A 55,807-nucleotide genomic window follows, 5' to 3' on the forward strand; every position below is an offset into this window, starting at 1 on the left:
TCAAAACCGCAATAGATGATCCCTACAATGATACACCTATGCAGGCGACGATAATCGACGGAGTTCTTGAATCCCTTCGTATCGGTGTCGGATTTCTCTGGACGGCGGCGTGGGCGATCATCATGGGCCTCACGATTACGAGTCTCGTCCAGGTCTACGTCTCGAAGGAGCGGATGGCACAGGTGCTGGGTGAGGGCGATCTAACTGGACTTACCAAGGCGACTGTGTTCGGAGCAGCAAGCAGTGGCTGTAGTTTCGGCGCCGTCGCCATCGGGAAGGGCCTGTTCAAGAAGGGGGCGCACGCGGTGAACTTCCTCGCGTTCATGTTCGCGTCGACGAACCTCATCGTCGAACTAGGGCTGATGATTCTCATCCTGCTTGGCTGGGAGTTCCTCGTCGCGGAACTGCTCGGCGGCCTGATTCTCATCGCCGTCATGGCCGCCATCGTCCACCTTACGCTTCCCGAAAACCTGTTTAACGAAGTCCGCGAGAAGCTCAACGAGCGCGACCGCCAGGCGGGCGTCACGGAAGATCCCACCTGCGGGATGGAGGGGAAAGACGAGTACACGCTCACGACCGACGGCGGTGAGACGCTCAAATTCTGCTCGGAGGGCTGTATGGAGACCTATCGCCAGGAGACGTCGAGTAGCGGCGGGTGGCGTGACGAGTTGCTGTCGTGGGGTGGCTGGTACAAGGTCGGGAATCAGTACCGCAAGGAGTGGTCGATGATCTGGAAAGACATCGTCGCCGGCTTCCTTATTTCTGGGTTCGTCATCGTCTTCGTCCCGCAGTGGGTGTGGAACACGCTGTTCATTCAGGGCGACGGCCTGCTCGTGACTGCCGAGAACGCCGTCATGGGCGTCATCATCGCCGTCCTCAGTTTCGTCGGCAGTATGGGCAACGTCCCGTTCGCCGTCGCGCTGTGGGGCGGTGGCGTCAGCTTCGCCGGGATCATCGCGTTCGTCTACGCCGACCTCATCACCGTGCCCGTGCTGAACGTCTACCGGAAGTACTACGGCTGGAAGATCATGCTGTACATCCTTGGCGTCTTCTTCGTGACGATGGCGTTCACTGGCTTCCTCATGGAGTTGCTGTTCGACGCCCTCGGCATCGTACCAGATCTGGCCGGTGGCGAGACGGCGACCGAACAGACGTACTTCGAGCTCAACTACACGTTCTACCTCAATATTATCGCCTTCGCGCTCTCCGGGTTCCTCCTGTATGTCTACCGACGTGGAATCGGCGCACCAGGTCAGTATCGTGATCCGGTGTGTGGCATGCGGACCGACGATGAGGGGCCGAGTGCGTCCAATGATGGGATGACGTACTATTTTTGCTCGAAGACCTGTAAGCGGGCATTCGAGGAAGAGCCCACGGAATTTGCTGATCAAAGCCCGCAGATAACAAACCACGATCACGATCACTGATAGATGTACTGTGGTTCATCCGCTGTGAAGCACTTCATCATCGCACCTTCAATCCGCAATTGTCACACCTGTCGCGCCAAAATTGATTGTATGAGCAGTCAGATATCGAAACAAGGGGATGTCATATGAACCAACGTCCAGCGGATACCGTCGTTGGTGTGCTCCTTGGGTTCGTCCTCTTGGCTGGCGGACTACTCAGTTGGCGGGCCTATCAACAGCGTCGCGCTATCGAGCAGTCGATGGGGCCGATGATGGACTCGTCTATGGGGGCGATTCACGGTCCAGATCCTCTCTGGTACGTGGTTGGAACCCTTCTGGTCGCAGGCAGTATCGGTGGCATCTATTACGTGGTTCGAGGGAATCTCATCGATTCGACAACCGACTCAGCGGATCACATCGACCCCGATCAGGTATCGGAGGCAACGCCTACATCGATAGACGATGACGCCTCGCCGGCGACGCCTATCAATCCTGAATCGGATCCGCAAGCGCGCGTTCTCGATCTCTTACCGGATGATGAACGACGCGTCCTTGAACCCGTCCTGAACTCGCCTGGAATCACGCAGATCGAACTTCGGGATCGATCTGAGTTCTCAAAGAGTAAAGTGAGCCAGACCGTGAGTTCACTCGAGGAGCGCGGGCTGCTGTATCGGGAACGACAGGGTCGAACCTACCGCGTGTATCCGAGTGATGACCTGCAGAACTAACAGACGTAGAAATTCATACTAACACTACCCATCATGTCACAAGCAACACTCGAAACTGATCGCATTAGCCGGGTTCTCAAGTCAAGCACGTGGCTCAATCTCCTCCTCGCCGCACAGTTGATCGCCGGGTTGGTGTACGCATATTTCACAGGAGATATGGGGAGCCGGTGGACCCATTTCGTCCTTCCATTTATTTGGTTCACCGCCTCAGTCTGGGTGATCTGGCACACTCGACCTGTAACGAAACGTCGAGTGTATCGTATTGGTGCCGCACTTGTCGTTGCTCTATATCTCATCGTGATGTTTTATTTTTCAGGATTACTTGGACCGAGCACCTCTCATTTCGGGCAGCTCACTGGACCAAGCGGCTTCGGAATAACGTGGGGTCGATCTTTGGGATGGAGTCCGGTCTTCGTCTATACAGGTGACCTGATCACGGTCTCGCTCATTCCTTACCAAGCGGTTGGCCTGTTCGCGCTGGCGTATCTCGTCTATGATGCATTGCTTGATTTCTCGCAGTCGGCAGTCGGAGGAATAGTCGGGATTGTGGCGTGCCCTGCCTGCGTTAGCCCGTTGTTTGCCGTACTACTTGCAGGCGGACTGAGTGGTTCTTCAACGATGTTATTGCTTGGTGCGTATGGCTACGAAATTGCGACCGTTCTGTTCCTCATGACAATTGGAATCCTCTACCATCGTCAGGCACTCACGAGGCAGTATCACCAGTTCCGAGGGAACTGATCCATCTCGTTCGTGGTCAGCAATACCCGAGCCTCCCTCGCCGCCTGAACCGTGGTTATTGTCTGGATCGCCGCAATGAGGTGAACAGTCTCGACGGATCCCCTTTGCTCTCACCATTCCTCTGATCCTTTCGAATTCGGCAGGTATGAACGATCCCGTCAGTAGAAAACGTTTAGATGGCGTTATAGACGTTCTTGAACGCTCTCCTGTTTGAGTTCACTCCCACGAAGATAACTCCGAACCCACCGTATGACTACTTGAGGCGAAAAACAATGACCAACCGAAACCTCGGACGATGGCTGCTCGTGGTGCTCGCGATTGTCGGACTCGCGTTTGCCGCCCCGGTAGTTAGCGCACACGGTGACGAACCGATCCAGGGGAACGAGACGGCAGCTGAAGGGACGCCAGCCGATGGTAGTGCAGCAGACTGGGCGGCCTGGATGGAAGGTCACATGACCGACTACATGGGCCCGAATGCCGTTGACGAGATGGAAGCGCACATGGGCGTGACCGTCGACGAGATGGCCCAAGATATGGCGGACGACAATCACACCGCGACGGGGATGAACGGACAGGGGTACGGCTGCTAACGATCCCTGTTCGGATCCTCGTCTGACACGATAGATATTCGACTTACTGACTCAACGATCACAATGACACACTACACCAACACTCTCGGGCGGACGACTCGTCGAATCGCAATACTAGCGGTTCCGCTGTTGATTGTAGCAACGGGCACCGCAGCGGCTCACGGTGGTGGAGGCTACGGCGGCGGTATGATGGGTAGCGGCGGTTGGGGGGTCTTCAGCGGTGGAATGGGCCTCTGGAGCTTCCTTTGGATGGGGCTCCTAATCGTCGTCCCGCTCTATCTCGTCTACTCACTCCTCAACAGAGATTCTGAGAGGAGTGATAGTCGGCCGCTTTCGGTTCTTCGTGAGCGTTACGCTCGCGGTGAACTCTCCGATGAAGAGTTCGAACGTCGACGAAAGCAACTCGAGTAGTGCCCATGACCGAAATAGAAGGAGCATCGTCGAGAAAAAATTCTCGTCTGCCAGTTGGGGCGACGGGACCGAACGCTTAAGTGCGTAAACAGGATACAGTATTACATGAGTTACACAATACAAACCAAGATTGATGGAGAGTTCGACGATGTCGTCGACGCAACGAATGCCGCGCTCAAAGACGAGGGATTCGGTGTTCTCTGTGACATCGACATTCAGGCGACGCTCAAGGAGAAACTCGGTGAGGAGTTCCGCCAGTATCGCATCCTCGGTGCGTGCAATCCTCCGCTGGCATACGAAGGGTTGAGTGTAGAAACTGAACTCGGTGCGCTCTTGCCCTGTAACGTCATCGTCTACGAGAACGATGGCGGCGTCATCGTGGTGAGTGCGGTCGACCCGGAACAGTTAGTCGGGATCGCTGATAACGACGCGCTTGACTCCGTCGCGACCGAGGTCAGCGAACGATTCGACCGCGTACTGGCAGCCGTAACTGACGAGTTCGGATCCGCATCGGAGGCCTGATCTCTGATGGCATCATCGGATCAACTGGATACGACGACGATACTGCTCATCGTCCTCGGAGCGTTCATCCTCCTTCCCTTGCTCACAATGGGTATGGGGTTCGGTGGGATGATGGGATACGGAGGAATGATGGGCCAGTACGGTACCACAGGTGGTTGGTGGCCCCTCATCGGGATGCTCGTCCCGGTCATCTTCCTCCTTGCGCTTCTGGGCGGTGGATATCTCATCTTCCGGCGGATGAGCGAGACACAGACGTCTCATAATCCCGCGATGGAAGAGTTACGTCTGGCGTACGCTCGTGGCGATCTCACGGACGAAGAGTTCGAAGCCCGACGAGAAAAGCTCGAACAATCAGAGTGACCACTACCCAAACCGCGTTTCACCCGTTTGAACACCTGCGGATCGACTCGAGGGTATCGAAACCAACCGTTCGGCAGCATCGTTCCGTTACATCGAAATGGTGTGCTCGATTCAGCATATGGTTATGAGTAGTAATGGGAACAAACGACAAGTTCGGAGTGAGTCACGTCCGAAGTCTTCGCACCAGTATCGCGCGTAGCTACCCACCGAAGAATGATCCAGACAACATGACACATCACAGCCGACGTCAATTCTTAGGCATTGTCGGTGCCAGCGCAGTCGCCAGCACCGGCTTTGCTCAGTCAGCGAACGCACAGGAGACGCCCATCGTGGAGATGGGAAACAATTACTTCGACCCAATCGGCCTACGTGTTGATCCCGGGACAACCGTTCAATTTGAACTCGCAGCGGGGGCACATTCCGCTACGGCGTACGCAGATCGTATTCCGGAGGGCGCTTCCGCCTTCGATAGTGGGACGATCTCAGACGGGAGCTTCGAATATACGTTCGAAACGCCAGGGACGTATGATTACTACTGCATCCCGCACAAGTCGATTGGGATGGTCGGACGGATCGTAGTTGGCAGTCCTGGCGGACCGGCAGAGGAGGATTCAATCCCGGATGGAGAGGTCCCATCGAGTGAGGCGATTGTTGACCAGGGTACAGTCGCCTACGGCTCAAGCAGCGATGGAAGCGGGAATACTGGTGGTGGAATGATGGGACGAGGTGGTTCTGGAATGATGAGTGGCCGCAACGGAGGTGGAGTTGGAGGGCTACCAGCTGTTGGTGGCGTACTCGGAATGCTGGGCGTTCTCGGTGGCGGGCTCTACTGGCTTGGAAACCAAAAATCTCCTCAATCGACTACCGACGACTCAGCCAGAAAAACGCTCCAGAACCGCTATGCCAGGGGCGAAATTGACGAGGAGGAGTATAGACGTCGCCGTGAGCGATTAGATGCTACTGATGAGGACATCTCCAACTGATTGCCACCGTGAGAGGGTGAACTCACCGGGGTCAAGTGATTCGGGGATTAGAGAATACCGCCCTCACCGATACCTTTGATTTCAGAACGATCCCGTGACCTGTTTTGTTCCATTTATGACTGATTTCTCTTGTGATCAACTCGCCTGTGTGGCTCGGTAGTAAACACCAATTGCGAGCACGGCTACGAGGAGAAGATATCCAGTAGCCCACACCAACGAGAGAGCCGTATCTACGTCGGTTGTGAGTCCGGTATCGACCATTACACGGACTGGCCAATAGCCCGGAAAGAGTTTCATCCACCAATCAGGTTCAGATTGAATAAACAGCGGATCCTGAAACAGTCCGATATCGAGCATCGGGAGAATCAGCATCAGCCACATCCCGGCTAGGCGGTTGAAGACGGCCCCGACGAGCATCCCGATGAGACCATACGTGACCGAGACGACGAGCATCGCTGCGACGAACCACCAGAGATACTCGGGCTGGAAATCGACGAGCATCACACCAACTGAGACACCGGTGACGATGAGAGTAATTGCTGCGAGAACCCCAAACCGGGCAGCGATTACCTGCCATGCACGATAGCCAGCGACTGCCAGACGACCGTCCGTGTCTTTGGCTTCTCGCATCAGGAACAACCCGGCGAGTCCGGCGATGAGAGCACTCGTAATCGGCGTCATGATCACGCCGTGGACCTCAGGCATCCCCCGCATGACCGTCGCCGTCTCACCGTCGACGAGCGTCCGAACCGGCATCTCGACGTCCTGGGTGACTGCGAACGCCAACGTGATGAACGAGACCGGTAGGACGACCAGTAGAGCGACGAGGACGTAGTTACGCGCCTGTTCTTTGATGCCGATCGAGAACGCCGTTGTCGTACGGTTCATGCGGACCACCCACCACTGGTGCGCATCGTCACTCCGAACACTACGGTGACGAGCACGAGCAAGACGAGCAGGTATCCGGCAACGAAGCCGAGGTCGCCCGTCGTATATGTACCTTGGAACATCGCCTCCTGAAGGAGTTCCTTCGGATGATAGAGCGGGAAGTATTCCACGAACTCAGGAATGTCAGCAGCCAGCGGGCTGTCGCCACTGAGGAACGCGTCCATCATCGCGAGGAACACCACGACGAGCGAGCCTTCGAACAGTCGCGGAAGGAGTGCACCGACGAGCGCGCCAAGAAACGCATAGACGAGGCCGGCGAGGACGAGGAATACGAACGTCAGGACAGGGGCTTCCGGTGAAATCGTCAGCCAGAGCACGCCGTAGTTCACGGCAGCCACGACGACCGTGACCCCTCCGAGCGTCGCTAATCGAGTCGCAAGCAGTGTTCGGGGTGGATAGCCTGTCTGAACGAGTCGTCGATCGGCTGCACGCGCACTAATCATCTGGGCGAGTCCCATCAGGCCGGCGATGATGGCGACACCGAATATCGCTCCGAGGAGGCGACCCAGATCGATCGGAATCGCCTCAACTGTCGGCATAGTTGGCAACCCCGCCATCGCTTGTCCCCAGCCTTCGATAACGACAACCGGAAGGAGGAGTGCTAAGACGACATTCAGGGGGGTCCTGAGGAAGGTGGAGACGTTCGTCCGGATCCCCGTTTGAATTCTATTCATCGGCCTTTCTCCTCCGTTCACCGGTCGTCGCTTCGGTCTCACTTTCCCGCTCAGTCACGTCGTAGACGTGTCCATCACGAACCTCGTAGATACGGTCGAGACGGCTCTGCTCCTCGATCAAGTGTGAAATCATTACGACAGCTGTTCCGTCGGCAGCAAGTTCGTCGGCGAGGTCCCAGAAGGTGAGATATGTCTCCCAGTCGAACCCGGTGTAGGGCTCGTCTAGCATGAGGACGTCCGGATCATGCATTAGGGCGATACTGAGATTGATTTTTTGTCGGTTTCCACCGCTGAGTTGGTCGATTCGATAGTCAAGGTACTGCTCGAAATCGAGTTTCGATGCGAATCGGCGTTTGGCCTCGTCGATTTCTTCGGCGGTCATTCCGTATCCGGAACCGAACAGGCGGAACGTCTCTGTGACCGTCAGGCGGTCGTAAAGCAGTGGTTCTTGTGGACACCAGCCAACCGTCCCTGTTCGTTCAACTGCTCCGGAATCCTGCTTGAGGACGCCGACGAGGATGTTCATAAGCGTGGATTTCCCCGAACCGTTCCCCCCGACGATTCCGACGATTTCTCCTGCTCGGATTTCCAGATTGGCACCGGTGAGGACGGGAACCGATCGTGTAAATGGGAGGTTTGACCCGTACGTTTTTTCAATCTCATCAGCACGGACGAGTACCTCGCTGGTGGTAGCCTCTGTCGTGGAGGTTGTGGGCGCTTCCATAGATGAATACACACGCTCCTCATTTACTGCGATTACTGTTTCAAATCTAAACTATCAGTAGCAACCCCGTGAATAATCAGAGATTGCATACAGAGCTGACGCTGGACTCAACGTGTTAGATACCTCTTGATTTTCTGAATACTGTCTCCTATAAGCTGTTTCACAGTTTACACGGGAAAGCTTCTGAATTGGATCACCAACAAGCCAGAACGCGATACAAACCCGCTTCAAGACAGCTGTTGAAGTTTCGCGTTGAAAAAGATGAGACGCGCGAAGGTGTATCCGAACCCATAGAGAAGCCGTCTGAACATCAGTTGCAGATCTACTGTATCTCTGAATCTATACCTCAGTGTACTCAGCTCCGGCTTTATCGCCGTCAATAGCGTATATGCTTAACGAGCCATCTTTCTCTCCACCCATCCCCGGTGTCCCAGATGGCATACCAGGGAGTGCAACTCCATCTATCGGTGGGTTTTCATCGAGAAGCCGGGCGATTACTTCGACCGGGACGTGTCCTTCTACGACGTAATCTGTGAGGACGAGTGTGTGACAGCTCTGGAGGTCTTCGGGGATCCCATATTCCTGCTTTACTGCTTGGATATCATCCGGTACGGTCTCTGAGAGGTCACCAGTGATATTCTCACGAAGATATGATGCATACTGCTCGCAACAGCTACATCCTGGTGAGTTAAATTGTTGTGCTGATGCCACTGCTACTGGGTCATCAATATCCCATGAGTTCGTGCTTGAGCCACCTAGACAGCCTGTAAGACCTAGTATTCCGATTGTACCACTATGTTGAAGCACCCGACGACGATTCCACGGTTGCGGCATTATTAGACGATACAACAGTAGTTCCCATACGCTTTACCCCTGTTACTAATAACCCGGAATGTGATCACAGTCGCCTTCGGTAGGATTGTCTATTCTAGGACACGCCGGTCCCACACTCCACTCTGTTTTCTTTCGAAACGGGAGTGATCCAGCAAGGCTACGCGCGGTGAACGCCTCAATCCACCATCCCAGATACCGTTCGGCCGGTTTCGATTCTTAACAGAAAGCGCGGTACATCGCCGAGGCCGTTGTTAGGCCCCCAGTAGCATCCGAAGTGACCCGCGAACGCCCATCGGGAGCCCGATCGCTCCGATGAAGAACGTCATAAGCCACCACCATGTGTGGTTCATCTCCTCTTTCGCATCAGCGAGATACCACACGATGCCGACAGTCACGACGAGTTTCAGCACGAACGTCGATCCGGCAAATCCAGTCGCCTGGTATACGAGATTCGTGACGACCAGCTTGGGGGAGTAGCCGAGAAACGTCACACCGATGAGGTTCTGTGCAGCGTCCCACAGCTGGCCAAAGACGGCCAGCAGAATCAGCGGGTGTCGAAGGTGTGTGACATTGACGAAACTCGCTCCCCAGTAGTAGAGCGCGGTCGCCCCGAGAGCAATCCCCGTCGTTGCGACAGGAACCCACAGACGGAGCGGGGTCGACGTCGAGAGGCCGTACCAAAGCACCCACCCGACAGCACCGACAGCCCACACCGACCCGATAAGCCCGACCGTTGACGGAATGGAACCGGTATTCCGATCACGCGCAAGTGCGCCGATGCCGAGCGCGAGGACGGTGACAGCGGTAACGACAAAGTAGATTGACGGCGTGATGAACCACACCGCGTAGTCCCCGAGTAGGCCGATGTCCTCGAGGGCGCGCATCGCTCCGCCGGCGATAATGATCGGGGCGAACCCGTAGGCCAGTCGTGCGTCAAACGTGACGTCGAGTTGATCGAGATACACTCGTAGTCCGGGGAGGCTGTACACGACCGCCGCGAGGTAGGTTACGGTGTTCACCGCGTTGTAGCCCCGAACAGCACGAATCCCCTCATGCATGACTGGCTCACTGGCAGCGTCAGCGACGACTGGTCCCCAGAGGTACTGCCAAATGAACTGGTCGAAGACGAGGCCCGGGAACGCAAGGATTCCCGCACCGATGAGGACGGGCGGAGCAAGTAGGTACAGCGCCCACCACTCGCGTGAGCCTGTTTCCGGAAGGGCGGTTTCGACGCGTCGCGTGACAGTACTCACGACTCGTTCACCTCCAAGCGCCACGTCGTGCTCTTAGAGCGCCCCCACTGTTCGAGTGAGACGAGTGAGAGGTCGTCCTGAAGTTGGCTGAGGTATTGCGCGACAGCCTTCGGAGAGCCGTCAAGATCACCGGCGATCTCGTGAGCCCGGAGGTACGTCGGTTCGCTACTGGCTGTCTCGACGAGGTACCTCCGAACCGTTTGGCGGGAAATATTCGACATTGAGATAGAGGCGACGGTTAGCGAAGGAACCCGAAGAGCTTGTAGTCGTGATCGGGGGTGTACCGCCGGAACAACAGGCTGTTCGTCAGCACCGACACCGACGAGAACGCCATTGCTGCTGCAGCGAGCACCGGCTGGAGCAGCCCGAGCGACGCGAGGGGAATCATCGCGGTATTGTATCCGAGCGCCCACACGAGGTTCTGCTTGATCTTCTGGAGTGTCGCGTCCGAGATTCGGATCGCCTTCACCACGTCGAGCGGGTCGTCGCGCATCAGCGTAAGGTCTGCAGCCTCGATGGCCACGTCCGTGCCGGAGCCGATGGCTGTCCCCACGTGCGCGACCGCGAGCGCGGGGGCGTCGTTGACGCCGTCTCCGACCATCATCGCCTGACGGCCCTCGTCTTGAATACTGTCGACCGCGTTAGACTTGTCTTCGGGAAGGACCCCTGCTCGGACATTCTCCGGGTCGATACCCACCTGTTTGGCGACCGCACGAGCAGTTCGCTCGTTGTCGCCCGTAATCATCATTACGTCGACGCCCCGCTCTTGGAGGGCTGTAACGGCCTGCTTGGAGCTCTCTTTGATTGTGTCGGCGTCAGCCACTACACCAACCAGTTTGCCCTCGGAAGCGACAAGCATCGCCGTCTTCCCCTCGTTTTCGAGGCGTTCCATCGTCTCCTCGGCGGGTGACGGGTCGATGTCGTTGTCTCGCAGCAACTTGCGGTTGCCGACCAGTACCTCGTTGTCACCAACAACCGCTTTGATCCCGTGACCAGGAACGTTCTCGAAGTCGTCGGGCTCAGTCACGTCCAGCCCGCGTTCTTCAGCCCCGTCGACGATTGCCCGCGCGAGCGGGTGTTCGCTTCCGCTTTCTGCTATCGCCGCCAGCCGCAGCACGTCGTCCTCGGAGAGGCGCTCACGAGTGCTGATCTGTCCACCATCTGGCGTCGGCTCGCCACCGTCAGTCACTGCATTTCCATCGCTATCGAAGACGACCACATCGGTCAATTCCATTTCACCCTCCGTGAGGGTGCCCGTCTTGTCGAAGACGACCGTGTCGACGTCTTTTGCGCGTTCGAGGATGTCACCGCCCTTGAACAGGACGCCGTTCTGGGCACCAATCGTCGTCCCGACCATCGTGGCTGCGGGCGTCGCCAGCCCCAGCGCACAGGGACAGGCGATGAGGATCGAGGACGCGAAGACAATAATCGCGAACTCGAAGACGGAAACGGTCCCACCGACCGGGGCCGGGCCGCCAGCGACCTGACCCCACAGCGGGAGCCAGTCGACGAAGCCAGCCAGTACCTCCGGGAACAGGAACCAAACAATGCCCCAGAGGAGAGCGTTCGCGATGACCGCAGGCACGAAGTACGCGGAGATACGGTCCGCGAGGTTCTGGATGTCGGGCTGGCGCGACTGCGCCTCCTTGACAGTCTGAACGATCTGTTGAAGAGCCGTATCTTCTCCGACCTTTGTCGCCTCCACGACAAGGACGCCGTTCTCGTTAATCGTCGAGCCGACGACCTCATCGCCCTCTTCCTTCTCTACAGGGACGGATTCACCAGTGACCATCGACTCGTCGACGGCGGACTGACCGTCGACAACGACGCCGTCTGTGGGAACCTTTTCACCCGGACGGATTTTCATCCGGTCACCCGTTGTGACTTCTTCGAGCGGAACTTCTTCTTCACTGCCGTCCTCGCGGATAATGGTCGCCGTCTCGGCTTCCATTTCGAGGAGCTTCCGGAGGGCCTCGCCCGCTTGCCCCTTCGACCGAGCTTCGAGGTAGTTACCGAGCGTAATGAACACGAGGATGAGCGCTGCCGTGTCGAAGTAGAGCCCACCTGCAATGAGTTCAGACAGGACTGCCACGGAGTAGAGATAGGCGGTTGTTGAACCGATTGCGATTAACACGTCCATATTGGCGCGGCCGTTTTTCACGATCGCCTTGTACGAGTTCTTATAGAACGGCCAGCCGAGGATCGCCTGCACCGGTGTGGCGAGGAGGAACTCGAGCCACCCGATTTCAACGCCGAAGACGGCATCAGGGACGATCGCGCCACCGAGCAGAAATTTGTCGATGAGGAAGAAGAGCAACGGAGCCGACAACACTGCCCCAAAGAGGGTCAGTCTGAGTTGCTTTTGGGTCTCAGCCTGTCGTGCGGCATCTCGTGCGTCTTGGCCCGACTCGTCGTCATCACCATCTTCGCGGATGGGCGAGTAGCCAGCGTCCTCAATAGCATCATACAGCGTATTGAGAGACACCTCTGCCGGATTGTAGGTGACCTGCGCTTCGTCAGTCGCGTAGTTGACTTCGGCGGTGACGACACCCGGTGTATTCTCGAGAGCAGTTTTGTTGGTCTCGGCGCAATTGGCACACGTCATATCGGAGATGGCAATAGACACCGTCTCCGAGACTATGCCGTAGCCCGCCTCATCGATCGCTTCATAGATTTCCTGGAGTGATACCTCATCGGGATCGTAGGTCACGGATCCCTCGTCGGTGGCGAAGTTCGCATCCGCCTTCGATACCCCGTCAAGGGATTCAAGGGTGTCCTGGATCGTTCCTGAACAGTTGGCACAGGACATCCCCGTAATATCGAGATGGGTTGTTCGGCTTGTCATGCTCATCTTACTATACGGGGTCTATGTTTAGGCGGTTTACTGTTTCGAGAAGGTGGTTATTGACACCAAGAAAATTTGGAATCCAAAGAGCGTACTATACACCCTCTTCGAGCCGCTGATAGCGGTCTTCAAACCGTGCGAGACAAGATGGGCAACAGAAGTGATAGATCTCGCCATCGATGCGCGTCGTCTCACCTTCATTGTCGACGGTATTGTTACATTCAGTGCAGGTGAGAGCAAATTCGACGCCGTCGATCGAAGGCGTCCATTCAGCTTCGTCGATCAAGGTGACTGAATATCCAGACATCCCAAGCCCATCAAACAGACTGTCTACCCACTGACGGACGTTCTGTGCCTCAACGCGGGCATAGAACCAGAGATCGCCTTCTGAGGTCGTGAAGACGTGTTCGATGCCGTCCGATTCCCGGACTCGCGTACGGGCCTCCTCGAGTGATTCCGGTTCGATTTCTGTTTGAATGAATACTGGAACACCGGCCCGAAGGTGCGCCCGGTTTACATCGATCGTGAAATTGTTGATAATATCTGCTTCCTGTAATCGTTGGACTCGATCGGAAACAGCTGGCCCGGACAAATCAACTTCTTCGCCGATGGCGCTAAATGGACGACGGGCGTTTTCGGCTAGTAACGAGAGAATCTCCAGATCTGTTTCGTCTAGGTTGCGCATACAATAGCGTCGCACCGCAGGATACATTATTGTTTCTCAAAATAAACCTTTGAGAGTGCGATTTTGAACTCAGAATGACTTTGGATTCTAAGCAGAAAAGCACATAGAATAGGGGGCCCTAATCATGTATGGATATGAGTCAGACCATCTCGGTCGAAGGAATGACCTGTGAACACTGTGAGCAAACTGTAGAGGAAGCACTCAAAGAAGTCGACGGAGTCACATCGGCGACTGCGGATCGGGACTCGGAATCCGCGACAGTCGAAGGAACAGCTGAATCAGATGACCTCGTGACTGTGGTCGAAGACGCCGGGTACGACGCCTCTACGTAAGCTATCACGTCACGACAGAAGGCGAGCGACGCCCCATCGTAGCGTATCTCGCCTTCACTGCTCCGAACGTTGAGTTTGTGCCAAGTGGCTAAGTGCGTCTGAGATCGATTCAACGGGTGTCACGCGTAATCCCTCGATAGTTACATCTGAATCGGTATCGCTGGGAACAATCAATTCGGTCGCTCCGAACGCCCGGGCACTCCGGGCCTTTGCTTTGATTCCGCCAACCGGGAGCAGCTTGCCATCGTCGGCAACGATTCCAGTGATGAGGGTTTCAGACGACAGCGACTGCTGGCGAAGACTGGCAATAAAAGCAACCGTAAGGCCGGCTTCCCAGCTTTTTCCACGGAGTGTAAGAGTGCCCGTCTCAGGTGAGACGAATGATACGTGCGTAGCCGTATCTCCAAGTGAACGACCAGTAAGACGGGTAGCAGTTTGTCTCGCCTCATCCAGTGCACGCTGGAGGTCGTGGCGGATCTCGATACCGTTCAGATTGACAAACAGCTCACCGTTGCCATCAGAAAACTCGAAATTGGTCGCGATAATGAGACCCGAGTTAGCTGCATCCACTGCCGGAAGATGGAACTGTGTGTCCGGGAGAGAGGCCGCCCCGCCTGCCAGTGTCGCTAGTGACTGGAAATCGGTATCTGACCGCGTGAGAGCGACTGCTCCACCGGCACCGCCTATCGATCCGAGACCCAGTCCGGCAAGAAATTCTCTCCGCGAAAGGAGGTCTCGCTCGATGCGAGAGACGATGTCGTCACTTGAGTCAGACGTGGATGCGGACGTTGTCTCTCGTTCGGTAGGTGGCATACTCTGGGAGTGTTTCGTGGGTAGTGATGGTACTATGTTACTTGGTAACGATTGTGAATATATAAGAATGGTGTCGGTCAGAAATTCGGCGCAAAAACGAGTATTCCCGTGTTAGATTCCACACGACTATCTTGACGCATCCCCAATTAGTCAGCCGTGTCCACCAGGTACCGCTCTCTCTTCGCACTTGTGGCGATCAGTGCTGTAGTGACAGGTGTCGGTGTCTGGATCGCGTATCAGGTTGAGCTTGTACTCCTACCGGCTACGACCTCTCGCACCGGAATACTTCTTGTCGGTCATCCGTCTTCAGTTAAGACTCACACCTCGGTTGTGTAGCGGTAGCGAGTGTCTCTTGTAAGATTGGTCGTTGCTTGTGGACCTTTTGAGCGTCTTCGATCAGCCGGTCGAGCAGCGGCGGTGGTGAGTAGCCGAGGAACTCACCGAGTTCGTGGAGCAAAAGCTGGGCGTGCGACCGAAAGGTCGCCGCCCAGCGCTCTGTCGGAAACACAAGCTCATCATCCGCCTGCTCAGTGACTAGATCCAACAGATCGCGGCTTACAAGCAGCGACAGCAGCGCTGCGTACAATAAGATCCTCACCACGTGTTCGTCACTCGTGTCGAACTCGTCTAGTTCGTACTGTGTCTTCAGCTCCCGGAACAGCAACTCAACTTCCCACCGACAGCGGTAGATCTCCGCTAAATCCGCCGGAAAGAACTCTTTCCTCGCTAAATTCGTCATGTACAGGTGGTAGTCGTCGGCGTCCTCGTCGCGGACGCCGACGACGCGAAATCGCTTCGTATCTAGCGACTGCGTCCCATTATACGGCCCTCGTTTGAACTCTACTTCGACTTCTACATCGATGTACTTCCGATCGAGATCGTTGAGAACAGCTCGGAGCTGCTTGCCCTCTAAGGGAATGGCGCGGCCGCGCCATTCCCGTAATTCTGCCGTAATCACCGGGTTCGCGTTCTGCTTCAGCCGACTCACGAAGTAGCCGTCGTTCTCGTCGATCAGCGCAAACCGGCGGTACTTGAAGTAGGCGAGATCGAACAGCATGAGGCGATTCTCAAGCCACGGCCCTGTGTTGAACAAGGTGCTGTCGTGTGTTTTCTCGTCAGCAGTATCGATCCGTTCGATCGTCTGCTCTGTGGCATTGTGGAGCAGGTGGAGCTTCGCTCCAGCCTGCTCCTCATGGCGGGCTTCGAACTGATCTGAAAGAAACTCATGTAACCGCAACACCGTTCCATCGGCGATCATCACGTCTCTAAATCGGTCGATATCAGCGTCAACAGCATCAGGAACAGCGACCTCGTCGAGACCGCGCTCGACGAGGTCGCGGAGGTACTCCGCAAGCGTCGGCGTCAACCGCTGATAGAACCCGCTGGGCGAGATTGTCTCATCGGCAGTTGAGTTGTAAGATCGTCTGAACCCGGCGAGTGTTCGGCTTTCGCCTGCGGCGAAACCGAACACAAATGTCCAGACAAAGGCAGGGATCTGAAGCTTGCGGTCACGTTCGACCACGCCGAGTTCCTCGGCGTGCTCTTCGAGAAACTCAGAGGGAAACAGTGTAGTGAGCCGACGCATAATCCGAGATGAGGAGCCGTTGGGCACAAACTCGGCTTCCTCATTCCTTCCGAAAGATGTCTCGATAAGCCTCCGCTATCACGCGGTTTCTTGCTTAACTGAAGACGGATGGGGGAGTCTCATAGCATACTCCGAGAGCGGTGGGTGGCGACTACGCGCTTGCGGGAGTACCATCGGCGTCGCCGCTATCGATAAGCGGGTAGTCGATGTGGACCTCGATGCGGTCGAACGGAACGACGGGTTGAATTGCACCGCTGGGCCCGCCCTCTTCGAGCGTGAGGATGCCCAGTACTTCCAACTGCTTCAGGTCCGAGTGGACGTCGGACACGTCACGCTCGACGAGACGCGCTGCCTCGCGCATGCTCTCGGGCGCCTCTTTTGCGATCGCCCGGATGAGCTCAAGGCGCAGCGGCGTGAGACTGTCGACGAAGTCGTCGTAGGTGCCGAACTGAAGTGTTGCCTTTCCGTCCTGTTCGTCGAGATCGTCGGCCTCAACGTCTTGGACGAACTGGAGCGCGTCCTCACGGAGCTGTTCTCGGTTGCCGACGGTGATGTGGAGTGTGGTCATGGTCGGGGTATCGTGTGTTGGTATTCGGTCAGTGCGGCCGGGGCGGCTTGCCGCCGACGGCGTCCCAGTACTCGTCTGCGCTCGCCCAGAACTCGACAAGCCGGTCCTCCATCCCGGGGAACTCGACGTCGTCGAGGTCGCCGGCTGCGGTGTGGTGTTCGTGGCCTTTCGTGTCCTCGTGGGAGTTGTCGTACCGGACGAGCGTGAGGTCGTCGAGAGTGCCCAGATGGAGCGTGTACTTCCAGCCCGAGGGGTACGTCTCGGTGTCGTCGGTCGGCCGAAGCACGACGTTCTCGACGAGACCGGCCTCGACGTGTGTGTACTGGAACAGTGGTTCCTGGGCCATCTCTCACCTGTTGGGACACCGGCCAACAGTATAAGCGTTGGGTAGAAGTCCAACACTGAACACAAAACCGCCTGCCGTTCGCCAGCAGCGGTCCGATCGACGCTACGAGCCATCTCATTAATGAGCAGGGAGCGGCGAGCCCTCAACTGCTCCCGAAACCCAACCTTCTCAGAGGGGCTGCCATAGTGTCATTTGTTGTTGAGATATAGTAATGCTACTTCGACTGTGTGAAACCAGCTGTTCGGGCGTAAGCCAGACTCGGGCTTGCCTGCTTTGAGCTTCCGAATTCGCTGACTCGCTCATCTTTTTAAGTAGCTTGTAGCCCTAATTGTGCCGCTTAGCCGTTTGAGTTTCCGATTTTCTTAACAAAGTCGGAAACTCAAAGTAGAGACAGATCGACGTCTACCATCTTCGAAATGAGCCCCTCCATCGAAATGTAATCAGATCTATTGGATCTGTGGAACCCTATTCTTTAGACATACCTTCGCTGAAACAGCTCATTGCTAAATCATCTCAAATAAATTGAACTGGCGTATACTTAGTGTATGTTGTTCTCCGCTTGTTTTTACGGTGAAAATAAAGGTTCGGAGTTGTTGTTGACGAGTAAAGTGAAGAAGTGGATGTATTGATCGGTGAGTGTGATGATCTCGTAGCCAGTCGCTCCGAGATCGTCGAAGCCATCCTTACGGTGTTCGTTCAATTAGACGTCTCGGAAGAGTCAGCCCCCTCCTTGTCATCCATTTCATTTTCTTTGTCTTCTTTCTCCTCTTGATCCGGAACGCACGTAACGCTGAGAGTACGGTCCAGTGAGACGCTTGCCGCCGATCCGCTTCCGACTACTTCGAACTTGAGTTTGACTACCTGCTTGGTAGAACAATTTAGCGTGACGATGACAGAACCAACACTACCTCGATCGAGGTGACCGGGGGCATCGAAGGTTTCGACGGTGGGCTCAGAACCTGTGCCTGCGCGGGAAACGTCGACGATCAAGGTGTCGAAATCAACACTGGCTCGGTTGTGGTACTCAATGGTGGCTGTAGGTTCCCCTGCGGTGATTTCTTCATTCTCGTTGACGAGCGGATCGTAGCCGAGATAGGCTTTGTCGTCCTCAGCTACGCCCATCTCGACTCCGCGGTCAGCGTCCATAGTAGTGAACCCGGTGGTGCCGAAGACAAGTCCACTCGCCGCCGTGAATGCGAGAAGGATGCTCAAGATGCGGAATTTGCCCACACGAATCGACAGCGTCCGGCTGATTGTACTCATTCTCACTTATAGAGTTCGGGTGGCTTCTCCGTATTGCCGAGTCGGGTACGCCGGCCGACAATGTGATGAACAACTGACGACATCCCGAAGGCAGTGACTGTGAAGATGCCCACTTCAAGCGGCTCGAGTGCGCCGAATATTGGTGCCTCAACTGCGACTGCGAGCAGGAGAGTGATCGCGACACCCGCGAGCCCGACGTAGTAGAGACTCCACGGGATCTCCTTGCTGCTGAGAGCTTCAATATAAATATCGAGGCTTTCCAGCTGGGGTGTGGGACGAACCATATTCTCTTCTTTGTCGATAGTCACGATGTTCTTTTTTTCTAGATTTGGTAGGTGGGTTCGCTGGAGCGTACTGTATACGCTTCGCTGTTTTTCGTAATCGACTTCCTCCAAGTCCACGCCAATTTCCCAGGCAGTGATGTACGCTGAGAGTTCAGAGATCTCGACCGGCCCTTCTCTACGTTTAAGCGCATGGATCACGAACCGTCGCCGACGGTTCGACAGGACGTCATATATTTCGTCATCAGACAGTTCACCTTTGTTTGAGTTCGATGTGTTCGCCGTTGTGGTGATCGGTAGCATTGAATCATCCCCTCTTTGTCTGCTGGCTAAGGTATCCCAAACCCAACCTCTCGAGTGACAATTGCATTCTGAGTGAGCAGATACTATAAATAGATGTGATAGTTCATCTGTTAATGTTTTTATTATGGTATTTTCTGCCCTTCCTCGTTGGTTGTGAAGGCCACGATTGAAGCGTCACAGGATCACTCTCGAGTCTTCAGGCTGTCCTCAACCCGTCCGAAACGACATCCTGAATACTGCGAGATAGCGGATATTCTCTTCAAGCACTGCTTGATGTCCACAACAAGACGTGCTTGAACTATATCGAGTCGAGCATTCGATCCATCGAGCGCTCCACGATTTGGCCTCGAGGATCTCATAACGAAGTAGGTCCCTCCCCATGCCCTATTCGAGTACTTCCGACCCAAACGGTGGGATTCGGAGGTACTAGAACACAGGTGAGATACGACATGGAACGTCGCAAATTCGTGATCGGTCTGGGTGCACTGGCTTCTGGAAGCGCAGCTGCTGTGGGTACGGGTGCGTTTACAAGCGTGACGGCCACGCGTGACATTGACGTTGAAGTTGCCGATGACGCTTCCGCCTACCTTCGACTCCAAGGAACTGGCGGCGCAAATTCGGATTACGTGACTGATGATGGGGATGGTGGAACGCTGGCGATCAGCCTAGATAGTGGTAACAGTAGTGACGTTGGCGATGGTGGCGGTGAAGGGGTCAATCCTGATGCTGTGACGAAGATTGATAATCTGTTCGACATTGAGAATCAGGGAACCCAGGAGGTTGATGTCTCCATCACTAAGACTGGAGATAACAGTGACTTGGTGACCTTCCACCCGGGCGGCTACAGTAATTCTGCGCTCTCCAGTTCCGCTAAGACGCTCGGTACGGGGGGCGACACTGCGATCTACGTCAAGGTCGATACGGAAGACGAAGGAGTCTCGGACGGGGATGAACTGCTCGACAGCGTGACGTTCACCGCGGAAGCTACGTCGTAGACCAATGGAACGAAGAAATTTCGTACTGGGTCTCGGCGCACTTGCGGCCGGCAGCGGTGCTGCGGTTGGTACCGGTGCGTTCAGCAGCGTCGAAGCGCAGCGGGATATCGGTATCTCGGTGGCCGGTGACGCCGATTCATACCTGGCCATTGAGCCGGGTACGGAAAACGGTGAGTACCTCACCGGCGCCGACACGTCCGCAGCGGCACTCGATTTCACGTCGAATAACTCACAAGTCACAGGCGACGGAAACGGGCTCAACGCGAACGCGCTGTCAACGTTCGCAGACGTGTTCAGTGTTCGGAATCAGGGGACGCAAGATGTTGAGTTGAGAGTTACTCCATTGGTGTATACCGACGTTGATGCGAGCTGGTTTGGTGGTGTCGAGGCTGTCCTCGCGGTATTCCTCGTACCAGTGAATCCAGATAATATTGAAGTGGATCTCCAATTTTTAGATCTCGACCTAATCAGTGTCAAAGATCTAACTCCAGGTGACGAACTGGAATTTGGAATGGCTGCAATCGCATTCCCCGAAGAGTCGATCGATTCGTCCAGTATCAGTGAAGAACTCGAAATCACTGCGGAGGAGGTGTGACAATGGCCGAAGAATACAATCCAACTCTGAGCGCGTACGAAAATGTCTTTGGGAGTACAATTAACCTAGGCCCAGTAGATATAACTGAAGAGGAAATGGACGCCGCTCTCAAAGAACTCCATAACGGCTGAGTGTTAAAGCCGTCTACCGCATTTTTGCCGGACGTCGTTATCAATCACGTACTCAATATTCTACCTAGGATGGACAGTGAGATCCTGTCTGTGAGTCCGTCGAGTGCTGTCACATTCTTGCGCCCCCTGTACGTAGTCTTCAATCAATTTGAGATGAACAAACTGTCTACAGCAACGTCTCCAGTATGCGGTGTTTCGATCGTTTCCTCAAGACGACTGAATATCATGTCTGAGGACAAAATCCGGGTAGTTGGCAAGCACCACCTGAGTTATGGCCCCCGCAAAATAGAATTGACTCGCAGTGCTGTGTCTGTAGCTTCTGTAATCGAATCGGTCTCTGATATTATTGACTCAAACTCAACTAGTCCGAGAGACCTAGATAAATAGGGTGGTCCAGAACTGTGGAACCACACTCCCCGATCCGGCTGGCATCGGCCCCAACACGGTCGGCCATGTTCAATCGATACGGATCTGACCGAGTCGCTGATTACATCTGTGAGGTGATCTCGCTGGAGAGTGTTTTGAGATCAGCGTTAGCGATCTGATCAGATGCGATGAGTCGAAGGCGCGGGCGACCGATGTCGATCGGGACCTTTTCTGTGTCGATCAGGTCGGCGTCCTCGAGTGCTGATTTGGTTCGGGAGTACGTTGCCTTTGAAGCAATGCCGACCTCTTCGCCCCATTTCGAGATATCGTAGAGAAGGACCTCATTCCGTGCAGCGAGGAGGAGGGTGACCTCAACGATATCGAGGTATCCGGTCGTGTTAGATATCTCGTCAGCGTTGGATAGCACTTCGTCGAGGTCGTCTGCGATATCATCACCAATGTCTTCTCGAAGTGTTTGCTTTACCTTCGAGATTGCCGGCGTCCGGAGACGGTAGCTCTCGGCGTCCTCGAAATGAGACTTGAAAGTGGAGTACAGGGATGAGGAAAGGTCGTGATCCGAAGACGATACACTGTGCCCGCCCATGAGGGGCACAACTATCTCAGATTCAGTTGCTAAGATGGTATTCTGGACTGGGTCGGTGAGCGTTCGAATGTCAAGTTGGTCCTGCTCAACTAGTTCGGCAATCTTCGACGCGGTGATAAAGTTGTAGAGTGCGTCCTTGATCTCGTCGCTTTCCGCGAGTAGGTGAATCTCTGGGTGATCCTCAGCTGCTGTCAACTCTTCTGTGAGAGATGCGATCTGTCTTGAGTGAGGATTGAGATACAGTACTGGTTCTTCTCCATCAGGAAGCAGCTGAACGCTAGCGTGTTGTTGGCTCATATTTATATAATTTACAGAGGCGCACTTAGTAGATTTGGAATCTGATAGTTGTTGAGAAAACACAGTCTGTTCAAATGACGAATACAGAAATAGATGGTGCGCTCTTATGTAGTTCATTGTTGATGGACTGCGGTCTAGCGATTTGCGGTTGCGTGAATTAACTCGAGAGTCCACGGTAGAGGTGTTTAGAAGAGCAATTAGCGCTCCCAACCAGCTAGTGATGACAACCACAATTTCCTACCGGAGAACGATCAAAATCATTGAGAATTCCGTCAGAGTCAGATCAGTAGTATTTCAAAACTTGAATACGAAAATTACGACATGTACGACCTCACTGGCTTTCAGCGAGACCTGCTGTACGTAATTGCCGGCCTCGATGACCCTCACGGGCTTGCGATTAAAGACGAACTTGAGGACTACTACGAAAAGGAGATCCACCATGGTCGGCTCTATCCGAATCTCGACACGCTTGTTGAGAAGGGACTTGTCGAGAAAAGTCAGCGTGATCGACGAACCAACGAGTACACCATGACCCGCCGAGGCACCAGAGAGATTGAGGCGCGGGCCGAATGGGAAGCCGAGTATATTGACCACGACGGCTGACTGAACTGCCGCACTCGAGGACAGTTCGATCCCGAAAATTCACAGACACTTCGCGTGAGCTCCACTCAGAACCTCTAGTATCTGGACTATTTGGTCTGAGAGACAGTGCTACAGTATCGATTCCACTTGGTCTTCCCACCCTTCCTCACTATATACATCATCATCCGGGGCATTTTCGAACAGCCGTACCACAGCATCAATCGATTCGAGTCTGTGTTTGAGTTCTGTTGCGCGCTCTGGGTCGACGTAGTAAGTGTTCTCAGAATGGCAGATGAGCTGGTGTTCGAGTAGGTTCTCCATCGTTTCGGAGATGTCACCCTCCCTCACACTCGTCTGCTCGACGATGTTACGTGAAGTAAAGCTCTCGCCGCTGTTCCGGACGAGAAAGCTGAGGATAGTATGCTCGTCAGTATCTGGAAGCACTGGAAACGGTGTGTCGTTACTGGATTCACCCATAATTAGTTGCGTTTTACACTAGGGGTTCGCCAACCTTCGACTACTGCTTCGTAGAATGGACAGCCACCAAGTCCTCCCGCTTGATTGTTGAGTACCATATCCCGATCGGTTACAGCTTTTAGGGGAATGAGGGGAGCGTGTGACACTGCTCGGAGCTGGACCGTCCTCAGCGAAGTCTGCTCCGCCCCTCTGTAGCGATATAACTAGCCATCCTCCTTATACTTCAGGTAGACAAAATGAAAGCAGAGCAATTCGCACTAAGCGTGTTGGGTTCATTGTGGGCACTATCTGAGCCACCGGTATACCATACTATGGCCCTGTGAGTGGGTGAATGAGTGTCCCACGTAGTCTGGACGGAACATGCGAGGATGGGCAAGGCACCCTCAGCGACTTTGCGTCGCTACAGTTCGTATTTGATGAATTCCCAGGGTCGCCAAAATACGAGAATTACAAACAAGATGAATACAGTGACCCCAAATATAGCTGCGGCTGGCTGGTATTCGTGTAGAGCGATTATATCTGATATTGAAAGACCTGTATAAACTGCCACAATAACCGCAACAGCTTCGATGAGCTGGTTTTTTAGTGTTCTCAGCTCAGGTTGTTTGTTTGCTTCAAGCTCTAGAAATCGCTCGTAAAGAGACATTTATCGGGTTATTTGAGTTTATACCACGTTGTCGCCGATGCAACTCCTACAACGGCTAGGAAGGCGAGCAGTGCTCCAAATAGGACCCCACCAATTGTTCCCTGCGTATAGAACGTCCAGAACAGCGCTATGAAGAGTATCGACGTAACCGCAGCTCGCAGGCTAAAAGAGGCAAAGCTCGGGTATGGCGGATTGACACCCGAATTGCTGCCTGCTGGCTGCCCCATATCTTCAATATACGCCTCCAGCTCCCTAACTCTTCCCGCTATATCTGAGCGGAATGAATTGAATTCTGTTTCGACTTCTGCTACTGTTCTTTGAACTGTGTCTAAGTTCTCACTCAGTTCTTCTATAGAATTATTGGTATTAGTGACATCTGCCAATCTTCGACTTAGTTCACTCTGTGTCGTCTCTATTTGACTCAGTTCTTCTTCTAATTGGTTCACTTGCTCAGTTGTATAGTACAATTGCTGCCGGTTTGCTTGAAGAAGCCTATCTACCGTCTCAAAATCAAGATCTATTTGGGCCTCACCGCTCCGTTTTGGCGACCATCTACGCGAGTCTGCTGGATGCTGTCGGCCACTGGTTTGAATTGTAAATTCGTCTTCTGGGGGATCTTCCTCAGCCACTTGGGCTTCAGTTATATTATTAGGGCTCCCACGGGTGCTATCTCCTGGAAGCGTATTTTGAAACGGTTTGTTTTCTGTACCATCAGAGCTGCTGATGAATGAGGGTGGTGCTGGTTCACTCATTGTCTGGGTCTCTTTCTTCGGCACCTTCCAATAACTCCTCAACAATCTCTTCTCTGTCCTCCATTTCTATGTCCATTCCTGACTGCTTAACCGCTTCTTCAATAGCAATCATCTGCCCTCGCACTTGTTTGAAATATTCAGGGTTGATCACCTTGTCTGGTTGTTCGAATGCGATCTCTATCGCATCCATCATCTCGCTCAAAAAGTGTTCAATTAAAACCCAATCTGAGTGAGCGGATGAGTCAATATTGACGTCACGCTGTCTATCTATCGTGAAGGTGTGTGTATGTTTTAATGTGCCCTCTTTTATGACTCGCTCAGTTTGGATGAAACTCCACCAGTCTTTCCCTTGTGTATTATGAAAGTTCATACGCTGCATATCCGGACCGTAGTCGAGAATTGAATCAATTAGGAAATGCTGTATCCCAGATGACCCATCGTATTCCGCGAGTTCCTCAACGAACTCGGCGTTCATCAAAATCAGACTGTGAATATAGGCTATGATCGCACGATTAAGTGATTCCCAATCGTCTTCACCGTAGTCGCTGGTCTCCTCGGTTCCGGTGATTGCGATTACTATATTGGTGTGTAGTCTCCCAGGCACATTCTGCATTTCATAATTTTCAAGCGCTGATTCTACCGCTTTCTCTATCTGCTTATCTCGCTGTATGAACAGCTCTTGATGCTTCACCAGAGCTTCTAGATTTTCAGCGGGATCGGAGGTTTCCAACGGTGTATATGATAGGTTGCGTTCGTCCGTCTCATTGACCATGGTTGGCGGTATATTCGAGGATAGGTCAATCTTTGGACGTTTGTAATCAAGCGTCTGACGCACCATTAAGGCTCTCCGACATCTTTCCCCTCTTTGAGGACAAAGACATCTATGAGGATCGGAGTCACCAACCAGAAAGGAGGTGCCGGGAAGACGACCACGACACTGAATGTTGCCGGCGCGCTGAACCAGCGCGGCCACGACGTGCTCGTCATCGACCTCGACCCGCAAGGCCACGCGACCGAGGGGCTCGGTTTCGAGGATCTCTATGACGATCCCGACCGCGACTCGCTGTTCGACGTCCTCCCAGATATCGACCGGATGGACGACCTGGAGCAACTAGTCGTCGAGCACCAGGAGGTCGACGTCGTCCCGAGCCACGAGCGCATGATCAACGCCGAAGATGAGCTCGCGAACGTGATGAAGCGCGAGGAGCGACTCAACATGCTCCTCGACGAGAGCGGCGCCAACCAGCGTTGGGACTTCGTTCTCGTCGACTGCCCGCCGAACCTCGGCGTGCTCACCGACAACGCGATCGTCGCGACGGGGAACGTCCTGATCCCCGCGCAGGCGAAGTCGACCAGCATCCGCGCGATCGAACTCCTGTTCAAGCAGCTCCGGAGCATCGAATCCGCGTTCGGCGCCGTCGACGAGGTCGCACTCGTCGCGAACGAGGTCGGCGTCGATGGCGAGGCCGAGGAGATGATGGAGTGGTTCAAAGATGTCTTTGAGGACAGAGAGAATTGCGAGGTCTTTGAGATAAGAAAACGAGTCGCTCTCCAGCGTGCGTGGAACGCCGGTGTGTCCATTTTCGAGCACGACGAGGATAGCGACATGGAGTCGGTCTACTTGGAGGTCGCCGAGCATCTGGAGGACTACCCTCATGACTGACGGTGACGGTAAGCGGGACCGGAACCCCTGGGATGATCGCTATGACCGCGACGATGACGACGATGATCGCGACGATGCCGCCCTCGAGGGCGCGTCGTCAACCTCGGAAACATCGGATATATCAAAGACCTCAAAGAGAGAAAAGACAACAGAGATGGCTAAGAGCGAAAAGACCGCAGAGAGCGAAGAGAGCAGCGGAACTGTCCGGGAGCGGAAGAACGTGAACATGTACTTGCCAGAGGGTCTCGTCGACGACCTCCAGTTACGGTACTCGGAGCTGAACGTTGAGTGGCGGCGCCGTCACGGCGAGGACATGCCGAAGAACGAGGAGTTCTACCCAGCAGCGATTCGGTCGGCGCTGGGAGAGTCGTCGATCGAGGAAGAGCTCGGCCTCGAGGAGTAGTTGCTGCGGCTCAGAAGTCGATCTGGTCTGCCATCCATTTTTCGACCGCTTTTTCAACTTTCGTATACTGGCGCATGAAGCTGTGAGAAAATAGTTCTTCGAATTCGATCTCGTTTTCCCCATCGACTAATTCTAGCGAGTCCTCAAGATCGTCGAAGCCGCTCGTGTCAAAACCCATGTATGTCACGTTCTGTCACAAGAATAAAAATCCTGCGCCGCAGAAGTTGAGACTGGTGTTCTCAATGCATATGATCCCAATCATCCACCCCACCAATCAATTTTAATTGTACTACATCAATTCTATTGGGGAAGTTTTATGTGACAGCCTTCACCACCAGATATTGCGGTCAAAATCGAGAGACACCACATATGGGGTTAAGATCCTAGAGGATTAAGCAGTGACAACTATGAACTGCCCGGACTGCGGGAACGAGCGAACACGCGTCATCGATACAGGGACCAGTGCTGACGGAACCTCCGTCCGACGGCGCCGCGAGTGTCAACGCTGTTCGTTCCGCTTTACGACCTACGAACGTCCGGAGTGGGAGTCCCTCCAAGTGAAAAAACGCGACGGAACCATCGAATCGTTCGACCGACAGAAACTCCGCGCAGGGATCGAGCGAGCCGTTGAGAAGCGGGATGTAACCGAGACAACAGTGACTGCTCTCGTCGACGATATCGAGAGCGAACTGCAAGGTCGAGAGGCACGTATCGTCTCTTCGAGTCTCATCGGCGAACTCGTCTCTGAGAACCTCCGCACGCTCGATAAGGTAGCCTACATTCGATTTGTCTCCGTTTACAAAGCATTCTCTGAGCCGCAGGAATTCCTGAGAGAACTTGATGCAGTCTTGGATGCAGAACTTGATGACTTCGAAGCCTCGAACAGCTCACTATGACACAAACATACGCAGATCAAACGAATGTTCGGTCAATTCTTGACCGGGCGAGCATGGCCCACGTCCAGACGTACAGAGAACGACGGAAACAGAAACCAACCAACAGAGGACGATTCCTCCGGAGTACGTGCCAATGACTGAAAACAAAACCACAGGCGGAGATCCGGAGACCGACATCTTCTCCGAACGAACGCAGCTCAAACCGTACGAGTACCCCGACGTCCTCGAGTACAAAGACGCGATACGGAACAGCTACTGGGTTCACACGGAGTTCAACTTCTCGGGAGACGTGCAGGACTTCAAGGTCAACACGACTCCGGCCGAAAAGACCGTCATCAAGCGGACGATGCTGGCCATCGCGCAGATCGAGGTCCAGGTCAAGACCTTCTGGGCAGAAATCTACGACGAGATGCCCAAAGCGGAGGTTGGGAACGTCGGCATGACCTTCGCCGAGAGCGAGGTCAGACACATGGACGCGTACAGCCACCTCCTCGACATCCTGGGGATCACGGAGGACTTCGAGGAGGTGACCGACGTCCCCGCAATCGAGGAGCGGATCGACTACCTCGACGAGTACCTCGAGAAGAGCGAGAGCGACGACACACAGGAGTACGTGATGAGTCTCCTGCTGTTCTCCACGTTCGTCGAGCACGTCTCGCTGTTCTCGCAGTTCCTCATCATGACGAGCTTCGACAAACACGAAAAGAAGTTCAAGGGAATCGCGAACGCCGTCGAAGCGACCAGCAAGGAGGAGCAGATTCACGGACTGTTCGGTGTCGAACTCGTAGAGATGATTCGCGAGGAGAATCCGGATCTCTTCGACGAGGACTTCGAAGAAGAGGTCCAAGCGGCCTGTCAGCAGGCGTTTGAGGCAGAGATGAAGATACTGGACTGGATCTTCGGTGAGGGCGAACTGGAGTTTCTTCCCCGGGCGCACGTCGACGCGTTCCTGCGGGACCGGTTCAACCAGAGCCTCGAGAACGTCGGTGTCGAGCCGATATTCGACCCGGACGATGACCTGCTCGAGGAGACACGGTGGTTCGACGAGGACATCATGATGACGAAGGACAACGACTTCTTCAGCAAGCGGTCGACCACGTACAACAAACACGCACAGAGCATCACCGCGGAGGACATGTTCTAACGATGGCACAAACAGAACCAGCACTCGACGAGGTCAACCAGCAGCACGAGGAACCGTTCTACTGGCTGAACGAGGACAGCCGAGCGTTCCTCGACGAGGGGTACCTGATCGAGGGTGTCACGGCCGAGGAGCGTGTCAGGGAGATCGCGGAGCGGGCCGAGGAGATCCTGGACGACGACGGCTTCGCGGACAAGTTCTACGACTACATGAGTCGGGGCTTCTACAGCCTCGCGAGTCCGGTGTGGTCGAACTTCGGTCTGGACCGAGGCCTGCCCATCAGCTGCTTCGGTAGCTACATGGAGGACAACATGGAGAGCATCCTCTACACGCAGGCCGAAGTAGGCGAGATGACCAAGCTGGGCGGCGGGACCAGCGGGTACTTCGGCGAGATCCGGCCCCGAGGCAGCCCGATCACGAACAACGGCAAGAGCAACGGAAGCTACAGCTTCACCGAGCTGTTCGACACGATCATCAACGTCGTCAGCCAGGGCGAGACGCGGCGCGGCCAGTTCGCGGGGTACATAGACGTTGAACACGACGACCTGGACGAGTGGCTCAACATCAAGACCGAGGGCGACCCCGTACAGGACATCTACTACGGCGTTATCATCGGTGACGACTGGTTCCGGGCGATGGTCGACGGCGACGAGGAGAAGCGAGAGACGTGGGCAGAAATCATTGAGGCGCGGATCAACATCGGTGTCCCGTACATCATTTTCCGGGACAACATGAACGAAGGTAAGCCACAGGTCTACAAGGACAAGGGCTACGAAATCAATGCCTCCAACCTGTGTACCGAGATTGCACTGCCAGCCACGCCAGATGAGAGTTTCGTCTGTTGTCTCTCATCGATGAATGCGCTCCACTATGACGAGTGGAAGGATACCGACGCAGTGGAAACGCTGACGCGGTTCCTTGATACCGTCATGGAGGAGTTTATTCAAGAGGCGGAGGGGACGCAGTTCATGGATCGCCCGGTGCGGTTTGCGAAACGGCACAGGGCGATCGGCATCGGCGTCCTCGGCTGGCACAGCTACCTCCAGAGCGAGATGATTCCGTTCGACAGCATGGAGGCGATGGAGAAAAACGAGGCAATCTTCCGCACCATCAAGGAGCGAAGTTACGAGGAGAGTCGTCGGCTCGCCGACGAGTTCGGCGAGCCGGAGGTGCTCGAGGGCTACGGTCGCCGGAACGCGACGACGATGAGCGTGGCCCCGACGAAATCCAGCAGTGTCATTTTGGGGCAGGTCAGTCCGAGCATCGAACCGCTGAAATCGAATTACTTCGTCCGCGACGGTGCGAAGCTGAAATCGACGCAGAAGAACCGGTTCCTCGAGGCGATACTGAAACAGCGAGGCAGAGACGAACGCGAGGTCTGGGACAGCATCGCACAGAACGACGGGAGCGTGCAACACCTCGACTGCCTGACCGACGAGGAGAAGGAGGTGTTCAAGACCTTCGCCGAGATCCCACAGATGGCGATCATCAACCAGGCAGCGCAGCGGCAGAAACACATCGATCAGGCACAGAGTCTGAACGTCTCGATCGATCCGAGCGAAGTGAGCGTCAAGGAGATAAACCAGCTCTACATCGAGGCTTGGAAGAAAGGGGTGAAGAGTCTCTACTACCAACACAGCGTGAACGCCGCACAGAAGTTCAGCCGAGACATCCTCGAATGCAAGGCCTGTGAGAGCTGATCCCCCATCGGCCGGTATGATAGAGTGGTCCATGTAAACTACGCCACCCTACCCCTCGGCGTATGCGTGCCTCGGTCCTTGACGGCTTAGGCGTGGATCTCATCAAACAGATTTGGTCGGAGAATCCCAACGTGTGGACCGACGAGTTCGGCGACGAAGTAGTCGACCTGATTACCGAAACGGTCGAGTTAGAGAGAATTACACCTACGAGGCGTGTCCTGACGAAATACTTGGCATGAGTGCCGAGCAGTTCGCCGAGGACGTCGAACACATCACCGACCGGCGCCTTGGACAACTCAACTTACCGGACCAGTACGGGACTGACAATCCGTTCCCGTGGATGTCCGAGTAAGTCAACCTGAACAAGGAAGAGAATCCCTTCGAGACGCAGGTGACCGAATACCAGAGCGGGGGTAGCCTCAATTGGTAACATCCGACCGCGTTCCGCATAGCAACGTGGTCCCCTAGCTGTCTTCGAAGCATGGCTGTACCTCCTGACCGAGGAGACCTTACAGCGTCTCTCGGACGGATTATTCTCGACTAATGTCATCAACAGAGCAATCACGACAGGATGTCTTTCGGACTATCGCACAGTTACAGCACGTCGAGTGGCCTGCATACGGGTCGACACCACTATACGACCGGAGTTCAGTATCCGCTCTCCAATCGGACATTCGAACCGTCGCTAGAGTCTGGTTCGATCACGACGCCCACGAGTCGATTGCGGAGTTCATATGTCAGTATCCGCTGAAATACGTCGATTTCGAACCGCATGACGAGTATTTTGGCTCTACGCGGTATCAGATGCCGCAGTTGGTGCGGTTGTTCTTGCTCAAAGAGATTCACGGCTGGGACCACGAAACGGCACTTTTGACGTTCCTCCAACAGCGACCGGCACTTCGACGAGACCTCGGTTTTGAGCGTATGCCGAATCAATCGACGGTATGGCGCAGTTGGCACGAGCGGTTCTCTGTCGACCTACGCGAGGCCGTCCAAACGGCAGCTCGAACGATCTTGATCAAGGCCCAGAATGCGGGTATCGAGATTCCACGAGAACTAGAGCGGAAGCTCAGCTATCGGAACGATAATGAAGACGACTCAGTACCGGACGATCGGACCGTTCTGGAGCGGACAAAGAAAATCACCGACCACGTCAGTCGCATCATCTTCCCAGCATTCTCGCTGGATCGTAGAGACGGCTGTGAGATCCACGAGAACGCATACTGGAACTTACAAACGTATCTCGGACTTCGCGAGCGGCTGGCTGCGAACGAAGGAGCCCGCAGTTACATTCATGAGTCAACGCGGGATCGAACACCACTCGGACACGCCCACCGCAGCCACATTCGCGATCTCTCTATCGAGCAGACTCGCGAGATGTACCGACAGGCGATCCGGCACCTCATCGACGAGATTGCAGAGACAGAGGAGTTCTTCCGCGCAGGCATCGTCGCAATCGATATCACCGAAGCCGATCCTTTCACCGGCGACAGGACCGGGCACGAGGACGAGATCATCGGGACAAAAGAGAACACCGAGGAGTACGCCTACCAATGGGCGACGGTCCAGTTGGTTGGCAATGCCGTCCCAATCGTACTGGACGCGCGCCCCGTCCGAAAGGGGGAGACACGACTGGAAATCGTTGAGGATCTGCTTGACTCCGCCGAAGAGCTCGTTCACGTCGATAACGTCTTGATGGATCGGGAGTTCGATAGTCAGCACGTTCTGGAGATGATCAGTCAGCGTGGACTCTCGTACGTCGTTCCGAAGCGGATGCAGACCAGCGAGAAGGCTCAGGCGAAGCGATTGCTCCAGCGTGACCAGGACCGATATGAAACCGATCGCAAGCTCCATCTCGGCAAGAACGAATGGCACGAGACGACGCTGATCTACCGGCGGAAAGAGGACTTCGAGCACGACGATCACCGGCAGTACTCGGTGTTTATGACGAATCGAGGGAGCGGGCACCTCACAGAGTACGACTACCGGTGGGAGATCGAGAGTGGGTACAAGTCGATCAAGCGGTTCATGGCCGCCACGACGTCGAAGCACTTCGGGTTGCGGTTCTTCTACTTCGCGTTCGCCTGTTTGTTGTACTCGATTTGGCGAGCAGTGGATTTGCTTGTGCAGGTTGAGTTGACTGGCGAATACGAACACTCGCCAATCGTGACCGCAGATAACACGCTCACGCTGTTGAAGAAGGAGACTGGAATTGGGTAGACAGCTGCTCAAACCACCAGAACGCCTGATTTCTGAGTGGCTACACTGGCCGCAGTCGCTGCAAATCCATAGAATAGTTGATTTCTAGACAAGAGTGGCGTCCACAGCGGGACTCGAAACCAGACCTCGAGAATAGATTCGTCCAATATTGCGCATCACAGCCCCGCTAAACCCGGTGTAGTCTCAACTTCCAAACTCCCCCCAGAAGTTGAGACTGGTCGTCTCAATGCATACGGCTCTGAGACGGATCAATCCCGGAATCTATCAACCCCTCTGCGTCCGTCGTAGGCGCTATTCAGGTAATACGCTCGGCGGAAGGTTTTCCTTTACCGCTGTCACCGCTTCGCCCGGCGTTTCCAGGTCGAGTCCCGGCACTGTGTACACTGGCAGATCGACCATTGATTCGAGTACGTCGGGGTTCGTCCGCTCGGCGAGCGTTTCGCCAGCGTAATCGTTGAGGACGACACCGCACACGTCAAGACCGCGTCGTTCGAGAGCCTTGACGGTCAGCGCGCTGTGATTGAGCGTGCCGAGTCCCGAGCGCGCGACTACGAGCGTCGGTAATCCGAGATCGGCGGCTAGGTCGACGACCTCCATCCCCTCAGCGAGCGGCACCCGGAGACCGCCAATCCCTTCGACGACACCCGGGTCGGCAGCGTCTAGTTCGCGCCGACAACCCTGTAGGATCTCGTCGTAAGAGAGGGCGACATTTTCTACGTCTGCGGCAACTGCCGGGGCAAGCGCGGGTTCGAGATAGCGCAGGCAGACACTGGCGTCCTCGCTTCCCGCGGCTTCGGCGACGAAGCCGGCGTCGTCGTCCGGTGGAAAGCCGGTCTGTGCGGGCTTGATACCGACCGCATCGCGGCCGCGATCGCGGAGACAGCCCACGAGACCGGCGGTGATGACGGTCTTGCCGACACCTGTGCCGGTGCCAAGCACGAAGAGACTCATCGCAACCCTACCTCCTCACCGGCGGCCTCGAACGCGTCAAGACAGCGGTCGAGTTGCTCGCACGTGTGTGCGGCTGTGGGAGCGACGCGCAGCCGTGACATTCCCACGGGAACGGTCGGCGGGCGGATGACAGGGGCGAGCACCCCGCGGTCGCAGAGCGCTTCATCGAGCGCGACCGCATCCTCCCGGTCTCCGACCAGCACGGGCAGGATGTGGGTCTCACCGAGCACCTCGAAGCCGAGGTCCTCAAACCCCGACCGGAGGTAATCGGCGTGATCCTGGAGCGTCTGGGGGCGGTCCGTCTCCCGTGCGATACGTAGCGCCTCCTGTGCGGCACCCGCCGCAGGCGGGGAAAGCCCGGTCGAGAAGACGAACGAACGGGCCGCATTCGCTAGGTACTCGATGAGCATCTCATTCCCGGCGACGAACCCGCCTTGGGCACCGAGCGCCTTCGAGAGGGTCCCCAACTGGACATGAATCCGGTCTTCGAGTCCCAGCTGACCGACCATGCCGCCGTCGTACACGCCCGTCGCGTGGGCTTCGTCGACCATCACCCACGCGTCGTGGCGCTCGGCGGCCGAACATATCATTCTGAGTGGAGCGATGTCGCCATCCATGCTGAATACCGAATCTGTCACGACCAGCCAGGACTCCTCCCTATCTGCTTCGCGGGCACGGCGATCCATGGTCGCCCGGAGGTCGCTGGCGTCACAGTGGTCGTACACCTCGATATCGGCGCCGGAGAGCCGGCAGCCGTCGATGATGGAGGCATGGTTGAGTTCGTCGGAGAAGATCGCGTCGGGGGCGAGCGCCGTAATCGTCCCAATGTTGGCGGCGTACCCCGAGGAGAACGCCAGCGCACGCTCGGTTTCTTTCGATTTGACGAGTGCGTGTTCGAGCTTGCGGTGAGCGGATGTATCGCCCACGACGAGCCGGCTGGCGCCCGCGCCAGTGCCGACTTCATGGGCTGTTCGGGCGGCTGCCTCGGCCAGTCTGGCGTCTCCCGCGAGCCCGAGGTAGTCGTTGGCTGCGAACACCAGCATTTCCTCGGCATCGGCGTCGAAGGCCGGTACGTCGGCACCGGGGTCGGGCACCCGGCGAGCCCTCGGCTCGACACGGTCGACAGGAGCGAGGTCGCGACGGAGCCCACGCTCTTCCCGGGACTGGAGGCGTGCTTCGAGGTCGAACCCTCGATCCATCTGCTGCTGCACGGTTCAGAACCCGGGCATGAGCTCGGCAGGCCCGTAGACGCCGTAATCGCCGGTCCAGTTGCGGCGGACGGCGGCCTTCAGGTAGCCGAGTGCAGGGCCGTTCACGTTGGCTTCCATGCTCGTGTCGTCGTCGAGTTCGAACGTGTTGGTACCGACCTCGCCATCGAACGTGCGACCGGTGACTTTGACGGTCGTCGTTGTGGGCTTCTCGTCGTTGCGAAGGTCAAGGACGCCGCCGACGGTCACGTCCTCAGCGTCGCAGATACCCGCCCGTTCGAGAAGCACGTCGTCGGCGTGCTCCATGTCGTTGAACTCGATGACGCTGTCGTGAGCGTCGACGATCTCCTCGATCTCCTCGTCCGAAAGGGCGCGTGCCGATTCGATATCGTAGTCGGGGAGGTGGGCGATGTCCTCCCGGACGGTGCCGCGGTTGTCCTCGTAGCCGGATTTGAGGCCGACGCCCCACCAGATTTCGACCTCCTCGATCTCGATGAACGACTGGGCGGCGAGTGCCGCCGCGCCCGTGAGGAGGCCGGGTGTCGCGCCCGCACCGCAGACAAATGTGATGCCTGATTCTTCCAGTTGTTCCTCGCGGTCGTCGAGCATGCCGATGACACGTGAACGCTTGAGCACGTCGACGAGGACGCCCTCGTAGCCTGCGTTCGCGAAGCGCTCGGCGACAGTCGGAATGAAGTCGTGTTCGAGGTTCGGCAGCGCGATGAGTACCGCGTCGATGGCCTCGTGTTCGGCGATGATGTCCTCGATGGGCGTCTCCGTCGGCTCGGCCTGTGTGGAGGCGACGACGCCCTTGTCGTCGCCGTGTTCCTTGATGTCGTCACCGCCGGATTCAACGGTAGTCCCGCCGTCGGAAGCGATGTTCCCCTCCGTTGCGGCCAGCAGTTCGTCCACATCAAGGCCGTCGTGGTTGACGGCAACCCCATGGCGGTCGCAGGCTGCGATAGGGGTGAGTTCGTCTTTGTCCGCGGAGACTTCGAGTGCGCGACGGCCGATACCACCAGTGCCGAGAACGGCGAAGTTGATGTCGTTCATAGCTGTTGCTGTATCTCTGTGTTAGCCATCAGACACTTCCGCCTTGCTCGTGGCTGTCCCGACCGCCGTATCCGCGGGGTCGGCCGAGTCGCCATCACGGGATTTCACTTCTTCCGGGTCGAAATCGTTGACCTCGGTATTGGGCTCCATGCCGGCCTGCTCCATCATCTCGATGTCGTCGCCGGGCGACTGGCCCTCGGTTGTGAGGTAGTTCCCGGTGAGGATGCCATCCGCGCCGGCCTCGAAGGGAAGGTGTTGCTCGTCCTCAGCGAAGTTGACCTCGCGACCGCCGGTGAGCCGCACTCGCGCGTGCGGGTGGAGCAGTCGGTAGACCGCGATGGTCTTGATGGTCTCCGCCGTGGAGATGAGTGCTTCCTCTCGGTCGTTGAACATCGTCCCGGCGACCGGATTGAGGATGTTGACGGGGAGCGAGGAGACCCCGATGTCCTGGAGCGCGATGGCCGCGTCCACGCGGTCGGTAGGCGATTCGCCCATGCCCAGGATAACGCCGGCACAGAGGTCCATACCGGCTTCCTTGGCGACTTCGAGCGTCTTCACGCGGTCTTCGAAGTCATGGGTCCCGACGATTTCGGGGAAGAAACGCGGCGAGGTTTCGATGTTGTGGTTGTAGTGATTGAGCCCTTCGTCCGCGAGAATCGCAGCCTCTTCTTCGGTGAGGATCCCGAGGGAGGCGTCGACTTCGACGTCGGTTTCGTCTCGTACTAAGCGGATTGCGCGGATGACGTCGTCCCACTCGTCGGGGCGTTTTTCCTTGGAGACGCCTTTCTCGGCGACGACGACGCCAAAGCGCTGGGCGCCGTCGCGTTCGGCTTGCTTGGCCGCCTTGAGGATTTGTTCGGGGTCGAGAAAGCCGTAGGTGTCGATACCAGTGTCGAAGTGGACTGACTGCGCACAGAACCCACAGTCCTCTGCGCAGTTGCCCGCCTTCGCGTTCACGATAGAACACGCGTCGACAGTGTCGTCGCCGAGCTGGGAGCGGACGTAGTCCGCTCCCTTGGCGAGGGGCTCGACCGGCTGGGCAATCAGTGCGAGTCCATCCCGGCGGTCGAGTGTCTCGCCGTCGAGTACGCGGGCGACAGCGTCGTCGACGGTGCGATTTCCTATCTCGTAAACCACACTAGCCAAGCCAGTTGACGAAGATATAATTCTTGGGTTTCCATTCACGGCAGTGCTCAGATAAGGATGGAGGGTGAGGCGGAGCGAGGTCGAGGCGATTGATCTTGCGGAGACAGTGAGTGCTGGCAGACCATTCCAACAGCCGATACGACGCTGGTCACCGACACAGAGCAAACGATTCAGGCTGATGCGAGTCAGCTCCGGCAAGTAGTAGAGAATTTGATTCGGAATGCGGTCGGATACGGGAGTGCGGACGTGACCGTGACGATTGGTGAGTTGGAGGATAGCTTCTACGTGGCAGCCGATGGGCCGGGTATCTCTGAAGACGTAGGTGAGCAGGTGTTTGAATCGGAGGACTCAACCAACGGTGAGGGCCTGGGCTGTATATCGTCAAGCAGTTCGTTGACGCTCACGGGTGGGAGATCACCGTGACCGACAGCGACGAGGGAGGCGCACGATTCGAAATCACTAGTGTCCAGACTGATAGATAGACGCTCTGAGTCGGTCACGCTACAATGGTTGAAATAGACCGAGAAGAATCGCTAAGTACAGGATACATAGTCAGCACAGGTTTTGAAGTCGCGATCACTCGTATTGAGTGGCCCAAAAATAAATTTCAGAACTGTTGAAGGTTAATCGTCTGCGTGTGATTCTGCAGGAGTAAATGCGACACCATTGATTTCGACTTCATCAGGAACGCGACTCGTGTCGTGGGTTCCAACCGGGGGGAGGTTCACTTCCGCAGATGACGAAGCGTCAAGATCGGTCTCATCATCAATCGAAGACATCTCACCGTCGGCATCCCGTGCGTCTTGGTCGATCCGCATCGAGCAAAACTCGACACCACACATCGAGCAGAAACGAGCTTCCTTGTAGTTGTCGCCAGGCAATGTCTGATCGTGGTATTCTTGGGCACGCTCGGGATCCAGTGCGAGTTCGAATTGCCTGCGCCAATCGAACTCGTAGCGCGCTTCGGAAAGTGCATCATCCCAGTCACGTGCACCCGGAAGATCATTCGCGACGTCAGCAGCGTGGGCTGCAATCCGATAGGCTGCGAGACCGTCTCTCACGTCCTCTTCGTCAGGGAGACCGAGATGTTCCTTCGGTGTAACATAACACAACATCGCCGCTCCTGCACGAGCAGCCTCGGTCGCCCCAATCGCGCTTGTGATATGATCGTAGCCCGGCGCGACATCGGTGACTAGCGGGCCGAGGACGTAGAATGGTGCACCGTCACAGACGTCTTGTTGGCGTTCGACGTTATCGGCGATCTCGTCTATTGGGACGTGTCCGGGGCCTTCAACCATGACTTGAACGCCGTGGTCCCATGCGGTCCGAGTCAGTTCGCCGAGTGTGTCGAGTTCGGCGAACTGGGCTTCGTCGCTCGCATCTGCGAGACAACCGGGACGGAGGCCATCGCCCAATGAGAACGTCACGTCGTGTTCCGCGAAGATTTCGCAGATTTCCTCGAATTTCGTGTACAGCGGGTTCTGCATCCCATTCTCTTCGATCCACTGGGATAATATAGACCCCCCTCGCGAGACGATTCCAGTCTTTCGGCCGTCTGTCAGTGGAAGATGTTCCATCAGCACGCCTGCATGGATAGTCATATAATCGACGCCCTGCCTGGCTTGCTTCTCGATAATGTCGAGCAGCAGTTCGTGGGTGATCTCGGCGGGACTGTCAACACGCTTGACAGCCTCGTAAATCGGGACGGTTCCGACCGGCACGGGTGAATGCTCGATATTAGCGCTACGGATGTCATCAAGATCCTCGCCGGTTGAAAGGTCCATCACAGTGTCGGCACCATAGTGGACCGCAGTGTGGAGTTTCTGGAGTTCGCCTTCGATACCACTAGTCGTGTCGCTATTGCCAATGTTCGCGTTGACCTTTGTAGAAAATTCCCGTCCGATAATCATCGGGTCAAGCGATTCGTGCGCATGATTGTTCGGAATGATGGCTTGTCCGTCGGCAACCTGCTGTCGAACAAAGTCCGGATCACAGTTTTCGCGCTCGGCAACTCGTTTCATAGCAGATGTGATTTCGCCTGCTTTGGCCTGCTGAAGCTGAGTCTCTGCCATCAATAACCAAGTTATACTACTAAGTAATATAGCCATGGGAAGGACGACTTGTATTCGCCACTCTGTAGCGGAGTGAGATTTGAGTAAAACTACTTTCTGCGAGCGTGTCATAGAAAAGTTCACGCACAGTTTCTTTCGGGGTAGTAACTAGCGAATCTCCTGCTAAACTCTCCCGCACACCGACCGTTTGCTGCAGTCGCTCGCGTTGCTCGCTCCTTGGCAAAAGCTCGACCAAAAGCCTGCGAGCCTCCCGATGGTCGGCTCTTGGCCTCGCCTTCGGCGAGAGAACCGGCGACCTTCCGGGTCCTCCGGACCGCTCGGTCGCCGGACAGCTGCGGTAACTAGATCCTCTATACTGATCAGTTAGACGGATTCTTGGCCGGGTCGTGGCCAGTATCTCGTAGTGGTTGCGACCTGGGAGTCACAGCGCACGGTCTTTCGACGAATCGCTCAACAGCCGTACGTCCAGTGGCCAGTCTATGATTCGACGCCGTTGTACGATCAAACCTCACTCGCCGGATTAGAATCGGATATTCAAATCGTCTCGGAAGTCTGGTTTACTCACCACGAACACGACGACCACGGGCAATATTCGGTGTTCATGACAAACCGAGGAAGTGGCCTTCTCACTGAGTATGGCTATCGTTGGGAGATCGAGAGCGGCTACAAATCGATCAAACGGTTCATGGCCGCTACAACGTCGAAGCACTTCGGCCTGCGGTTCTTCTACTTCGCGTTCGCCTGTTTGCTGTACTCGATCTGGCGAGCGGTCGATCTACTCGTGCAGGTCGAGTTGAACGGTGAGTATGAACACTCGCCGATCGTGACGGCTGATAACACGCTGACGCTGGTGAAGAAAGAAACCGGAATCGGATAGTAATGGGGCTCTCCCCGTGGTAGCGCAGCATCTGAGTGACAACGCTGTCGGACGTCTCCGAAATTCGCGTATATGGTTGTAAGTTCAACAAGACAGGCCGTTTGGTGAGGAATCTGAGTCAGTCTCCACTAATTGAACCGGCCAAATTCACGCATCACAGCCCCGCTAAACCAGGTATAGGCTCAACTTCCAGGCCCGACAGTAGTTGAGGCCGGCCTTCTCAATGTACAGAGACAATATCGGTTTGAGTCAATTACATCACATCACGTCTTCCTCCCATCATCACTGTCTCACTCAAGGAGGGGAACAGCATCGGTCCACAGTCGTTGGAAGTACTGCTCAAACTCGGAGACTACTTGCGAATCTTTGATCCCGATCACACCGATCCTGTCTTCACCAGATACTGGATGTAGCACATCGATCGTTGTCTCCACATTGTCCACGATATCAAACGAAAGCGCAATCTCAGGAGCCGTTCTGACAGTTATGTCTGCGAGCTGGTTTTCAATTAGATGTGGGAATCGGTCGGGGAGTACGGTAACTGCTTTTTCACTGAAGAGGAGGTCGACAGACAAATCCGTATTAGCACCCTCGAAAAAGCCTTCCACTTCAGATTGGAGTGTCTCCCACGTCGCATCCTCGTAAGGAGGCCCGACGGCTGCTTTGACAACGCTCTCCGCGGTTCGCATATGCTGCTGGAGTGCTGTACTCATTTCGTCACTCCCGAGCGATCCAAGCCAGAAACTACTCTCTGTTGGTGGTGTCGGCAAAAGGTTCGAACGAACTGTTTCTGCTTTCTCGCGGTAACGATCCCACTCTTGTTTCAGTTCATACGCTCGTTCAGCCAGAAGCCTATCGACGACGGTTTCTGGCTGTACGGCGACGTACTGATTTGGATCGCTTGACTGTCTCCAGATCAGCTTGCGAGCTTCAAGACCGTTTAGTACGTCGTAGATACGGCCTTTTGGAACCCCACTAGTATCAGAGAGTTCAGCTGCCGTCACTGCTCCTGTTACGAGAAGGGTTCGATAGGTCTTCTCCTCGTAACTTGAGAGTCCAAGCTCGCCCAATTCCGTCATGCTTTGTCATTGTGCCTCCAAACAAATTGTAAGTGCTGTTTTGTTTCAGTAGTCGTATATCGGGGGCTTCGAGACCTAACGATATGCATCCGTACGTACTGCTCGCTGGTGCAATACTCTCCGAATTATTCGGGACCACTGCCCTCAAACTCTCCGATGGATTTTCACAACCTGCTCCCAGTATCGGTGTTATCCTCGGATATGGGGCGGCGTTCTATCTACTATCCCTGACGTTAGAAGAATTACCGATGGGTGTCGTCTATGGGACATGGGCAGCATTGGGTATTGTCGGTGTGGCAGGTATTGGGGCCGTTGTTTTTGATGAACCAGTTGATCTGGCAGGCCTTCTCGGAATTGGCCTCATTATCAGTGGCGTCTACTTCGTCAACGTGGTGTCACAGATGTCTGCCCACTAAGATGGTGGGCACCGGGCCTGTGTAGAAACAACCGAAAAGTGGCACTGTGTTCCAACATCTTGTTCGTCCGCTCTTGAGTAGTTGTTCTCCAACGATGTCAAACAGGTATGATGTGATCATCGCTGGGGCAGGTCCAGCGGGGGCGCAGTGTGCACGAGATCTAGCTGACCGTGGGTACGATGTTGTCGTCTTAGAAACCGAAGGAGAAGATGAGTTCCCAGCTCAAAGTAACAAATCTACCGGCGGAACGTTTGCGTCAATGATGACCTCCTTCGGCATCCCGGACGATGTCGTTATGTACGCGACTGAATCAGTAGTTCTTGAATCTCCAAATGAACACTCCTATCCGCAGATGAGCGTCGTCGGAAGCGCTCATCCCACCGTCGGAGGCGGCGCATCTGTTGTCGCTCTTCCCCTGACAGCGCGTTCCCCTACGCATCGGTGTTTTGCCACCCGATCATCGTTGACAACCCCTTATCGTGTAAGAGGTTCGTGCTTGCTGGTCCGACGCGGGAGTCCTGATCGCCGGTGCCGTTCGGCGTGTACAGTTTGATGTTCGTATCAAGCGTCGCATCTGAAACGACGAGTCCACAGTCGTCACAGACCGCATCAACCTCATCATCGGCTCGACGAAGTCGTCCGTGACACTCCGTACACGTAGTCTGACTGTGCCGTTCGTCCCCATTCTCTTCCGAAACGGAGTCGGTAACAGACTGTCCGTCGCCGGTTTCGCTCGATGAGGGCTCATCAGTACCGGTTCTGCGGGAAACTGTGTTCAGCCGCTCTTCGTTAGTGCGCTCGTTCATCACGTGGCATCACCTCTCGTGACTGGGACGGGACAGACGCGTTCGACTATGTGTCTGGCCAGTACTGTTCATTGTGAGCTCTGAGCCGGAGCTGAGTCGCTGATCCTGATACCATGCGCGGTAACTCTCGTAGCAACGGCAGATGGAACTGACCACACTGTCTCAGTGGGCACGGTTACCTCATCGATCGCTAGACAGACGAGTTTCCCTTGTCCCCGTCGCGCCGCAATGACAAATTCAAACTGGCGTGATAGGTTGTCAGTCGCTGTCACGTGGACCGTTGAGAGCCCGTTCGCGCTCTCCCATGTTGTCGTGTCGACGACGCTGAGATCGCCTGCGGGAGTGACAGCAGTCGAGCCACAGGCTGGACAGGACCCGTCGTGCGGGGCCGCTCCGAGGTACCCGTAGTCGGTCTCACACGCAAAGCAGTGTTCCATGGTCTGAGACTAGTATCGGTCCACGATCGTCTCTGCGATGTGTGCCCGACCGGAACATGCTGGACAGGCAACTACGTCACCACCGTCTAACCCGAACACGGTCACAAATTGTTGTGAGACGTGTGCTCCGCAGTGGGCGCACTCCGGCATCGGATTACCCCAGCGAGCCCTCCATTTCGAGTTCGACGAGCCGGTTGAGCTCGACGGCGTACTCGATGGGCAGCTCCTCCGTGATGGGCTCGATGAACCCTGAGACGATCATCTGCTTGGCGTCGTCGTCGTCCAGCCCGCGCGACTGGAGGTAGAAGATGTCCTCGTCGCCGATCTTGCCCACGGTCGCCTCGTGGGCGACGTCGACCTTCGACTCGTTGATCTCCATGTACGGCATCGTGTCCGACGTCGACTCGTTGTCGAACATCAGCGCGTCGCACTCCACGGCGGTCGAGGAGTTCTCCGCGCCGTCCGCGATGTGGACGAGTCCGCGGTAGTTGGTGCGGCCGCCGTCCTTCGCGATCGACTTCGACTCGACGGTGGACTTGGTGTCCGGCGCGTTGTGGTACACCTTCGCGCCGGTGTCGATGTCCTGGCCCTCGCCCGCGAAGGCGATGGTGATGTGGTTGTCGGAGGCGCCGCGGCCCTTCAGGATCGTCGACGGGTACAGCATCGTCGCCTTCGACCCCATCGAGCCGGAGATCCACTCCATGCGCCCGCCCTTCTCGGCGATGGCGCGCTTCGTGTTGAGGTTGTACGTGTTCTTCGACCAGTTCTGGACGGTCGAGTACTGGACGTGGGCGTCCTCGTCGACGAACACTTCCACGCCGCCGCAGTGGAGGTTGAACTTCGAGTACTTCGGCGCGGAACAGCCCTCGATGTAGTGAACTTCGGAGCCCTCCTCGGCGATGATGAGCGTGTGCTCGAACTGGCCCATCCCCTCGGAGTTCATCCGGAAGTACGCCTGGACCGGCATGTCGACAGTAGTGTTTTCGGGGATGTAGACGAACGAGCCGCCGGACCAGATGGCGCCGTGAAGCGCCGCGAACTTGTTGTCGCTCGGGGGGACGCACTTCGTCATGAAGTGCTCGCGGACGAGCTCTTCGTGCTCTTGGACCGCCTCGTCCATGTTACAGAAGATGACGCCCTTCTCCTCCCAGCGCTCCTGCATGTTCTGGTAGACGACCTCCGATTCGTACTGCGCGCCGACGCCGGAGAGTGCGTTCTTCTCGGCCTCGGGGATGCCCAGCTTGTCGAAGGTGTCCTTGATGTCGTCCGGGAGCTCCGTCCAGTCGTCGACGCCGGCACGAACGTCGACGTCCGGGCGGATGTAAGGAACGATCTCGTCGACATCGACCTCGCTCAAATCCGGCTGGCCGGGCCAGTCGGTCGGCATCGGCATCTCTTGAAACTGTTCGAGCGCGCGCAGTCGGCGCTCCAGCATCCACTCCGGTTCGTCTTTGTCCTCCGAGATGACGCGGACCGTCTCCTCGGTGAGGCCCTTCTCGCTTTTGAAAGCAGACTTCTCCTCCTTTTTGAACTCGAAGCGGGCCTCGGTGTTCGTCTCCTTGAGGTCGTCTTGTTTTGAACTCATCAAAGTATTCTTCAGAGACTACGAATATAAGTGTGGTGCGCTGGAACACCCTTTAGTAACTTATACTGGTTTCTTCAACGAAAATGAATAACCTTCCGTAGTTTAATTTGGTTTCTCTACCTAGTAGAATTTAATATGTACAGAGAGGGCTATACCGTACAAACAGAATCATCGTCACTCGTTTGCGAGAACGACTCGACAGCACTCGACCGCTGCTTCGATGTGGCGGTCAGCGACCACGTCGTCCGTTTCGTCAGCCGACTCAAGCAGTGTAGCAACTTGCCGAACCCGTTTCTGTCTGGTTTGCGTGTCAAGATCGTCACTGGTAGCATCGCGGGCGACGGCTTCAGCCTCTCCGAGCCATCGGTTCGTCGCTGGCGGAACTGGGCGATCTGCGGTCGCAGTTAGATGGGCCGCTAGTGCGTCGACCGCAGCCCGCGGCTCGGTTGGGATGTCGATTTCGTCCGTCATCGTCTGTGTATTGGCGCCTACTGTGAAGAATTGTTGCGCCAAGCTACACTCCAGATGCTTTCGAACGTCTCCAGCCGAGTGCGACCTCTTGTTCGCCTACCGTGACACGTCCTCGGTATCTGTCCGGGCTCGTTCGAGAGACACACCAGACGACACAAATCCGTACGCAACCGAGAACGACTATGATCGAGTCGCTCCTCCGGATTGACGTCGTCCTCTTCGTTCTCATCGGCGTGCTCGGCGGCGCACACTGTATCGGGATGTGCGGTCCACTTGTGACGATGTACTCGAAGCAGATGACGCCGCAACCTGACGGCGGGGCGGTGACGGCCAACGACGGGCGTTCCGGTCATCTCACGACCTACGAGGTTCGCCAACACTTCCTGTTCAACGTCGGCCGGGCGACGACGTACGCGATTCTCGGGACCGTCTTCGGCGCGCTCGGAAGCGTCGTGTTCGTCACCGCTGACCAGTTGACACCGATCGCTGACCTCCTGCGAGGTGTTGTCGGTCTTGCGGTCGGAGGGTTCATTGTAGCGACCGGCGTTCGATATGTCATTGGAGGAAGCGGAGCTGATATTCGAATACCCGGCGTCCAGCGCGTTACGTCGTGGCTCGCGGCGAGAGTTCACCGACACGTGAACAGCCCGAGTATTGTCGGTCTCGGCGCCGTCCACGCGTTTCTTCCCTGCCCGATGCTGTATCCCGCCTATCTGTTCGCCTTCGCGAGCGGCTCCCCCACCACTGGAGGAATCGCTCTCGGTGCCCTCGGCATTGGAACGATTCCGGCTGTCTTCCTCTATGGAACCATCATCCAGTCGATCGATGTCGCCCACCGCCGTCGCGTCCATCGGTTGCTTGGCGTCGTGTTCGTTGTGCTGGGATACGTGTTGTTCGCACACGGATTGATGGCACTCGGTGTTCACCTTCCACACCCGATGTTCCCGCATTATCAGCCTCTTGGGGGCGCAATGGGGCACTGACAGAGCACTAGACACTTTTCGCTGGCTCGATATCGGCGACGGGCTCCAGTCAACAACTACGATGCGGAAAACGACAGTAGCTGGCCTCCCGGAACCCACAACCCGTCACGCGGTGGCCACTCGTTCAAGCTCGTCGACGAGACGTTCGATGTCGGTTTGCGGGCCCCGTGGGTACGCCCGCTCGATAATCCCTTGCTTATTGGCGAGGATGATGAGCCCGTAGTGCGGGAAGCGATACTCTAGGTTCTCGATATCATCTGCCGGTTGCTTCTCAATCTTCAGACCGAAGTGCTCATCGTGTATCTCTTGGGCCCGCTCGTAGGTCTCTGGGCGGAGGAAGTGCCAGTTACCCGCATCGAGGTTGACCCCCTGCTGGCCAGCGTACTCACGGAGCGTCTCGGCGGTGTCGCGCTCTGGATCGAACGTGATGGGGAGAAACGTGACCTGGTCGCTATACCCTTCCTCGGCAGCGGCTTCCTGTCCGCGACGGAGCCGGAGAATAAGTGCGGGACACACCCCGTCCGGACAGTTGGTGTAAAATGACGTCCACAGCACCGCGCGCTCGCCCTCGAACTGGCCTGTCGATATCACCTCGCCGTGAATCGGGTCGGGGACGGTGAACTCAGGCATGTCGTCACCGTAGCTCGGAAACGATGCCTCGCTGAGGTCTCGCTCCGGCGGTCCGAGAACAGTTCCTTCGGCGCCACTACTGCCAAGAACACCAAGACAGCCGGCAGTGCTGGCGGTGACTCCCGCGACGCCGGCCCTTTCACAGAAACTCCGTCGGTCCATAAGTTCGCGTATCGGTCTCGCGGTCTTGAGGTATCTGGTGTGACCTTCGAATGCGCCACTCCCGTCCAATCAGGGCGGGTCTAGCCAGTCAGTTCTTTATATACACCAGGGTGTTGGCAACCGATTAAGGTGCCTGGTGATGCTCAACAAAGTGTACAGGTACTGAAAATCCCCAGCACCAAGGACATGAAACGGTGTTCTGAGCTCCGCCTCCGGCGCTACCCGTGACCGTCTCGTATTGACTACAGAAGCTACGGCTCTGCGGATATAAACCACCGTAGTACAGTCCTCGAACGGGGGAATTATACAACTTCTCTTTTATTTCCGTGATCAAATATACCTATGTTCTCGACGGTGCTTCCCGACGTCTTGATTCAGGGATGGGCGCTACAGCTCTCGCCGGAGCTTGCGAGCCGTGCGCAGTTCGGCTGGACGATCAGCGTTCACATAATTTTCGCCTCGCTCTCGGTCGGGCTGGCGCCGTTCATCGTCTACTTTACTTGGAAGGACGTTCGGACCGACGACGAGCGGTTCACACGGCTGCGATCATTCTGGGTAAAGGTGTTCGCCGCCGGATTCGTCATGGGAACGGTCACTGGCATCCCGATGAGCTTCCAATTCGGGACGAACTTCCCGCAGTTCGCCGAGGTGGCTGGAGAGCTGATCGGTGGGCCGCTCGCATTCGAAGCGAAGATGGCGTTCTTCCTTGAGGCTGTTTTCCTCGGGGTATTGCTGTTCGGTCAGGAACGCGTCAGCGATCGGACCTACATTCTCTCGTCGGTACTGGTGGGAGTCGGGGCTTGGCTGTCGGCCTTCTGGATCCTGATCGTCAACGCTTGGATGCAGACTCCACAGGGCTTCGAGATGATCACGCGTAACGGTATGGAGGTCGCAAAGCTAACCGACCCGCTGGCTGCGTTCTTCACGCCCCGGATGCCGTGGATGTATGTACACATGGTCAATGCGTCGGTTATTTCTGTCGCGCTGCTGGTCGCCGGGGTCTCGGCGTACATCGTCTGGAAGAAGCGCGATGCCGCTGCGTGGAACACTGCGTTGAAACTCGCGGTTATCATCCTGCTCGTCACCGCTCCTCTGCAGGCAGTCCATGGTGACGCGTATGGGCGTCACGTCGCAGATACACAGCCACAGAAGTTCGCAGCCATGGAAGCTCACTACGATACCGGCACGGCGGACTTACACCTGCTCGCGTTCCCAAAGAGCATTGACGCAATCACCGATCCGAAAGCCGAGAACCTCTTTACTGTGAGTCTTCCGGGGGTCGGGTCGTTCCTCGCTACCGGTGGTGACTTTGACGCCGAAGTGCTTGGATTAAACGAGTATGAGGAGAACCCGCCCGTAGCGATAGTGTTCTGGTCGTTCCGGTTCATGGTCGGACTCGGATTCCTGTTCATCGGGCTGGCACTATGGGGCGGGTATCTCATCTACAACGGACGCCTCTCGGAGAGCAGTCGATTCCTGAAGACGATGATCGCCGCGTCGCCGCTCGGCTACGCGGCGCTTCTCACGGGGTGGTACGTCACCGAGATCGGCCGACAACCGTGGGTCATTCAGGGCGAACTCAGAACTAGTGAGGCCGTTTCCTCGACATTGAGCGGAACCGAAGCGACTCTGACGCTCGTCGGCTTCGTCGTTATCTATATCGGATTGATCTTGGTAGCCCTTCATGTGCTGCGGTGGCTGGTCGAAGACGAGCTCAGTGAGCTCGGAGTGAGGGCATCGGACGACGATCGCTGGTACGGTCCGATCCCGAAGGTGAGCGACGATGACTGAGCTAGTGTTGCTCGTCGACGCGTATCTTGTCGACGCGCTCCCCGAGATCTGGTTCGGTGCCGTCATGTTTGCGCTGGCGATGTACATAATCCTCGACGGGTTCGACTTCGGAATCGGAATGCTGTACGCGACTCGCGACAACGAACACGAGAAGGAGACATTTTTGACGGCGTTCGGTCCGGTTTGGGACGCAAACGAGGTATGGGTTGTCGCCTTCGGAACGATGCTGCTAGCGGCGTTCCCGCCGGTGTACTCGCGAGTCTTGGCGGACCACTACCTGCTCGCGATTGGGTTCGTGCTCGCGCTGCTGTTCCGCGGGCTCGGCCCGGAAATGCGCGAACAGCGCGACGACGAGCGCTGGAAGCGGTACTGGGATTACTCCTTTATCGGAGGGAGCTTTCTCGCGCCGCTGCTGTTCGGTACTCTCGCTGGTCGGTGGATCTTTGACGCGCCGACACTATCGCTGCCGGCACTGCTGACTGGTGTCGGCCTGGTAACCGTCTCGGTCGCCACCGGTGCGGCCTTTCTGACAGCTAAAACCAAGTCACGGCTGGCGTCCGACCTGCGCACGTACGGAATTATTGCGACGCTGGCGTACTTGTTCGGAGTTGTCGCTCTGCTGACTACTGTCGTCGTAACTGATGCCGGAGGTGCTGCTGAAATGGTTCTTTCGCTTCCCGTAGGTGCGATTGTCGTCTTGTCGGTTGTTGCGGGAGGAGGGGGAAGTGTTCTTGCCCTGCGTGGCAAGTACCGTGCTTGGCTGGTGAGCGCACTCGGGCTTCCTGCGCTGTTGAGCCTGCTGGTCGCGCTCCTGCTGTATCCGACGATCTATCCGCCAACTGGCTTGACGGTTCGAGAAGCGGTTGTCTCACCGTTAGCGCTGAATCTCGTGACGATTCTCGGATTTCCGGCGCTTCTCCTTGTACTGTGGTACTTCAAATTCCTCTATGGCGTGTTTAGTGGTCCGATCGAGGGTGAGGGATACAAAAATTGAACGTGGATACAACCGCGTTGGCACCAACGTTCTTTTTGACATCTGTTCGGACGTGGACCGTTGCGACGGTAAGCTAGATACAGACCTGCTAGGTGGTGTACAATATCTGGCGGCTCACCGACTTCCTGCTGAAAGCGGACATCGACGGCGAGATGGACTACGCACCTGTGATTACTGCGGGTGAGTGTGTTGAGCTCGTTGCCTCGGCGTTGATCCCGCACGACTAATCGGCTGAGCTCTCGCTGGGTCCGCCGTTCGAGAGTGACAACCCTATCCAACTGTACTGAAATCCACGCAATTTCGTACGGTCGTCCCGCAGTACGGCCACATGAATTCAAAATCAGTGCTTGATCGGTGAGAGTCACCACGAATAGATTTCGACTCGAGCTAAAACTGGCCTATCCTCCGAAACTGTGGCAGAGCGAGACTCGACAGAAGTTGAGACCGGTTGTCTCAATGCGTATGCCTCAAGCCCTCTCTGCTCAGCCGTTCAGAGCTGATCGATCGGCTTGTTGATGATCTGGAAGACTTCGCTCGCCCGGTAGAACCGATTCCGATCTTTCCCGGTGAGTTCTTCGAGTATTCCGTCATCTTCGAGCTGTCCGATCAGTCGGTTAGCCGTGCTGTATTCGACATCCAACCAGTCGGCTGCTGTGTTCACGTCCAGGTACGGATCTTCGAAGAGCCGCATCACCAGTTCAAGGATATTCTCAGACCGCTCGCTCTGATAGCGCTGTTGATAGTCTTCTCGGAGGTCGACTAGCAGGTTGGCCCGCTGGTGGGCCTCATCTGCTTGCGACTGCACGCCACGCAGGAAAAACAGGAGCCACTCTTCCCATTCACCGTGCTGACTGACTGACAAGAGATGATCAACGTAATCTGACCGTCGTGCGTTGAAATACGAACTCAGGTAGAGATACGGCTCGGGCAAGAGACCATCACGTTGCAGAAGGAGACTGATCAATAGCCGCCCGAGTCGTCCGTTCCCATCGAGAAACGGGTGAATCGTCTCGAACTGGTAGTGGATCAGCCCGATTCGGAGAAGTGGATGCAGATTTGTCTCTTGGTTCGCATACTTGAGCAAGTCTTCGAGAAGGCCGGGGATCTCGTTCGGGGGCGGCGGCACGTACCTGGCGTCTTGGATGTATGGCGTACTGCCGATAAAGTTCTGAGTCGTACGGAGTTCTCCTGGGTCAGCCTCATCCCCACGGACACCCGAAAGCAACCGGTCGTGCATCTCGCATAGCAATTCGACGGTGATTGGATCGCCAGCTGTGATCGCATCCAATCCGTGCGTCAGCGCGTGTAGATAGTTCACGACTTCTTGGGTGCCCTGCTGCCTGTCTTCGTCGATGAGAGCCTCCTGTCCAGCCTCATAGGCGTAGATGTCTGAAAGAGTAGCATGTGTGCCCTCGATTTGCGAGGACTCCAGCGCTTCTTTTCGGATGAACGGCTCGATCAGGATCTCCCTTGAGCCGACACGTGGACCGATGCCGTGAAGTCGACCAAGTGCCTGTGTCGCCTCGGCCAGCGGTGTAATGAGTTCCTCAGTACTGATTGAGGGAGGAAGAGGGTCAGGCTGAAACGCCGAATACGTTCCCTTTGGTGTCGTCGTGGGAATGATTTCACCGGGGGCCGTCTCGTCGAAGTCATCTCGCTCCATTAGTGGTATCTCTCCAAATACGCTGAATGCTATTGGCATTTCCGGGGCTAAATCAAAATAGCGTGGTGGCTGATTGCACTGACACAACTACTGAGGCTAGATCTGGATACACATATATCTCTTTTCTGACTTGTTTATATAATTTTCTTCAGACACATTTTTCTCCGAAACAGCTGTTCGCTGAAGACTGCGTAGTAACCGTCTAAGTTTCTACCATTTTAACTATCTATTGTTGTAGTCGTGCGAGATATAGCGCGCATATCGGTCACGAAGATTCAACCAATTGTGGCTGGGATGAATCGGTCAGTATAGAGTTCTCATACAGCACTGACTGTCGGTGTCAGTCATATTTGAATTAGGGCCAGAGCCCTCGCGCCTTGTGGGCCTCAGCAATACGTGTGAGTGCCACGATGTAGGCTGCATCTCGCCAGGTGATGTCTCGGTGTTCGAACTCTGTCTGGACGGCCTGCCAAGCGGCCTGCATCTCCGTTTCGAGTTCGTCGTTCACCCGTTCGAGCGACCAAGACCGTCGATTAATGTCCTGGAGCCACTCGAAATAGCTCACCGTCACGCCGCCCGCATTGGCGAGAATATCGGGAATCACCGCGATATCTCGCTCTGCGAGGATCGAATCGGCCGTCGAGGTCGTCGGGCCATTAGCGCCTTCGACGACGATGTCTGCAGCGACCGCCTCCGCATTCTCTTCGGTGATCACATTCCCCAATGCTGCTGGAATGAGTACGTCGACGTCGAGCGTGAGCAACTCGCCGTTCGAGATTACGGTGTCCGCATATGTGGTGACGGCTTCCGGTTCCTCATCGTGCGACGGGACAGAAGCTGTATCGATCCCCTCAGGATCGTACATCGCCCCGTTCACGTCGCTGATCGCGACGATGGTCGCGCCCCACTCGTCGAGCAATCGTGCGGCATTCGCCCCGACGCTCCCGTAGCCCTGGACTGCGACGGTCGTGTCCGTGAGTTCCCGGTCATAGTACTCGCAGACTAACTTCGTAATAATCGCGACACTCCGACCAGGGGCTTCTTCTCGCCCCTCACTGCCGCCAACGATCGGCGGTTTGCCGGTGACGACACCCGGTGTCGTCTCACCTTCCTGCATCGAGTACGCGTCCATCAACCACGCCATGGTTTGTGGATCCGTCCCCATGTCGGGGGCTGGAATATCCTGATTGGGGCCGACGGCATCGCGAAGTTCCTGCGCGAACCGACGAGTGAGTCGCTCCTTTTCGTCCGAACTCAGGTCCTTTGGATTGACAGCGACGCCGCCTTTGGCCCCGCCGAAGGGCAGGTCCATAACGGCACATTTCCAGGTCATCCACATACCGAGTCCGACACACTCGTCTCTGGTGACGTGTGGGTGGTACCGAAGCCCACCTTTGTACGGACCTCTGACGCTGTCGTGTTGGGCTCGATAGCCCGTGAACACTTCGACAGTTCCGTCGTCCCGCTTGATGGGGATCGTCACCTCGTGAACCTTTTTCGGGTGTTTGAGACGCTCGACGACGTTCGGATCAATGTCGAGGTGATCGGCAGCTTGGTACAGCTGGCGACGGGCCGTTTCGAGCGCAGATTCCGACTCGATCGATGATTCCGCATCGTCGCCTGACTCGTCGCGGGTAGTATCGGCTTTGGAGGCCATAGTCATTCGAGCGGCATTTGACGGTTTCGCATCGATCCACTACAGTCGGGACACTGTCCGGGGCCTGTCTCTGCGATGATGATTTTCCCACACTCAAAACACTCGTACGTGGCTTCTTCGTCTGTTTCAGGGTCGATATCTTTCATGGTGAGTTCACGAGTGCCAGCACCAGACCAGGGCACTCTACATACGGATAATAAGTGTATAAGGGAATATTGGGGTGTTGAATAACAAACCATCTAAAAAATTCGTGGTTTGTTATTCAATAATATTAGTAGAAGCAGCGATAGGGAGGTTGTTCTCTTCAAAAAGCGTCGCAAACAGTTTGCGTTGGACGGTCCGAGCGTGTGTATAGAAGGCAGGCGGAGAAATTCCTAACGTCGCTGCAACGTCTTCTCCGGTGCTCTCGCGTGGCGACTCGAAATACCCGCTGTAGTATGCGGTTTGGATCACCTCGAGTTGTCGCTCGGTTAGCTTGTCGAGGAACCTCGAATAGAGATCGTGTGCAGCGGTCTGATCGAGGGACTGTTTGGCACGGAGTTCGACAGTGGAGAACGTCTCGCGCACGAGTTGCGTGATCGTTCGGACGTCGATACTGTCAGGGATATCGATGACGAGCGTCGTCGTGGTCGGATCAGCCGTCGCTCCGCGAAACACGGCGCCGTGATCGGCCAGTTCTAAGGCGAGAAACGGCTGTGTAAGCCGGAGTCGTAGAACGCCGCCTTCATCCTCGGTACTGATCGTCTGGACATCACCGATAGCAACCAGCTGCGAGGCGGCTTCTACGACGTCCTCCAGCGATGAGTCTTCAACGTTGACGAATACGTAGCTTCCCTCTGTGGATTGCTGGACTCCTCCCTGATACGAGAGAGTACACTCGGCGTCCTTCGCAAGCCGTGAGAGGACGAATGCCGGATCATCGATGCTGAACTCGACACGCGTCATCGATGTCGTGAGGAGTGCATTCTTCCGCTCGATCGCACTGAGAGCAGACGCAATTGTTTCGCCGAGTTCGGCTAGGACGGTCTTCGTCGTGTCGTCGAACGCATCTTGGGTCGGCGCGTAGACCGTCAGGACGCCGTGCGTGAGGTCGTTGTATACGAGGGGAATGCTCAATACAGATAGGTAGTCGCGAGCGACGGCGTCTTTGCGCCATAGTTCGTCACGGATCCCGGCAGCGACGTTCGAGACCATCGTCACGTCGCCGGTGGCCGTGGTTTGTCCAGCTGGCTCTGTATTTCCCACGTCGACAGCAAATGACTGACTATCCAAATATCCCTGCTCGGTGCCTGCCCAGGCCCGTGGCTCGATGGTGTCGGTCGCCGGGTCAACCGTGCCTATCCAGGCGAACCTGAACCGATCATCGGCAGTCAACAGTTCACAGACTGTCTGATCAATCTCATCCCGCGTTTCGGCTTGTACGACTGCTTGATCGATCTCACGAATCGTCTCGTTGATGCGGTTCAGAGCGGTGAGCTGTTCGTTTTGCTGCTGGAGTGTGCGATCCTGTTCACGGAGTCGGGACTCTCGTGTAATGCGGTCGAGGGCTGCCTCAGCGGTTGCGGCGAGTAGATCGGCCAGCTCTCGGGTCACGTCGTCGAAGACGCCAACGTGGTCTGAACCAACGATGAATACACCGTGGTTGCCAAGTGGAATGTAGGCTGCACTGCGAAGGTCAGTCGCCCGGTTTTCGAGTCGCTCTGTCTCGTGGACATCGTCGAAAAACAACGCTTCGTCCTCGACAAAACTGTAACTCGGAAGCGTTTCTCCGTCGGCATGAACGGTGGGGAGCGGTCCGTTGAATTCTTTCATTGTGGCCGAGTGCGCTGCGGGACGGAGATTGCTGGTATCGGTATCAAAGAGGTAGACCGCACTCGCATCCAGATTTAGTACACTCGGTGTATCGTCGACGATATGCTGGGCAATTTCTTGGTGGGTCTCGGCGTAGAGGAAATCGCGGGCCGTCTCATGGAGCGTTGCGAGTGCTTCCTCGCGCTGCTTGCGTTTCGTGATATCTCGACAGCTGAATAGGAGGCTTCCGTCCTGAATCGAGACTTCGCGGATGTTAACGAGGAGTGTGTGCTCGCGACCTGCTTTGTCAGTCGCGGTCGTCTCAATGTTTTTGAGTACTCCCTCAGCCGCGAGTTCGGCACGATCGAAGAGATCCTCACCCAAGAGGTCGTCAATTGTCCCTTGCTCGTGAATCTCATCAGCCGTGTAGCCGAAGATGAAGTGGACGTTGGGACAGACGTAGGTGTACCTGCCGTCTTCGTTCGTGATGAGAACCGTGTCAGTCATGTTGTTCAGCGTAACACGATGGAGTTCCTCTGATTGACGGAGGTCACGTTCGAGGTCAACACGCTCGGTGATATCAACGCCTTCAACGACAATTGAAACGATCTCTCCACTTTCGTTCTTGACTGGGCGCATGGAGAGATCGATGACGCGCGAGTCCTCGATGTGTGGCGGCTGTGTGACGACCGCGTTGCCGAATTTGCCGTCGAGTGCGTTCTCCACGATTTGTTGTACGTCCGTGTTCGTTGCATCGGGCTCTACCCACCACGGAAGCGTCTCGAAGGGCTCGCCAACGACCGATTCGACGTCTGCATCGATCATCTCCCGTGCGGTTTCGTTCACACGGGTGAGTGCACCATCCTGGTCAAGCACCCACGTTGCGGTCCGCAAATCGTTAAATATCGCGTCAAACTGTCTGGCTCGCTCCCGTTGTGTGGCCGACCGCTGAGCAGATCGGAGGACACACTCAGTTCGCTCGATGAGTTCGTCGGCCATCTCCTCAACTGGTTCCACGAGTGCGATGTAATCGGTGACACCGGCTCCGATCGCCTCGCTGGCAATGGCCTCGTTCCCGGCAGTAGTACCCAGTAGTACTGGTAGCGCAGTCGTTTCCTCGCGGATCTCTCTAAGGAGATCGAGTCCGGTCATCTCTTTGAGTGCGTACTCACTAATGAGACAGTCAGCGGTCCCCTTTTCCACGATATCAAGCGCCTCCGTTTTGCCCTCGACTGTATGCACAGTCGCGTTAGTCCGTGCCTCGAGCGTCGTGGCGAATCGCGTGAGCCAGTCGTCTGTTCCGACGAGCAACACCGTCGACGAATCGATGACTGGGGAAGAAGCGATCATTATTCGACCACAGAGATACAGCAAT

At 56.0% G+C, this 55,807-nt stretch carries 58 protein-coding genes and 4 pseudogenes; 28 read left to right on the forward strand and 34 right to left on the reverse strand.

The features are described 5' to 3' along the window. The first annotated feature begins 38 nt into the window (after positions 1 to 38). The 8 genes from ESO89_RS05750 (at position 39) to ESO89_RS05785 (ending at position 5,738) form a co-directional block, all read left to right on the forward strand. On the forward strand, positions 39 to 1,427 hold the full coding sequence (locus tag ESO89_RS05750) for a permease (protein WP_049986199.1): 1,389 nt from the start codon (positions 39 to 41) through the stop codon (positions 1,425 to 1,427). Positions 1,428 to 1,552: 125 nt separating this feature from the next. Continuing rightward, complete coding sequence (locus ESO89_RS05755; protein ID WP_004048657.1) at positions 1,553 to 2,134, forward strand: helix-turn-helix transcriptional regulator; 582 nt, start codon at positions 1,553 to 1,555, stop codon at positions 2,132 to 2,134. 33 nt (positions 2,135 to 2,167) lie between these two features. Continuing rightward, complete coding sequence (locus tag ESO89_RS05760) at positions 2,168 to 2,872, forward strand: DUF7546 family protein (RefSeq protein ID WP_123624180.1); 705 nt, start codon at positions 2,168 to 2,170, stop codon at positions 2,870 to 2,872. 272 nt (positions 2,873 to 3,144) lie between these two features. Further along, a complete protein-coding gene (locus ESO89_RS05765; RefSeq protein ID WP_004048656.1) occupies positions 3,145 to 3,462 on the forward strand; it encodes a hypothetical protein in 318 nt (105 codons plus the stop codon). A 63-nt stretch (positions 3,463 to 3,525) separates the two neighbouring features. Then, positions 3,526 to 3,873, forward strand: coding sequence for an SHOCT domain-containing protein (locus ESO89_RS05770; protein ID WP_049986201.1), 348 nt, complete (start codon positions 3,526 to 3,528; stop codon positions 3,871 to 3,873). Between the two features lie 105 nt (positions 3,874 to 3,978). Continuing rightward, the gene (locus tag ESO89_RS05775; protein WP_094529646.1) at positions 3,979 to 4,395 is read left to right on the forward strand and encodes a DUF302 domain-containing protein; all 417 of its coding nucleotides are present in this window, start codon (positions 3,979 to 3,981) and stop codon (positions 4,393 to 4,395) included. A 6-nt stretch (positions 4,396 to 4,401) separates the two neighbouring features. Beyond that, positions 4,402 to 4,755 (forward strand): SHOCT domain-containing protein, encoded by a 354-nt coding sequence (locus ESO89_RS05780; protein ID WP_049983674.1) that lies wholly within the window; start codon positions 4,402 to 4,404, stop codon positions 4,753 to 4,755. 134 nt (positions 4,756 to 4,889) lie between these two features. Continuing rightward, positions 4,890 to 5,738, forward strand: coding sequence for a plastocyanin/azurin family copper-binding protein (locus ESO89_RS05785; protein WP_227262414.1), 849 nt, complete (start codon positions 4,890 to 4,892; stop codon positions 5,736 to 5,738). A 135-nt stretch (positions 5,739 to 5,873) separates the two neighbouring features. Here the strand turns inward: ESO89_RS05785 and ESO89_RS05790 are convergent, their stop codons facing one another. The 8 genes from ESO89_RS05790 to ESO89_RS05825 all read right to left on the reverse strand — a co-directional run bounded on the left by ESO89_RS05790 (position 5,874) and on the right by ESO89_RS05825 (position 13,701). Beyond that, on the reverse strand, positions 5,874 to 6,626 hold the full coding sequence (locus ESO89_RS05790; protein WP_049909288.1) for an ABC transporter permease: 753 nt from the start codon (positions 6,624 to 6,626) through the stop codon (positions 5,874 to 5,876). Beyond that, a complete protein-coding gene (locus ESO89_RS05795; protein WP_094529644.1) occupies positions 6,623 to 7,360 on the reverse strand; it encodes an ABC transporter permease in 738 nt (245 codons plus the stop codon). Before ESO89_RS05795 ends, ESO89_RS05790 begins: the two co-directional genes overlap by 4 nt. Further along, positions 7,353 to 8,084 (reverse strand): ABC transporter ATP-binding protein, encoded by a 732-nt coding sequence (locus tag ESO89_RS05800; RefSeq protein ID WP_164932746.1) that lies wholly within the window; start codon positions 8,082 to 8,084, stop codon positions 7,353 to 7,355. The genes ESO89_RS05795 and ESO89_RS05800 overlap by 8 nt, the downstream gene beginning before the upstream one ends. Positions 8,085 to 8,423: 339 nt before the next feature. After that, positions 8,424 to 8,795: a DUF411 domain-containing protein gene (locus tag ESO89_RS05805; RefSeq protein WP_239638655.1), complete on the reverse strand. Its 372-nt coding sequence runs from the start codon at positions 8,793 to 8,795 to the stop codon at positions 8,424 to 8,426. 374 nt (positions 8,796 to 9,169) lie between these two features. Beyond that, complete coding sequence (locus ESO89_RS05810) at positions 9,170 to 10,171, reverse strand: DUF63 family protein (RefSeq protein WP_004048647.1); 1,002 nt, start codon at positions 10,169 to 10,171, stop codon at positions 9,170 to 9,172. Then, entirely contained in the window at positions 10,168 to 10,392 is a 225-nt protein-coding gene (locus ESO89_RS19470) for a DUF7123 family protein (RefSeq protein WP_128904675.1), read from the reverse strand. The genes ESO89_RS05810 and ESO89_RS19470 overlap by 4 nt, the downstream gene beginning before the upstream one ends. A 17-nt stretch (positions 10,393 to 10,409) precedes the next feature. Beyond that, positions 10,410 to 13,016 carry a heavy metal translocating P-type ATPase gene (locus tag ESO89_RS05820; protein ID WP_128904731.1) on the reverse strand — a complete coding sequence of 869 codons (2,607 nt, stop codon included), beginning with the start codon at positions 13,014 to 13,016 and terminating at the stop codon, positions 10,410 to 10,412. A 94-nt stretch (positions 13,017 to 13,110) separates the two neighbouring features. After that, complete coding sequence (locus ESO89_RS05825) at positions 13,111 to 13,701, reverse strand: AsnC family transcriptional regulator (protein ID WP_080505591.1); 591 nt, start codon at positions 13,699 to 13,701, stop codon at positions 13,111 to 13,113. A gap of 134 nt (positions 13,702 to 13,835) precedes the next feature. On the opposite strand from ESO89_RS05825, the gene ESO89_RS05830 reads away from it, so the two are divergent. Beyond that, positions 13,836 to 14,033 (forward strand): heavy-metal-associated domain-containing protein, encoded by a 198-nt coding sequence (locus ESO89_RS05830; RefSeq protein ID WP_080505595.1) that lies wholly within the window; start codon positions 13,836 to 13,838, stop codon positions 14,031 to 14,033. A 54-nt stretch (positions 14,034 to 14,087) separates the two neighbouring features. On the opposite strand, the gene ESO89_RS05835 is transcribed toward ESO89_RS05830, so the two are convergent. The 6 genes from ESO89_RS05835 to ESO89_RS05865 form a co-directional block, all read right to left on the reverse strand. After that, positions 14,088 to 14,603, reverse strand: a complete 516-nt coding sequence (locus tag ESO89_RS05835; RefSeq protein ID WP_160163143.1) for a S16 family serine protease — start codon at positions 14,601 to 14,603, stop codon at positions 14,088 to 14,090. Between the two features lie 553 nt (positions 14,604 to 15,156). Then, positions 15,157 to 16,431 carry an IS4 family transposase gene (locus ESO89_RS05845; RefSeq protein WP_128904732.1) on the reverse strand — a complete coding sequence of 425 codons (1,275 nt, stop codon included), beginning with the start codon at positions 16,429 to 16,431 and terminating at the stop codon, positions 15,157 to 15,159. Positions 16,432 to 16,582: 151 nt separating this feature from the next. Beyond that, positions 16,583 to 16,999 (reverse strand): HVO_A0114 family putative DNA-binding protein, encoded by a 417-nt coding sequence (locus ESO89_RS05850; RefSeq protein ID WP_128904677.1) that lies wholly within the window; start codon positions 16,997 to 16,999, stop codon positions 16,583 to 16,585. 28 nt (positions 17,000 to 17,027) lie between these two features. Further along, positions 17,028 to 17,345, reverse strand: coding sequence for a toxin-antitoxin system TumE family protein (locus ESO89_RS05855; protein WP_128904678.1), 318 nt, complete (start codon positions 17,343 to 17,345; stop codon positions 17,028 to 17,030). Positions 17,346 to 18,041: 696 nt separating this feature from the next. Further along, positions 18,042 to 18,608, reverse strand: a complete 567-nt coding sequence (locus tag ESO89_RS05860) for a hypothetical protein (RefSeq protein WP_128904679.1) — start codon at positions 18,606 to 18,608, stop codon at positions 18,042 to 18,044. Between the two features lie 2 nt (positions 18,609 to 18,610). Continuing rightward, complete coding sequence (locus ESO89_RS05865) at positions 18,611 to 19,192, reverse strand: DUF7344 domain-containing protein (RefSeq protein ID WP_128904680.1); 582 nt, start codon at positions 19,190 to 19,192, stop codon at positions 18,611 to 18,613. Positions 19,193 to 19,641: 449 nt separating this feature from the next. Between ESO89_RS05865 and ESO89_RS05870 the strand changes: the two genes are divergently transcribed. From ESO89_RS05870 to ESO89_RS19175, 3 genes are read left to right on the forward strand one after another with little or no spacing between them, the layout of a single operon-like run. Then, complete coding sequence (locus tag ESO89_RS05870) at positions 19,642 to 20,187, forward strand: DUF1102 domain-containing protein (protein ID WP_128904681.1); 546 nt, start codon at positions 19,642 to 19,644, stop codon at positions 20,185 to 20,187. A gap of 4 nt (positions 20,188 to 20,191) precedes the next feature. Then, positions 20,192 to 20,782 (forward strand): hypothetical protein, encoded by a 591-nt coding sequence (locus ESO89_RS05875; RefSeq protein WP_128904682.1) that lies wholly within the window; start codon positions 20,192 to 20,194, stop codon positions 20,780 to 20,782. 2 nt (positions 20,783 to 20,784) lie between these two features. Next, the gene (locus ESO89_RS19175) at positions 20,785 to 20,913 is read left to right on the forward strand and encodes a hypothetical protein (RefSeq protein WP_277750257.1); all 129 of its coding nucleotides are present in this window, start codon (positions 20,785 to 20,787) and stop codon (positions 20,911 to 20,913) included. Positions 20,914 to 21,400: 487 nt separating this feature from the next. On the opposite strand, the gene ESO89_RS05880 is transcribed toward ESO89_RS19175, so the two are convergent. Further along, complete coding sequence (locus ESO89_RS05880; protein ID WP_128904683.1) at positions 21,401 to 22,180, reverse strand: transcriptional regulator TbsP domain-containing protein; 780 nt, start codon at positions 22,178 to 22,180, stop codon at positions 21,401 to 21,403. Between the two features lie 321 nt (positions 22,181 to 22,501). On the opposite strand from ESO89_RS05880, the gene ESO89_RS05885 reads away from it, so the two are divergent. Next, entirely contained in the window at positions 22,502 to 22,783 is a 282-nt protein-coding gene (locus ESO89_RS05885; RefSeq protein ID WP_007992771.1) for a helix-turn-helix transcriptional regulator, read from the forward strand. 108 nt (positions 22,784 to 22,891) lie between these two features. Here ESO89_RS05885 and ESO89_RS05890 read toward each other — a convergent pair whose 3' ends face one another. From ESO89_RS05890 to ESO89_RS05900, 3 genes are all read right to left on the reverse strand, one after another. After that, the gene (locus tag ESO89_RS05890; protein ID WP_128904684.1) at positions 22,892 to 23,239 is read right to left on the reverse strand and encodes a MarR family transcriptional regulator; all 348 of its coding nucleotides are present in this window, start codon (positions 23,237 to 23,239) and stop codon (positions 22,892 to 22,894) included. Positions 23,240 to 23,893: 654 nt separating this feature from the next. After that, on the reverse strand, positions 23,894 to 24,637 hold the full coding sequence (locus tag ESO89_RS05895; RefSeq protein ID WP_128904685.1) for a hypothetical protein: 744 nt from the start codon (positions 24,635 to 24,637) through the stop codon (positions 23,894 to 23,896). After that, the gene (locus ESO89_RS05900) at positions 24,630 to 25,409 is read right to left on the reverse strand and encodes a hypothetical protein (RefSeq protein WP_007992760.1); all 780 of its coding nucleotides are present in this window, start codon (positions 25,407 to 25,409) and stop codon (positions 24,630 to 24,632) included. The genes ESO89_RS05895 and ESO89_RS05900 overlap by 8 nt, the downstream gene beginning before the upstream one ends. Before the next feature lie 111 nt (positions 25,410 to 25,520). Here ESO89_RS05900 and ESO89_RS05905 point away from each other — a divergent pair, with 111 nt between their 5' ends. After that, entirely contained in the window at positions 25,521 to 26,300 is a 780-nt protein-coding gene (locus ESO89_RS05905) for a ParA family protein (protein ID WP_049897380.1), read from the forward strand. Then, positions 26,293 to 26,703 (forward strand): hypothetical protein, encoded by a 411-nt coding sequence (locus ESO89_RS18440; RefSeq protein ID WP_164932747.1) that lies wholly within the window; start codon positions 26,293 to 26,295, stop codon positions 26,701 to 26,703. The genes ESO89_RS05905 and ESO89_RS18440 overlap by 8 nt, the downstream gene beginning before the upstream one ends. A gap of 10 nt (positions 26,704 to 26,713) precedes the next feature. Here ESO89_RS18440 and ESO89_RS18445 read toward each other — a convergent pair whose 3' ends face one another. Further along, positions 26,714 to 26,881 (reverse strand): hypothetical protein, encoded by a 168-nt coding sequence (locus tag ESO89_RS18445; protein WP_164932748.1) that lies wholly within the window; start codon positions 26,879 to 26,881, stop codon positions 26,714 to 26,716. Between the two features lie 229 nt (positions 26,882 to 27,110). Here ESO89_RS18445 and nrdR point away from each other — a divergent pair, with 229 nt between their 5' ends. The 5 genes and pseudogenes from nrdR (at position 27,111) to ESO89_RS18900 (ending at position 32,660) form a co-directional block, all read left to right on the forward strand. Then, the gene (gene nrdR, locus ESO89_RS05915; protein ID WP_128904686.1) at positions 27,111 to 27,599 is read left to right on the forward strand and encodes a transcriptional regulator NrdR; all 489 of its coding nucleotides are present in this window, start codon (positions 27,111 to 27,113) and stop codon (positions 27,597 to 27,599) included. A 133-nt stretch (positions 27,600 to 27,732) separates the two neighbouring features. Next, complete coding sequence (locus ESO89_RS05920) at positions 27,733 to 28,743, forward strand: ribonucleotide-diphosphate reductase subunit beta (protein WP_128904687.1); 1,011 nt, start codon at positions 27,733 to 27,735, stop codon at positions 28,741 to 28,743. A gap of 2 nt (positions 28,744 to 28,745) precedes the next feature. Further along, the gene (locus ESO89_RS05925; protein ID WP_128904688.1) at positions 28,746 to 30,440 is read left to right on the forward strand and encodes a ribonucleoside-diphosphate reductase subunit alpha; all 1,695 of its coding nucleotides are present in this window, start codon (positions 28,746 to 28,748) and stop codon (positions 30,438 to 30,440) included. Between the two features lie 83 nt (positions 30,441 to 30,523). Then, a pseudogene (locus tag ESO89_RS19355) lies at positions 30,524 to 30,870 on the forward strand (ribonucleotide-diphosphate reductase subunit beta); the annotation flags it as partial. 113 nt (positions 30,871 to 30,983) lie between these two features. After that, positions 30,984 to 32,660: a transposase gene (locus tag ESO89_RS18900; RefSeq protein WP_128904689.1), complete on the forward strand. Its 1,677-nt coding sequence runs from the start codon at positions 30,984 to 30,986 to the stop codon at positions 32,658 to 32,660. 291 nt (positions 32,661 to 32,951) lie between these two features. Here ESO89_RS18900 and bioD read toward each other — a convergent pair whose 3' ends face one another. Genes bioD through bioB form a run of 4 tightly spaced genes read right to left on the reverse strand, consistent with a single transcriptional unit; the run spans position 32,952 to position 37,009 of the window. Further along, positions 32,952 to 33,611, reverse strand: a complete 660-nt coding sequence (gene bioD, locus ESO89_RS05940; RefSeq protein WP_128904690.1) for a dethiobiotin synthase — start codon at positions 33,609 to 33,611, stop codon at positions 32,952 to 32,954. Beyond that, positions 33,608 to 34,810 carry an aminotransferase class I/II-fold pyridoxal phosphate-dependent enzyme gene (locus ESO89_RS05945; RefSeq protein WP_128904733.1) on the reverse strand — a complete coding sequence of 401 codons (1,203 nt, stop codon included), beginning with the start codon at positions 34,808 to 34,810 and terminating at the stop codon, positions 33,608 to 33,610. The genes bioD and ESO89_RS05945 overlap by 4 nt, the downstream gene beginning before the upstream one ends. A gap of 15 nt (positions 34,811 to 34,825) precedes the next feature. Further along, positions 34,826 to 35,872 carry a transcriptional regulator gene (locus ESO89_RS05950; protein ID WP_128904691.1) on the reverse strand — a complete coding sequence of 349 codons (1,047 nt, stop codon included), beginning with the start codon at positions 35,870 to 35,872 and terminating at the stop codon, positions 34,826 to 34,828. Positions 35,873 to 35,893: 21 nt separating this feature from the next. Beyond that, positions 35,894 to 37,009 carry a biotin synthase BioB gene (gene bioB / locus ESO89_RS05955; protein ID WP_128904692.1) on the reverse strand — a complete coding sequence of 372 codons (1,116 nt, stop codon included), beginning with the start codon at positions 37,007 to 37,009 and terminating at the stop codon, positions 35,894 to 35,896. A 219-nt stretch (positions 37,010 to 37,228) separates the two neighbouring features. Here bioB and ESO89_RS05960 point away from each other — a divergent pair, with 219 nt between their 5' ends. Further along, a complete protein-coding gene (locus tag ESO89_RS05960; protein ID WP_164932749.1) occupies positions 37,229 to 37,441 on the forward strand; it encodes a HAMP domain-containing histidine kinase in 213 nt (70 codons plus the stop codon). A gap of 200 nt (positions 37,442 to 37,641) precedes the next feature. Here the strand turns inward: ESO89_RS05960 and thiC are convergent, their stop codons facing one another. Further along, positions 37,642 to 39,090 carry a phosphomethylpyrimidine synthase ThiC gene (gene thiC, locus ESO89_RS05965; protein ID WP_128904693.1) on the reverse strand — a complete coding sequence of 483 codons (1,449 nt, stop codon included), beginning with the start codon at positions 39,088 to 39,090 and terminating at the stop codon, positions 37,642 to 37,644. Between the two features lie 568 nt (positions 39,091 to 39,658). Here thiC and ESO89_RS05970 point away from each other — a divergent pair. Further along, positions 39,659 to 39,967, forward strand: a pseudogene (locus ESO89_RS05970) (transposase); the annotation flags it as partial. A gap of 290 nt (positions 39,968 to 40,257) precedes the next feature. Here the strand turns inward: ESO89_RS05970 and ESO89_RS05975 are convergent. Further along, on the reverse strand, positions 40,258 to 41,046 hold the full coding sequence (locus tag ESO89_RS05975) for a TrmB family transcriptional regulator (RefSeq protein ID WP_128904694.1): 789 nt from the start codon (positions 41,044 to 41,046) through the stop codon (positions 40,258 to 40,260). Between the two features lie 83 nt (positions 41,047 to 41,129). Here ESO89_RS05975 and ESO89_RS05980 point away from each other — a divergent pair, with 83 nt between their 5' ends. Further along, a complete protein-coding gene (locus ESO89_RS05980; RefSeq protein WP_128904695.1) occupies positions 41,130 to 41,462 on the forward strand; it encodes a DMT family transporter in 333 nt (110 codons plus the stop codon). Between the two features lie 94 nt (positions 41,463 to 41,556). Next, a pseudogene (locus ESO89_RS05985) lies at positions 41,557 to 41,802 on the forward strand (FAD-dependent oxidoreductase); the annotation flags it as partial. Positions 41,803 to 41,893: 91 nt separating this feature from the next. Here the strand turns inward: ESO89_RS05985 and ESO89_RS05990 are convergent. The 4 genes from ESO89_RS05990 to ESO89_RS06005 form a co-directional block, all read right to left on the reverse strand. Then, a complete protein-coding gene (locus ESO89_RS05990) occupies positions 41,894 to 42,268 on the reverse strand; it encodes a transcription initiation factor IIB family protein (RefSeq protein WP_241686138.1) in 375 nt (124 codons plus the stop codon). A 446-nt stretch (positions 42,269 to 42,714) separates the two neighbouring features. Then, positions 42,715 to 42,855 (reverse strand): DUF7563 family protein, encoded by a 141-nt coding sequence (locus tag ESO89_RS19475; protein ID WP_432508932.1) that lies wholly within the window; start codon positions 42,853 to 42,855, stop codon positions 42,715 to 42,717. A gap of 4 nt (positions 42,856 to 42,859) precedes the next feature. Beyond that, positions 42,860 to 44,290 carry a Fe-S cluster assembly protein SufB gene (gene sufB / locus ESO89_RS06000; RefSeq protein WP_128904697.1) on the reverse strand — a complete coding sequence of 477 codons (1,431 nt, stop codon included), beginning with the start codon at positions 44,288 to 44,290 and terminating at the stop codon, positions 42,860 to 42,862. Positions 44,291 to 44,464: 174 nt separating this feature from the next. Beyond that, positions 44,465 to 44,761, reverse strand: coding sequence for a hypothetical protein (locus ESO89_RS06005; RefSeq protein WP_128904698.1), 297 nt, complete (start codon positions 44,759 to 44,761; stop codon positions 44,465 to 44,467). 182 nt (positions 44,762 to 44,943) lie between these two features. Between ESO89_RS06005 and ESO89_RS06010 the strand changes: the two genes are divergently transcribed. Next, complete coding sequence (locus ESO89_RS06010; protein WP_128904699.1) at positions 44,944 to 45,744, forward strand: sulfite exporter TauE/SafE family protein; 801 nt, start codon at positions 44,944 to 44,946, stop codon at positions 45,742 to 45,744. Positions 45,745 to 45,849: 105 nt separating this feature from the next. On the opposite strand, the gene ESO89_RS06015 is transcribed toward ESO89_RS06010, so the two are convergent. Beyond that, complete coding sequence (locus ESO89_RS06015) at positions 45,850 to 46,536, reverse strand: SCO family protein (RefSeq protein ID WP_128904700.1); 687 nt, start codon at positions 46,534 to 46,536, stop codon at positions 45,850 to 45,852. Between the two features lie 342 nt (positions 46,537 to 46,878). Between ESO89_RS06015 and ESO89_RS06020 the strand changes: the two genes are divergently transcribed. The 3 genes and pseudogenes from ESO89_RS06020 to ESO89_RS06030 all read left to right on the forward strand — a co-directional run. Further along, positions 46,879 to 48,327 (forward strand): cytochrome ubiquinol oxidase subunit I, encoded by a 1,449-nt coding sequence (locus ESO89_RS06020; RefSeq protein ID WP_128904701.1) that lies wholly within the window; start codon positions 46,879 to 46,881, stop codon positions 48,325 to 48,327. Next, entirely contained in the window at positions 48,320 to 49,321 is a 1,002-nt protein-coding gene (locus tag ESO89_RS06025; protein WP_128904702.1) for a cytochrome d ubiquinol oxidase subunit II, read from the forward strand. The genes ESO89_RS06020 and ESO89_RS06025 overlap by 8 nt, the downstream gene beginning before the upstream one ends. Before the next feature lie 92 nt (positions 49,322 to 49,413). Beyond that, a pseudogene (locus tag ESO89_RS06030) lies at positions 49,414 to 49,548 on the forward strand (hypothetical protein); the annotation flags it as partial. A gap of 263 nt (positions 49,549 to 49,811) precedes the next feature. Here ESO89_RS06030 and ESO89_RS06035 read toward each other — a convergent pair. The 4 genes from ESO89_RS06035 to ESO89_RS06050 all read right to left on the reverse strand — a co-directional run bounded on the left by ESO89_RS06035 (position 49,812) and on the right by ESO89_RS06050 (position 55,782). Further along, positions 49,812 to 50,984, reverse strand: a complete 1,173-nt coding sequence (locus ESO89_RS06035; RefSeq protein ID WP_128904703.1) for a Fic family protein — start codon at positions 50,982 to 50,984, stop codon at positions 49,812 to 49,814. A 355-nt stretch (positions 50,985 to 51,339) separates the two neighbouring features. Continuing rightward, positions 51,340 to 52,641 carry a glutamate dehydrogenase GdhB gene (gdhB, locus tag ESO89_RS06040; protein ID WP_394345373.1) on the reverse strand — a complete coding sequence of 434 codons (1,302 nt, stop codon included), beginning with the start codon at positions 52,639 to 52,641 and terminating at the stop codon, positions 51,340 to 51,342. Between the two features lie 2 nt (positions 52,642 to 52,643). Further along, the gene (locus ESO89_RS06045; protein WP_128904705.1) at positions 52,644 to 52,787 is read right to left on the reverse strand and encodes a rubrerythrin-like domain-containing protein; all 144 of its coding nucleotides are present in this window, start codon (positions 52,785 to 52,787) and stop codon (positions 52,644 to 52,646) included. A gap of 112 nt (positions 52,788 to 52,899) precedes the next feature. Further along, a complete protein-coding gene (locus tag ESO89_RS06050; RefSeq protein ID WP_128904706.1) occupies positions 52,900 to 55,782 on the reverse strand; it encodes a bacterio-opsin activator domain-containing protein in 2,883 nt (960 codons plus the stop codon). Between the last annotated feature and the right edge of the window lie 25 nt (positions 55,783 to 55,807).

This window comes from Halorubrum amylolyticum, assembly GCF_004114995.1.
Lineage (GTDB): Archaea > Halobacteriota > Halobacteria > Halobacteriales > Haloferacaceae > Halorubrum > Halorubrum amylolyticum.

Coding starts and splice junctions, on each gene's coding strand:
- ESO89_RS05750 (WP_049986199.1), top strand. CDS start 39: ATGCAGGCGACGATAATCGACGGAGTTCTTGAATCCCTTCGTATCGGT.
- ESO89_RS05755 (WP_004048657.1), top strand. CDS start 1,553: ATGAACCAACGTCCAGCGGATACCGTCGTTGGTGTGCTCCTTGGGTTC.
- ESO89_RS05760 (WP_123624180.1), top strand. CDS start 2,168: ATGTCACAAGCAACACTCGAAACTGATCGCATTAGCCGGGTTCTCAAG.
- ESO89_RS05765 (WP_004048656.1), top strand. CDS start 3,145: ATGACCAACCGAAACCTCGGACGATGGCTGCTCGTGGTGCTCGCGATT.
- ESO89_RS05770 (WP_049986201.1), top strand. CDS start 3,526: ATGACACACTACACCAACACTCTCGGGCGGACGACTCGTCGAATCGCA.
- ESO89_RS05775 (WP_094529646.1), top strand. CDS start 3,979: ATGAGTTACACAATACAAACCAAGATTGATGGAGAGTTCGACGATGTC.
- ESO89_RS05780 (WP_049983674.1), top strand. CDS start 4,402: ATGGCATCATCGGATCAACTGGATACGACGACGATACTGCTCATCGTC.
- ESO89_RS05785 (WP_227262414.1), top strand. CDS start 4,890: ATGGGAACAAACGACAAGTTCGGAGTGAGTCACGTCCGAAGTCTTCGC.
- ESO89_RS05790 (WP_049909288.1), bottom strand. CDS start 6,626: ATGAACCGTACGACAACGGCGTTCTCGATCGGCATCAAAGAACAGGCG.
- ESO89_RS05795 (WP_094529644.1), bottom strand. CDS start 7,360: ATGAATAGAATTCAAACGGGGATCCGGACGAACGTCTCCACCTTCCTC.
- ESO89_RS05800 (WP_164932746.1), bottom strand. CDS start 8,084: ATGGAAGCGCCCACAACCTCCACGACAGAGGCTACCACCAGCGAGGTA.
- ESO89_RS19470 (WP_128904675.1), bottom strand. CDS start 10,392: ATGTCGAATATTTCCCGCCAAACGGTTCGGAGGTACCTCGTCGAGACA.
- ESO89_RS05820 (WP_128904731.1), bottom strand. CDS start 13,016: ATGACAAGCCGAACAACCCATCTCGATATTACGGGGATGTCCTGTGCC.
- ESO89_RS05825 (WP_080505591.1), bottom strand. CDS start 13,701: ATGCGCAACCTAGACGAAACAGATCTGGAGATTCTCTCGTTACTAGCC.
- ESO89_RS05830 (WP_080505595.1), top strand. CDS start 13,836: ATGAGTCAGACCATCTCGGTCGAAGGAATGACCTGTGAACACTGTGAG.
- ESO89_RS05845 (WP_128904732.1), bottom strand. CDS start 16,431: ATGCGTCGGCTCACTACACTGTTTCCCTCTGAGTTTCTCGAAGAGCAC.
- ESO89_RS05850 (WP_128904677.1), bottom strand. CDS start 16,999: ATGACCACACTCCACATCACCGTCGGCAACCGAGAACAGCTCCGTGAG.
- ESO89_RS05855 (WP_128904678.1), bottom strand. CDS start 17,345: ATGGCCCAGGAACCACTGTTCCAGTACACACACGTCGAGGCCGGTCTC.
- ESO89_RS05860 (WP_128904679.1), bottom strand. CDS start 18,608: ATGAGTACAATCAGCCGGACGCTGTCGATTCGTGTGGGCAAATTCCGC.
- ESO89_RS05865 (WP_128904680.1), bottom strand. CDS start 19,192: ATGCTACCGATCACCACAACGGCGAACACATCGAACTCAAACAAAGGT.
- ESO89_RS05870 (WP_128904681.1), top strand. CDS start 19,642: ATGGAACGTCGCAAATTCGTGATCGGTCTGGGTGCACTGGCTTCTGGA.
- ESO89_RS05875 (WP_128904682.1), top strand. CDS start 20,192: ATGGAACGAAGAAATTTCGTACTGGGTCTCGGCGCACTTGCGGCCGGC.
- ESO89_RS19175 (WP_277750257.1), top strand. CDS start 20,785: ATGGCCGAAGAATACAATCCAACTCTGAGCGCGTACGAAAATGTCTTT.
- ESO89_RS05880 (WP_128904683.1), bottom strand. CDS start 22,180: ATGAGCCAACAACACGCTAGCGTTCAGCTGCTTCCTGATGGAGAAGAA.
- ESO89_RS05885 (WP_007992771.1), top strand. CDS start 22,502: ATGTACGACCTCACTGGCTTTCAGCGAGACCTGCTGTACGTAATTGCC.
- ESO89_RS05890 (WP_128904684.1), bottom strand. CDS start 23,239: ATGGGTGAATCCAGTAACGACACACCGTTTCCAGTGCTTCCAGATACT.
- ESO89_RS05895 (WP_128904685.1), bottom strand. CDS start 24,637: ATGAGTGAACCAGCACCACCCTCATTCATCAGCAGCTCTGATGGTACA.
- ESO89_RS05900 (WP_007992760.1), bottom strand. CDS start 25,409: ATGGTCAATGAGACGGACGAACGCAACCTATCATATACACCGTTGGAA.
- ESO89_RS05905 (WP_049897380.1), top strand. CDS start 25,521: ATGAGGATCGGAGTCACCAACCAGAAAGGAGGTGCCGGGAAGACGACC.
- ESO89_RS18440 (WP_164932747.1), top strand. CDS start 26,293: ATGACTGACGGTGACGGTAAGCGGGACCGGAACCCCTGGGATGATCGC.
- ESO89_RS18445 (WP_164932748.1), bottom strand. CDS start 26,881: ATGGGTTTTGACACGAGCGGCTTCGACGATCTTGAGGACTCGCTAGAA.
- nrdR (WP_128904686.1), top strand. CDS start 27,111: ATGAACTGCCCGGACTGCGGGAACGAGCGAACACGCGTCATCGATACA.
- ESO89_RS05920 (WP_128904687.1), top strand. CDS start 27,733: ATGACTGAAAACAAAACCACAGGCGGAGATCCGGAGACCGACATCTTC.
- ESO89_RS05925 (WP_128904688.1), top strand. CDS start 28,746: ATGGCACAAACAGAACCAGCACTCGACGAGGTCAACCAGCAGCACGAG.
- ESO89_RS18900 (WP_128904689.1), top strand. CDS start 30,984: ATGTCATCAACAGAGCAATCACGACAGGATGTCTTTCGGACTATCGCA.
- bioD (WP_128904690.1), bottom strand. CDS start 33,611: ATGAGTCTCTTCGTGCTTGGCACCGGCACAGGTGTCGGCAAGACCGTC.
- ESO89_RS05945 (WP_128904733.1), bottom strand. CDS start 34,810: ATGGATCGAGGGTTCGACCTCGAAGCACGCCTCCAGTCCCGGGAAGAG.
- ESO89_RS05950 (WP_128904691.1), bottom strand. CDS start 35,872: ATGAACGACATCAACTTCGCCGTTCTCGGCACTGGTGGTATCGGCCGT.
- thiC (WP_128904693.1), bottom strand. CDS start 39,090: ATGGCAGAGACTCAGCTTCAGCAGGCCAAAGCAGGCGAAATCACATCT.
- ESO89_RS05975 (WP_128904694.1), bottom strand. CDS start 41,046: ATGACGGAATTGGGCGAGCTTGGACTCTCAAGTTACGAGGAGAAGACC.
- ESO89_RS05980 (WP_128904695.1), top strand. CDS start 41,130: ATGCATCCGTACGTACTGCTCGCTGGTGCAATACTCTCCGAATTATTC.
- ESO89_RS05990 (WP_241686138.1), bottom strand. CDS start 42,268: ATGAACGAGCGCACTAACGAAGAGCGGCTGAACACAGTTTCCCGCAGA.
- ESO89_RS19475 (WP_432508932.1), bottom strand. CDS start 42,855: ATGCCGGAGTGCGCCCACTGCGGAGCACACGTCTCACAACAATTTGTG.
- sufB (WP_128904697.1), bottom strand. CDS start 44,290: ATGAGTTCAAAACAAGACGACCTCAAGGAGACGAACACCGAGGCCCGC.
- ESO89_RS06005 (WP_128904698.1), bottom strand. CDS start 44,761: ATGACGGACGAAATCGACATCCCAACCGAGCCGCGGGCTGCGGTCGAC.
- ESO89_RS06010 (WP_128904699.1), top strand. CDS start 44,944: ATGATCGAGTCGCTCCTCCGGATTGACGTCGTCCTCTTCGTTCTCATC.
- ESO89_RS06015 (WP_128904700.1), bottom strand. CDS start 46,536: ATGGACCGACGGAGTTTCTGTGAAAGGGCCGGCGTCGCGGGAGTCACC.
- ESO89_RS06020 (WP_128904701.1), top strand. CDS start 46,879: ATGTTCTCGACGGTGCTTCCCGACGTCTTGATTCAGGGATGGGCGCTA.
- ESO89_RS06025 (WP_128904702.1), top strand. CDS start 48,320: ATGACTGAGCTAGTGTTGCTCGTCGACGCGTATCTTGTCGACGCGCTC.
- ESO89_RS06035 (WP_128904703.1), bottom strand. CDS start 50,984: ATGGAGCGAGATGACTTCGACGAGACGGCCCCCGGTGAAATCATTCCC.
- gdhB (WP_394345373.1), bottom strand. CDS start 52,641: ATGGCCTCCAAAGCCGATACTACCCGCGACGAGTCAGGCGACGATGCG.
- ESO89_RS06045 (WP_128904705.1), bottom strand. CDS start 52,787: ATGAAAGATATCGACCCTGAAACAGACGAAGAAGCCACGTACGAGTGT.
- ESO89_RS06050 (WP_128904706.1), bottom strand. CDS start 55,782: ATGATCGCTTCTTCCCCAGTCATCGATTCGTCGACGGTGTTGCTCGTC.